Source organism: Terrimesophilobacter mesophilus (genome assembly GCF_014200375.1).
In the GTDB taxonomy this organism is placed as follows: domain Bacteria; phylum Actinomycetota; class Actinomycetes; order Actinomycetales; family Microbacteriaceae; genus Terrimesophilobacter; species Terrimesophilobacter mesophilus.
In genome coordinates, this window is record NZ_JACHBP010000001.1 from 2157549 (window position 1) to 2214618 (window position 57070).

The window sequence follows — 57070 nt, forward strand, 5'->3', positions numbered from 1 at the left end:
GTCGTCGGCGACGCGAGCCAGACCATCTATTCGTTCACGGGTGCGACTCCGGACTTCCTTCTCGGGTTTCCGCGGAGATACCCGAATGCGACCCTCGTGCAGCTCGAGCGGAACTACCGTTCGACTCCGGCGATCGTCGACACCGGCAACCGGCTCATGCGGGATCGGCCCGGCGCGCTCAACCTCGTCGCCTCGCGGGCCGCCGAGGCGCATCCGTCTCCCACGATCGACGCGCATCGCAGCGATGCGGCCGAGGCGAGGGAGGTCGCCTCCAGGATCGCCGACCTTCTCGAGTCCGGCGTCAGACCCCAGGACATTGCGGTGCTGTACCGGATCAACGCGCAGTCCGGACTGATCGGCACGGCGCTCGACGATGCCCGGATCGCCTTCCAGGTGAGAGGGGGGAGCCGGTTCTTCGACCTCGCCGAGATCAAGCAGGCGATCATGATGCTCAAGGGAGCGACGATCGTCAAGACGGATGAGGCGCTCTTCAAGACCGTGAGCGACGTGCTGCGCTCGCTCGGCTGGACCCAGGATCCGCCGGACACCGGTGGTGCCGTGCGTGCGAGGTGGGAGTCGCTCAACGCCCTCATGCTTCTGGCCGAGGAGCAGCCACCCGGCGCCGGCCTCGACGAATTCGTGGCCGAACTCGTCGAACGGTCATCCAGCCAGCACGAACCGACGATGCCGGCCGTCACCCTGGCGACACTGCACTCGGCCAAGGGGCTCGAGTGGGAGGTGGTCTTCGTCGTCGGGGTGCAGGAGGGGCTGCTCCCCATCGGTTACGCGGCCTCCCAGGAGGCGATCGACGAGGAGCGCAGGCTCCTCTACGTGGGTATCACGCGGGCACGGACGCGACTGCACCTCTCCTGGTCTGCGTCGAACGGCCAGCGTCCCGGCGCGAATACGGCGTCTCGTTTTCTTGCTGACCTGGTTCACTGAGCTCAGGGATTCCCGCACAACCGCACTCAGGATGCCGCGTCCAGGTCCTGCGCACCCGATGGCCCGTCGCGGCGTCGATCGAGATCGAGGTCGCCGTGTCCGCGCGGATGCCCGCCACTCGGGAGTGGACGATGCGGGCGACGGCCGTGGCCGCCTCACTCGCGAGGAACGGTGACTCGATGGGACTGCGCCTGCCGAGCAGTTGCGACGCGATGGCCGGCCATGCCGGGTCGGCATCCTTCCGGTGGAGTTCGAGGCAGAAGAGGCACGGTCCATCGCCCGGCTCGATGACCGGTCCGATGGTCACGCTCTTGTCCGAGAAGACGACGGGAAGGTGCGGGACGTCCCGCCGCAGCCAGCGCTGCCGAGTCCCCGGGTCGAGAACGAAGTCGCCGAGTACGACGGCGAAGTCGGTCAGCTCGTCTGCGTCGCCGGACCCGGCCGGGCGCCGGGAGTCGAGTTCGGCCTCGCGCAGTCTCCACTCGAGCCGGTCCGCTGTCGGTCCGCGTCCGTCGATCGTGACGATGCCGCGGGGTGCACGCGTGGGCACGGGGACGGTGTGCGTCGAGAGTGCAGGCCGGATGTCCCGCTCGAAGGCGGCGATGGCGTCGGCATCCAGACCGCACTCGTTTCCGATCATCGTGAGCCCCGCCCGCGTGACGCCCACCGCGAGGGCTGCGAGCATCCGTTCGTGGGCCGTCGACACCTGGTTCAGGAGAACGCGTGGTGCGTCGACGCCGAGCTGGAGGCTGTCCGGACTGCGCCAGACGACCGGGTATCGGGGATCGAGCTTGAGCGCCATCCCGACATGATGCCCGGACTTCGGCCGGTCGGGTGCGATCCCTCCACAGGGTCGCGGCGGTTCTCGACGAATCAGTCTTCGATGGGACGGTCGCCGTCGGGGTCGCCCAGGAGTTCTTCGATCGCTCGATCCACGTCGTCCGGCTCCTGGTCGGGGTTGGTGATGCGCGCGATGAGCGCGGCAGGGTCGTCGATGTCCTCGCTCGACGGGATGAGGTCGGGGTGCGACCAGAGCGCGTCGCGCCGCTCGGCCCCCACGGCATCCGTGAGCTGCTGCCACATCGCCGCCGCTTCGCGGAGTCGGCGCGGCCGCAGTTCGAGGCCGACGAGCGTCGAGATGGCCGACTCCGCCGGCCCGCCGGATGCCCGCCGCCTGCGGACGGTTTCGGCGATCGCACCCGATTTGGGGAGCCGGGTCGTTGCGTCGGCCGTGACGACATCCACCCAGCCTTCGATGAGTGCGAGAGTGGTCTCCAGCCTCGCAAGGGCCGCGAGCTGCTGCTCGTTCTTGGGGGCGAGCAGTTCGCCCTGGGAGACCGCACGCTGGAGCGATTCCGTGTTGCTCGGGTCGAAGTCTTCGACGAGGCTCTCGAGTCTCGTGGTGTCGATGCTGATCCCGCGGGCGATCTCGGTGATCGAGGTCAGCATCTGCAGGCGCAGCCACTTGGCGTGGCGGAAGAGGCGCGCGTGCGCGAGTTCGCGGACGGCGAGGTAGAGCCGCACCTGCTCGAGCTCGATGTCGAGTCCCGCGCCGAACGCGTCGAGGTTCTGCGGGATGATCGCGGCCTGGATGGCCCCATCGGCTGAGCCGTCGTCTCCGCCCAGGAGCGGGATGCCGACATCTCCGCCCGAGACGACCTCGGTGGAGAGCTGTCCGACGGCCTGCCCGAGCTGCATGGCGAAAAGGGTCCCTCCCACGTTGCGCATGAGCTTGCTCGCGCCGGCGATCATGTCGCCCATGTCCTCAGGCGACTGCTCGTGGAGGACGCGCGTCAAGGCGTCCGCGATGCTCGTCGCGACGGGTTCCGCCAGCTGGGTCCAGATCGGCATGGTCGCGGTGACCCACTCCGTGCGGCTGATGAGCCGCGGTGTCGACGTGATCTCGGAGATGAAGGTGACGTCGTCGAGCCACAGTGCGGCGACGTGGAAGGCCTGCTCGAGTGCCGAGCGTTCCGCCGGCAGCGATGGTGTGCGCTGGTGTCCGGCGACCGCCTTCGCCTGCTCGAGGGCGAGGCCCCAGTTGATGCCGTCCCCGCTGTTCTGCAGGGCATCCTGCAGTTTGCTCATGAGCTGCGCGATCTGCGCGGGGTCGCCGGGCAGCCCTGCAACCCCGGCGAGTTTGGACGGGTCGATGTCGGAGTCTCCGGACAGGAACCCGCGAAGCAGCTCCCGAAGATCGTCCTCCGGGTCGAAGTCGTCGTCGCGATCGAAGTCGCGATCCGAATTGTCAGGCATGAAAACTACGCTAGCCGCTGCGCGCAGGAGGTCGCTGGGATTTCACCTAGGCTTGGAGACTGGCAGTGCGCCTGTGGCGAACAGGGATCACGAAAGGATGACCGTGGCTCTCTTCGACAGCGTCGACGATCCGCCGGACAGGCGTCATGGCCGCGGCCGGAGGATCGGCGGCTGGATCGTCGCCGGCACGATTCTCGCGCTGTGCGTGTTCTCGCTCGTCCCGTCCCCGTACATCATCGAGACGCCCGGCCCGGTGTTCAACACTCTCGGCGACGTCACGATCGACGGTTCGAAGGTCCCGCTCATCGAGATCCCGAGCCAGACCACCTACCCGACCGCCGGCACTCTCGACCTCCTCACGGTGGACTCGATCGGAAATCCGCAGACTCTGCCGACCTGGTTCGAGGTCGTCACGGCCTGGTTCGATCCGAGCAGGGCCGTGCTGCCGTTGGATGCCGTATACCCGCCCGGATACACGGTGCAGCAGTCGAACGAGGATGGCCGCATCCAGATGGCCAATTCGCAGAAGGACGCCGTGGCGGCGGCGCTCACAGAGCTCGGCTACGACCTTCCCCGCGTGGTGACCGTCGGAGCCCTCACGGATGACTCCGCATCCAAAGGGATCCTCGAACCCGGCGATGTGATCGTGTCGGTGAACGGCGAGGCGGTCGGTTCTGTCGAATCCATGCGCGCCGTGATCGCGAAATCGGGCGCAGGCAATCCGATTCCGATCGTCATCATCCGCAACGGCGTCCAGTCGACCGTGTCGGTCACGCCGAAGATGAGCGACGAGAGCCCGCCGGCGCCGATCGTCGGCGTGTACCCGTCGATCGACTACACCTTCCCGTTCGACGTGACGATCCAGCTCCAGAATGTGGGCGGGCCGAGCGGCGGCCAGATGTTCGCGCTCGGCATCATCGACAAGCTCACGCCGGGCGAGCTGAACGGAGGCAAGAAGATCGCCGGAACGGGGACGATCGACGCTTCCGGTGCCGTCGGGGCGATCGGCGGCATCCGCCAGAAGATGTACGGGGCGCTGCACGCCGGCGCCACCTGGTTCCTGGCCCCGAAGTCGAACTGCAGCGAGGTCGTCGGTCACGTGCCGTCGGGGCTCACCGTCGTGGCCGTCTCGACGCTCAAGGACTCGCTTGCCGCGCTCAAGGCCATCGAGTCCGGGAGCGGAACGGCGTCACTTCCGAGCTGCGCCGCCGGTTAGCGGCGGGCACCCCGCGCAGGCAACGGTTACGATGGTGTGACCCCTTTTCTCAAGCCAGGAGCGATTCCTTGACTTCGTCACAAGCCGAGCGCCAACCCGTCCGACGTTCACGAGTGCCCCTGGTCGCCGCGATCGCGGTCATCGCCGTCATCGTCATCGGCTTCTTCATCTTCGCGGGGCTCTACGCCGACTGGCTCTGGTACTCGCAGCTGGGCTTCCTGAACGTTCTCACCACGCAGTGGATCGCGAGCGGTGTGATGTTCGCGATCGGGTTCTTCGCCATGGCGATCCCGGTGTGGATCAGCATCGAGGTGGCCTTCCGGTGGCGCCCGGTGTACGCGAAGCTCAGCTCACAGCTCGACCGCTACCAGCAGGTCATCGAGCCGCTTCGCCGGCTTGCGATGTACGGGATTCCGGCCGTGCTCGGGCTGTTCGCCGGATTCGCCACGAGCGCCAACTGGAAGGTCGCGCTCGAATGGCTGAACCGGACCCCTTCGGGGACGAAGGATCCGCAGTTCGGCCTCGACATTTCCTTCTACCTCTTCGAGCTGCCGTTCTACCACTCGGTTCTCGCATTCGCATCGGCTGTCGTTCTCATCGCGATCATCAGCGTCCTGGCGACGAGTTACCTGTACGGCGCGCTGCGTTTCAACGGGCGCGAGGTGCGGATCTCGCGCTCCGCCCGCATCCAGCTCGCCACGATGGGAGCGATCTACCTCGCGCTCCAGGCCGTGAGCATCTGGCTGGACCAGTACTCGACGATGGCGACGACCACGACGACCGACCTCATCACCGGTGCCTCCTACGCCGATGTGAACGCCGTCATCCCCGGTCGGGCGATTCTCGCGGGAATCGCGGCGCTCGTCGCGATCCTGTTCATCGTCACGGCCATCATCGGGCGGTGGCGCCTGCCGATCGTGGGGACGGCGCTCCTCATCGTGAGCGGCATCCTCATCGGTGGCGTGTACCCGTGGGTCGTGCAGAAGTTCCAGGTCGATCCGAGCGCGCGCAGCGTCGAGTCGACGTATATCCAGCGCAACATCGATGCGACGCGGGCGGCATACGGCGTGTCCGATGTCACGGAGACCCCGTACAAGGCGAAGACGGATGCCGAACCCGGCGCCCTGCGCAACGACGCGGAGACGACGGCGAACATCCGCATCCTCGACCCCGCGCTCGTGTCGGATGCGTTCGCGCAGCTCGAACAGATCAAGCAGTATTACCAGTTCGCGCCGCACCTGGATGTCGACCGCTACACGATCGACGGCAAGTCGCAGGACACCGTGATCGCGGTGCGCGAGCTGAACCAGTCCGGCATCGGCAGTTCGAGCAACTGGGTCAACGACCACATCGTGTACACGCACGGATACGGGGTGGTGGCGGCTTATGGCAACCAGCGCACCGTCGACGGCCTGCCGGTCTTCCTCGAGTCCGGAATCCCCAGCACGGGCGATCTCGGCGAGTTCGAGCCGCGCGTGTACTTCGGCGAGGCATCGCCGGACTACTCGATCGTCGGTGCGCCGAAGGGGGCACCGGAAGCCGAACTGGACTATCCATCCGGCACCGAGGAGAACAGCCAGAACGCCACGACGACGTATCAGGGCGATGGCGGGCCGAAGCTCGACAACATCTTCAACAAGCTCGTGTATGCGATCAAGTTCCAGTCGGAGCAGATCCTGCTCTCGAGCGATGTGAACGACCAGTCCCAGATCCTGTACGACCGCGACCCGCTGACCCGTGTGCAGAAGGTGGCGCCGTACCTCACCCTGGACTCCGACCCGTATCCCGCCATCGTGGACGGGAAGATCCAGTGGATCGTCGACGGCTACACGACGAGCGATCAATACCCGTATTCGAATATCGAGCAGCTCTCGAACGCGATCGCGGACACCTACACGCCGACGCCGCTGTTCGCGGTCGACGACATCAACTACATTCGCAACTCGGTGAAGGCCACGGTGGACGCCTACACCGGCAAGGTCACGCTGTACGCGTGGGATGATTCGGATCCGATTCTGAAGACCTGGCAGAAGATCTTCCCGACGACGATCAAGCCGATGAGCGCGATGAGCCCGGATCTCATGAGTCACGTTCGGTACCCGTCGGATCTGTTCAAGGTGCAGCGGGCGATTCTTGGCACCTACCACGTGACGGATCCCAACTCGTGGTTCTCGAGCGACGACGCCTGGGTGACCCCGCCGGACCCGACGCAGCCGCCGGCGAGCGCGAAGCTCCAGCCGCCGTATTACCTCACGATGAAGACACCGGGGGCTGATAAGTCGGCATTCACCCTGTACTCCACCTACATTCCGAAGGAGTCCGGCGACAAGGCGCGCAGCATCCTCACCGGATATCTCTCGGTGAATGCGGATGCCGGGGACACGCCGGGCACGATCTCGCCGGACTACGGCAAGTTCACCCTGCTCACTCTGCCGAAGGCGGAGACGGTGCCCGGCCCCGGCCAGGTGCAGAACAACTTCAACTCGGACCCGACCGTGTCGACCGAGCTGAACCTGCTCAGCCAGGGGTCGACGAAGGTGCTCAAGGGCAACCTGCTCACCCTGCCGGTCGGCGGCGGCCTGCTGTATGTGCAGCCGGTGTATATCCAGTCGACGGGGGAGACGAGCTACCCTCTCCTGAAGAAGGTTCTCGTGGCGTTCGGTGACAAGATCGCGTTCGAGCCGACGCTGGATGCCGCGCTCGATGAGATCTTCGGCGGCGACTCCGGGGCTTCGGCCGGCGACAACGGGACAGAGGGTCCTGGAACGGGTGGGCCCGGAACTGAGCAGCCTGGCACCGGCGGGCCGACGACGCCGTCCGACAACGCTGCGCTTGACGCTGCGCTCAAGGATGCTGCGGATGCACTCAAGGCGCGTGAGGCGGCCTACGCCGTCAACGACCTGGTTGCTGCGGCGCAGGCCGACAAGCAGTTGCAGGATGCGCTGGAGCGGGCGATCGCGGCCGCGGGTGTCACCCCGTAGCGGGCGGGCCCGGCCCGCCCCCCTGTGCTAGAGTTGACCCTCGTGACGCGGGGTGGAGCAGTTCGGTAGCTCGCCGGGCTCATAACCCGGAGGTCACAGGTTCAAATCCTGTCCCCGCAACGCAGTGCCCCGTCGGGTTCGTCCTGGCAGGCGACAGAAGGCCCGGAACCGCAAGGTTCCGGGCCTTCTGTCATGACCTGACTACGGGGTCGGGGGCGTGACGCTCTGGTTCTCCCAGTCGACGAGCTTCTGCGGGTCGATACCGCACTCCTTCACTTCCTGAGACAGCTGCTTGGTGAGACGGGACTTGCCCGCTGCGACCGCTTCCTGGGTCGTACCGACGAAGATCTGGCCGTCGGCGGAATCCTTGTTGACCGCCGACGCGTCCTGGCAGAGGTGGTACACGGATCCGGACTTCGTCCAGGTGACCTCGTCGGCGCCGGTAAGGAAGACGACGGCATCCGTGTCCTGGGCGTACGCCTCCTGCGACGGCGCATTCCAGTCGACACCGAACGCCAGCACGGCGACGAGCCCGACGACGATGGCGATTCCGCCGGCGATCCCCTTCTGCTTTCCATCCATGTCCTTGTTGAGGAAGATCATGATGATGAGCGGCAGGAACGCGAGGATCGTGATGATCGCGCCGAGTTGGTTCTGCACGAAGAACCGCACCTTGTCCTGCTTCGACGCGGGGTCGAAACGGTTCGCCTTCTTCCAGAGGACTGAGCCGACGGAGGCGAGGATGCCGATGACAACGATCAGACCGATCAGCAGGATGAGGTGCCAGGTCTCGAACGGCTTCTGACGCAGCAGCCAGAAGATCGCGAACGCCTCGGTGCCGAGCGCGAGCACCCACAGAACGGCGGCGATGATCCGGAATCGCCCGGCTTTGGACTTCGACTCCGCCGTCGGCGTCCAGACGGGCTCTTTGCTCGACGTGGTCTCGGCATCTCCGGTCGACTCGACCCGGACGACCTTCTTGTTGCTCTTGGCCATTTTCATCCCCTCGATGTAGGAGGCACCAGCATACCGGGACTGCGGGCTCCCGGACCCCTACCTTTCGAGCACGATCGCCAGGCCCTGGCCCACGCCGATGCAGATCGCGGCGACGCCCACACCGCCGCCTCGGCGAGCGAGTTCGTGGGCGACGTGGCCGACAATGCGCGCACCGGATGCGCCGAGCGGATGCCCGATGGCGATCGCGCCCCCGTGGATGTTGACCTTCTCCGGGTCGAGGTCCGGCCAGAGCTTGAGGCACGCAAGACTCTGCGACGCGAAGGCCTCGTTGAGCTCGACGACGTCGACATCCTCCCAGGTCTTTCCGGCGCGGGCGAGAGCCTTGTTCGCGGCCTCGACGGGGGCGATACCGAAGATGTCCGGGTCGACCGCGTGAACGCCCCTCGAGACGATGCGGGCGAGCGGCTCCGTGTCGAGGGCGTTCTCCGCGCCGATCACGAGGGCACCGGCGCCGTCGTTGAGGGGGGATGAGTTGCCGGCGGTGACCGAGCCGGTCCCGCGGAACGCGGGTTTAAGTTCGGCGAGGACCTCGAGGGACGTGTCGACCCTGATGCACTCGTCGCGCTCAAGGTCGACATCCGGCACCGCAACGACCTCGCGGTCGTAGATGCCCGCGTCCCAGGCCGCGGCGGCGAGTCGGTGACTGCGCAGCGCGAAGGCATCCTGCTCCTCACGGGAGATGTCGTAGCGGTCCGCGAGGATCTCGGCGGTCTCGCCGAGCGGCACGCTCCACTGGTCCGGCATCCGCGGATTGACCATGCGCCAGCCGAGCGTCGTCGAATACAGGGTCTCGTGGCCCGCCGGATAGGGCTTGGACGGCTTGAGCAGCACCCATGGCGCGCGGCTCATCGACTCGACTCCTCCGGCGAGCATGAGATGGGCGTCGCCGGTCTCGATCGCCCGGCTCGCCTGGATGACTGCTTCGACGCCGGAGCCGCACAACCGGTTCGTCGTGGCGCCGGGCACGGATGTCGGGAATCCCGCAAGGATCGCCGCCATGCGCGCGACGTTGCGGTTGTCCTCTCCCGCGCCGTTGGCATCGCCGAGGATGATGTCGTCCACGCGTGCGGGGTCGAGGGCGGGATTGCGTTGGAGCAGCTGGGCGAGCACGGTCGCGGCGAGGTCGTCCGGGCGCACGCCCGCAAGAGCCTTGCCGAGTCGGCCGAAGGGGGTGCGGATCGCGTCGAAGACGAAGCTGCTCGGCATGCCCCGAGTCTATTGCGTGGACCGCGGGCGGGTCCTCGTCGGCGCGAGACGCCCGCGATGCTCGTAGGCTTGCACCATGACCGACGACTCGATCGCGATCGCCGTCGCCCAGTTCGCGCCCGGCGACGACACGGCGCAGAATCTCGCGGACATCCGCTCGCTCGCCACCCGCGCGGCGAGCCGGGGCGCGAAGCTCGTCGTCTTCCCCGAATACTCGTCCTTCTTCGTGCCCGAGCTGGGCGAACGCTCGGTCGCCGCCGCCGAACCGATCGACGGCCCCTTCGCCACAGCGCTAGCCGCGCTCGCCGACGAGCTCGGCGTTCACCTCGTCGCCGGCATGCTCGAGACCGTCCCCGATCCAAAGCGGTTCTCCAACACGCTCGTCGCGTTCGACGCATCCGGAAGACTCGTCGGGAAGTACCGCAAGATCCACCTGTACGACGCCTTCGGGCAGAAGGAGTCCGACTGGGTCGTGGCCGGCCCGATCGAGGCGCCGGAGACCTTCGCGCTCGGCGGGCTCACCGTCGGCCTGCAGACCTGCTACGACATCCGGTTCCCCGAGGTGACCCGCCGCATCGTGGATGCCGGCGCCGACCTCATCCTGCTGCCCAGCGAGTGGGTACGCGGCCCGCTCAAGGAGCACCACTGGCGCACGCTCGTCACCGCACGCGCGCTCGAGAACACCGTCTACATCGCCGCTGCAGACCAGGCTCCGCCCATCGGCGCAGGCAACAGTATGATCGTCGACCCGATGGGCATCGAGCTCGCCACGATCGGCGAGAACACGGATGTCGCCGTCGCCTGGATCTCGCCCGCCCGCATCGCCGAGGTGCGCGCCGTGAATCCTGCACTCGCGCTGCGTCGATTCGGGGTCACCCCGCTCTGACGGGTCGGCATCGAACGATTGCTTTCTAACCTGCCATGGAGTGCGTAGGCTGTCTCTGACGGTCGATCTTGGGGGAGACGATGACTGAGCCTTATCGCGTGATGGTGGTCGAGGATGACCTCGATGTCGCCGAATACACACGCACGATTCTCGAGAACAAGCTGGGATGCACCGTTCTCACCTTCACCGATCCGACGGAGGTCCTGGCATCGGTCGGCGACTTCCGCCCCGAGGTGGTCATCACCGACATAGAGATGCCGGGGATGTCCGGGCTCGATCTCATCGTGCAGTTGCGCGAGGCGCGGCCGGGCATTCCGGTCATCGTCATGACCGCGCACGCTTCCATCGACTACGCCGTCACGGCGCTTCGCAACCAGGCGAACGAGTTTCTCACGAAGCCGATCTCATCCTCCGAGCTCGTGTCCCACGTGCGACGACTGGCGGAAGATTCCCGCGTGCGGGCGAACGCTGCCGGCAAGTCGGTCGTGCTGGCGATCGGCGCGCATCCGGATGACGTCGAGATCGGAGTGGGCGGGACCCTCGCAGCGCATCGCGCCGCGGGCGACCCCGTGGCGATTCTGACCCTCTCGAGCGGTTCGCGGGATGGCGGCATCCGCGCGGCGTGGGAGGAGGGCTCCGCCTCGGCGAGACTCATCGGGGCCAGGCTTCTTATGGAGGAGTTGCCTGCTCGGGAGTTCCGTCAGGAGCAGGCCGTGGACGTGATCGCCAAGGCGGTTGCCGAGCTGCTCCCCACGATCATCTACGTGCACACCGAGCACGATCGTGATCAGGACCACCGCACCGCGTTCGGCGCCACGATGATCGCGGCATCGGATGTCAGCTCACTCGTCTGTTTCCAGGGGTCGACAGCGACGGTGGATTACAGGCCGAACCGGTTCGTGACGATCGACGGCTTCACCGACGCCAAACTCGCCATGCTTGACTGCTTCGCGCGCGGCGGGTCGAGGCCGGGCATTCTCGATCCGGATCTCGCTCTCGCGACGGCACGCTACTGGGCGCGCTTCGGCCAGGGCACGTACTGCGAGCCGCTCGAGATCATTCGCGAATCCGGCCAGGTCGGCTGACCTCGTGGAGAGTGCCACCATCGCGCCCGCCGTCAGGGTGCTCATCGTCGAGGACGGTGAGGACCAGCGTTTCCTCATGCAGCGCTACTTCGAGCTCGCCGGATGCGAGGTCACCGCGGTGGAGACCGCCGAAGCCGCTCTGGAGACGATGCCGACCCAGGATCCCGACCTTGTCATGACCGACCTCATCCTCCCGGGGATGAACGGGTGGGAACTTGCCGAACGCATCCAGAGCGGGTGGCCGGACTGCGTCGTCGTGAGCTCGTCCGTCCTGGAGGCGGCACGGCATCCACCGCTCGCCGCGAGGCTGATGAAGCCGGTCTCCCGCGCGGATGTCCGCAGCCTTCTCGAGAAGCTGGTGCCTCGGTGGGCGGCCTGACCAGGCGAACCCGGATGTGGGCTTCCGCGGCATGAGAACGCGACTCCAGCGGTTCATCGCGCAGTTGACGACGGCAAGTCCGACGCCCGCGATCAAGCAGATGCCCTTCGCGGCCTTCTTCGTCGTCGCGCTGTTTCTCGCGCTCCTGCTGCCGACGCAGTTCGTGAGCTCCGGCGCCGCTGTGATCGCGGCCATGGTTCTCGCGCTCGTGGCGAGCATTCTCGCCGTGTACGTGAGTTCGCGTCCGGTCCACCCGGGTTGGGTGCTCCTCGTCCCGTCGATCGACTTCGTGGCGATCGGTCTTCTTCGCGGAGGCATGGGGAGCGGCAACTCGGCCTTCGGCGCTCTCGTTCTGCTGCCGATCCTCTGGCTCGCGGCTGAACGCGGACGGCGGTTCGTGCTGTTCGCGACACTGGGCGCGGTCGTGGCCGTCCTCATTCCGCTGGCCATCGAGTGGAGGCTGGCATTCGATCCGCAATTCGTCGTGCGCAGCCTCGTGAGTCCTCTTGTCTTCGTGGTGGCCGCCGTCGTCGTGAACCAACTCGCCCGACACTGGCAGGCGCGAGCGGAGGATGCCTCCCAGCGGGCGGAGGAGCGTGCCCGTCTGCTGCGCGAGGCGGTCGAACATGCCGAGCGGCTCGCCGAGCGTGAAGCAGAACTCCGCGCGCTCGAGCGGATGTTCCGCGGCCTGTGGGCCGCCGTCACCGAGCAGTCGGTGATCGGTACGGACCGCACCGGTCTCATCGACGCCTGGAGCCCCGGCGCGACGAAGATGCTCGGGTATACCGACGACGAGACCGAGGGCATCCGCAGAGTCGACGAATTCCACCTCCAGGACGAGCTCGCTGCTCGATCGAAGGAGCTCAACTATCCCGCGGGTGAGACGGTTCTCAACCCGGGTTTCTCCGCCCTCGTCGAGCCGGCCCGGCTGGGCGTTGCGGAGATCAGGGAGTGGGCCTACCGCGCATCCGATGGTCGCATCATCCCGGTAGACCTTGCCGTCACCCCTCGGCTGGACGAGTCGGGGGACATCACCGGCTACCTCTTCATCGCGAGTGACCTCACGAAGGCGAAGGAGCTCTCCCGGCTCAAGGACGAGTTCGTCGGGCTCATCTCTCACGAGCTGAGGACGCCGCTCAGTTCGATACTCGGCTATCTGGAGTTGCTGCGCGACGAGGACGGGACCGAGCTCACCGCCAACCAGCTGCACTACCTTTCCGTGGCCGAGCGCAACGCGAACCGACTGCTGCGACTCGTCGGAGACCTGCTCTTCACCGCACAGGTCGACTCGGGGATGTTCCAGGTCGACCAGAGCGAACAGAATCTGAGCGCCATCGTGGCCGCGTCGGTCGAGTCGGCGCGGCCGGCCGCGGCGACCGCCGGGATCGAACTCGCGATGAGCGCTCCGGATCGCACGATCATCCGCGGTGATGTCGTTCGTCTCGGTCAGGCGTGCGACAACCTCATCTCGAATGCCCTCAAGTTCACGCCACGCGGTGGCAACGTGACAGTCAGTGTCGTGACCGACGCGGAGAACGCGACGGTGTCCTTCCAGGACACCGGGATGGGGATACCGCCCGCCGAACTCGACAAGCTCTTCTCCCGATTCTTCCGCGCGTCGACAGCGACGAGGAACGCCGTGCCGGGAGTCGGACTCGGCCTCGTGATCACGAAGGCGATCGTGTCGGCCCATGGCGGCGAGCTCGGGGTCACGAGCGAGGAGGGCGCGGGCACCCGCTTCACCATGAGCCTGCCACTGGCCCCAGTCAGCGCCTGATCCCCGCCAGTTGCGCCGCCGCGCGCTCGAGCACCTCGGTCTTCTTGCAGAACGCGAACCGGATGAGCGAGGCATAGTCCGCCCGGCGCTCCGGCCTGACGAATGCGGTCACCGGGATGCCGACGACGCCGGCGAGTTCCGGCAGCCGGCGGCACGCGTCGTCCGCGTCGGCGAAGCCGAGCGGGGCGGCATCCGCGATCACGAAGTAGCCGCCACGGGGGCGCGAGACGGTGAACCCGGCAGCGACGAGGCCGGCGAACAACAGGCCGCACTTCGCCTCGAGGGCGGCGGCGGCATCCGTGAAGTAGGAGTCGGGCAGGCCGAGCCCGACGGCGATGGCCGGCTGGAACGGTGCGCCGTTGACGAACGTGAGGAACTGCTTGACCGCGGTGATCGCCTCGATGAGTTCGTGCGGGGCGGTGACCCAGCCGATCTTCCAGCCGGTCGTGCTGAATGTCTTGCCGCCGCTCGAGATGCTGACAGTGCGTTCGCGCGCTCCGGGGAGGCTCGCGATCGGAGTGTGGGAAGTGCTGAAGGTCAGGTGCTCGTAGACCTCGTCGGTGACGATGAGCGCATCGTGCTGGTGTGCTAGTTCGACGATGAGGGAGAGCGTGTCCGCCCCGAGAATCGTGCCGGTGGGGTTGTGCGGGTCGTTGATCAGGATGATGCGGGTGCGGTCGGTGACGGCGGCGCGGAGTTCGTCATGGTCGGGCTGGAAGTCCGCACCACGCAGCGGTACCGTGACGTGCCGGAGCCGGGCGAGCCCCGCAATCGCCGCATAGGAGTCGTAGAACGGTTCGAAGGTGACGAGCTCATCGCCGTCGTCCGTGAGGGCCAGGATCGTCGCGGCGAGCGCCTCCGTGGCGCCGGCGGTGACGAGCACTTCGCGGTCGGGGTCGACATCGAGACCGTAGAAGCGGAACTGGTGCTGCGCGATGGCCTGCCGCAGAACGGGCATGCCGAGCCCCGGCGGGTACTGGTTCAGCCCAGCACTGATGGCGTCCCGCGCAGCGTCGAGCACTTCCGCTGGGCCGTCTTCGTCGGGGAAACCCTGGCCCAGATTGATGGCCCCCGTCGTCGCCGCCAGCGCGGACATCTCCGCGAAGATCGTCGGACGCAGCTGGTCATCGTCACCGAGCAGCATCGCGCCTCTCGCGGTTCGCTCCCACGCGCCATGCACGGTCATGATCCAACGCTATCGCGACTTGTGGATAACTCTGGCGGGAACAGGCGGCCCTGACCTACCTTCGTTCCCATGGGGTTTCGGATGCTGCACCCTGCAGCAACACTGCTGGCCATACTGCTGCTCGCCGGCTGCGTACCCAGCGAGCCCGTCATCTCGCCGCCGCCGGAACCTCACTCGACTCCCATCTTCGCGTCCGACGAGGATGCTCTCGCGGCGGCCACGGAGGCGTATGCGAAGTACCTTGCGGTTTCAGATCAGATTCTCTCCGACGGTGGCAAGGGCGAGGAGCGACTGCTTACAGTCGCGACTAGAGAGTGGGCCGAGTTGCAGAACGAGGGTTTCGCGGAGGCCCGCGAGAAGGGTTGGCACAGCACTGGAACAACGACGTTCGACTCGCTAAGGATTGAACAATACGATTCGCACGCCGTCCAAGGCGCACCAATAATGCGGGCGTACGTATGTATAGATGTCTCGAGCGTTGACGTTCTAGATGCGAGGGGCGTCAGTGTCGTCTCGACCGACCGACCTGATCGCTCTCCCGCCGAGATCGCCTATTCGTGGTTCGAGAAGCCAAATCGCGGCATCTTGATTGCCCATATTGACCCGTGGGGAGGCCGAGACTTTTGCACAGACTCCTAATTGCGACCATTGCCATGGTTCTCTTGGTTTCGGTTGGTTCAGTGCCCGCCTGGGCAGATTCGTCCTGTACCGACTTGGAGCGCGCGACGACCGGCTGTCCAAACATCTCAGTCGGCAACGATGGCCACGAGGTCACGATCGGCGGGGAAGTCGACCAGCCCGGCACTGGCGGCGGGCCCGGCTCGAGCTCCGGCGCCGATCCGGTACCCGATCCGATGCCGCCGCTCACAGTCGATCGCCCGGGTTACACCGTCACGATTCCGGTGACGCTCTCCGACCTCGCGCGGTTCCGACCGAATCCGGGAACCGACCACATGCAGCCGGACGGATGGATGATCGTCGGCCTGTCCACGAACTTCTACGCGCGCGCCGCCCAGCACGTGAAGACGGGGGCGCTTCTCGGCGAGCCGGCATCGGTGCGTTTCACGCCCGTTCGCTACGCCTGGACCTACGGCGACGGCTCGTCGCGAACGGCCTCGACACCCGGGTCGACCTGGGACGCCCTCGGCGTACACGAATTCGACGCGACGGCGACGAGCCACATCTACCGCAACCCGGGGAGATACCTGATCGACCTCACCATCGGCTACGCCCCCGAGTATCGACTCGCATCCGGCAGCGAATGGATTCCGGTCGCCGGCCTCGTCTGGGTACCCGCGAATCGCCTCGTGGCGGTCGCGGCGGCAGGGGCGAAAACCGTCCTCGTCGAAGACGAATGCACCGTGAACCCGTTCGGCCCAGGCTGCTGACACCGTCCAGCTCCGGCCCGCTCGCACGCTCACCCACGGTTCATCGGATCCCGTCGGCGCGCTCACAGCCCAGTCAAATACAATGCTCAGGCTGCAGTTGGATGCTATCCCTGCCTGGAAGGAGCACCCCATGACTGACAACCCAGAGGTTGAGAACCCCGACACCACCGAGCCGACCCCGTCAGCCGGTCCCGCAGAGCCCGCTGCCACGCAGCCGACCCCGTCGGTCACAGACACCGAACCCACCGCCGTTCCTCCGGCCTTCGCTGCCAGTGCGCAGGCGCCGGCATCCGCTCCCGCCAAGCGCTCCACCCCGGTCGGCCTCGTCGCAGCGCTCGCCGTCGGCGCGCTCGTCGGCGGCGTATCCGGTGCCGGTGTCGCCACGTGGGCCATCACCTCGAACGTCAACCTTCACTCCACAGCGGCCAGCGCGCCCGGCCCGTCCACCATCACGGTCAACGACGCGGCGGATGCCACGCGCATCACCGCGATCGCCGCATCCGCCGGTCCCTCCGTCGTGACCGTCTCCGTGCAGGGCGGAAGCTCAGCAGGAACCGGATCGGGTGTCATCCTCACCGAGGACGGCTACATCCTCACCAACACCCATGTCGTCACACTGGATGGTGAGACCGCGCATCCGACCATCTCGGTGCAGTCCTATGACGGACACCTCTACACCGCCAAACTGGTCGGCACCGACCCGATCACCGACCTCGCGGTCATCAAGATCCAGGGCACCTTCCAACCGCTGCAGTTCGCCGACTCGAGCAAACTGAACGTCGGCGACGACACCGTCGCGATCGGTGCACCGCTCGGCCTGTCCAACACGGTCACCAACGGCATCGTCAGCGCACTCAACCGCAGCATCACGGTCTCCTCCTCCGCGGCGCCCAAGGAAGGCACGTCACCGACACCGAACGACAACGGCGGAAGCGGACCGTTCAACTTCTGGGAGTTCCCCGGCCAGGGCGGATCGCAGGACCAGCAGCCACAGAGCGCAGCGCAGCAGGCGAACATCTTCCTGCCCGTCATCCAGACGGATGCCGCCATCAATCCCGGAAACTCCGGCGGAGCGCTCCTCGACCTCGACGGCAAGGTCATCGGAATCAACGTCGCGATCGCCGGCACCGGCAACTCGACCGGCGGTCAGTCCGGAAGCATCGGCGTGGGCTTCGCGATCCCGTCCAACCTCGCCAAGCGCATCGCGTTCGACATCATCAACGGCGGCGCGGCGACGCACGGACTGCTCGGCGCGACCGTCATGGATGTGACCGGCGACAGCGCGATCACCACCAAGACCGTGGTCGGCGCGAGCGTCCAGTCCGTGACAGACGGCGGGGCCGCCGCGAAGGCCGGAATCCGAAAGGGCGACGTCATCACCGGTTTCAACGGGCTCCCGATCACGGGAAGCACAGACCTCACCGCGCAGGTGCGGGCGGCGGAAGCAGGCTCCCACGCGACCGTCACCTACGTTCGCAACGGACAGTCGACGACCGTCAACGTCGTCCTCGGTGAACTCAAGTAATTCACGATCGAGCAGATGCCCGACCGCCGGTGAGGCGGCCGGGCATCTGCCATAGTTGACGGATGGCGTCGACCGCACAACCGCATCCGGCGGTGTCGTATGTCATGCCCGTCCTCAACGAGTTCGACTACATCGAAACCGCGATCAGGACGGTACTCGACCAGGACTACCCGGGCGAGACGGAACTCGTCATTGCGCTCGGGCCGTCGACGGATGGGACCACCGAGCTGGTCCGAAGGCTCGCGAGCGCAGACAAGCGCATCCACACCGTCGAGAACCCGGATGCCGACATCCCGGTCGGGTTGAACCTCGCCATCCGCGCGAGCAGCAATCCGATCGTGGTCAGGGTCGACGCTCACTCGCAGCTCGAACCCGGATACACGAGCGCGGCCGTCGCCACGCTCGAGCGCACCGGCGCAGCGAACGTCGGCGGCGTCATGTTCGCGAAGGGCACGACGCCGTTCCAGTCGTCCGTCGCGCGCGCATACAACAGCCCCTTCGGGCTCGGCGGTGCCCGATACCACGGTGGCGCGAAGGAGGGCCCCGCGGAATCCGCCTATCTCGGCGTGTTCCGGCGTGAGGCACTGGAGAAGGCGGGACTCTTCGACGAGACGATCCGACGCGGAGAGGACTGGGAACTCAACCTGCGCATCCGCTGGGGCGGAGGCACCGTGTGGTTCGATCCCGACCTGAAGGTCACCTACTGGCCACGAGAGAACTGGCCCAAGCTCGCACGGCAGTTCTTCGCCACCGGGGTCTGGCGTGCAGAACTCGTGCGCCGCATCCGAGGCCGGAACCCGTGGCGGTTCTACGCGCCACCGCTCCTCGTGCTCTCGCTCATCGTGTGCATCGTCGTCGCCGTGCTTCAGCTCACCGGGGTTCTGCACGGTCGACTCGGGCTCGCGGCCTGCCTCGTCTACCTCGCGCCCATTCTCTACTTCGCCCTCGTCATCTGGGTCGCCCTCACGCAGGATGTCGTGAAGCCGTGGCGTGACCGATGGCTGTTCCTCATCGTGCTGCCGACGATGCACATCAGCTGGGGGACCGGATTCCTGCTCGGCGTCATCCGCGGTGCCGGCGACACGAACGACACCTCGCGAACGGGCGCCTAGCTCTTCGTTTTCGGCGCCCGAGGCTTCTTGGGCTTCGGCGCGGGCAGGATGTCGGCGGTGCGCTGCACGAGGTCCTGCAGCCATTCGCGGTTCTCCAGACTGTCGCCCGGCACCTCGTAGTAGAGCTTGGATCCGGGGTAGGCGGGAGCCATCGAGTCCGGACCGAGCAGCTCTTCTCCCACAGGCGTCGGCTTCATGAAGACCGTGTCGTCGCAGATGAAGGCGACCGTCTTCCCGTCGCAGTACAGTGCGAACTCGCCGAACATCGCGCAGGTGCTGACCTCGAGCGGATGCAGCTGGTCCAGAACGTAGTCGGCCGTCTCTTTGCGCGTGGACATGGTGTCACGATACCGCGGGCCGCTGGTGTGGGCGCATGAGACAGCGACGGTCGGTCAGATCCTGCCCTCGCGGATGAGCCGCGCCATCACGCGCTCCGCCGCACCGCCGTCGTCGTGGGGATTGAACCGCTCCCGCCAGGCCGCGTATCGCGCCGCGAACTCGTCCTGCACGGCATCCGGGTCTCGGACGAGCCTCACCAGCTCGGCCGGGTCCTGCACGACCGGGCCGGGGGCGACCGCCAGCAGGTCGAAGTAGAAACCGCGCAGCACCTGGCGGTATCGGTCGAGATCCGGAGTGAAGAAGTAGATCGGCTTTCCGGTGACACTGAAGTCGAACATGACGCTCGAATAGTCGGTGATGAGCGCGTCGGCCGCGAGGAACAGCTCCGAGACATCCGGATAGCTCGTGACATCGATCACGCCGCCTGCGCGCACATCCTCGCCGGGCTGGATGGTGCGCGAGTGCCCGCGGATGAGCGTGACGTACCCCGGACCGAGCTGTTCCGTGAACCGCGCGACGTCGAGGTGGTCGACGCGATCAGGGTGGTCATCGCGCCAGGTCGGCGCGTAGAGCAGCACGTGCACGTCATTCGGGATGCCGAGGCGCGCACGGATGGCCATGGCGTCACCGGTCACCAGGATGTCGTCCCGTGGGTATCCTTCCTCCCAGATCGGCCCCAGGTAGGCGTACGCGCGCCGGAAGATCCGCGCGGCATACTCGTTCTGCGCCAGAAGGATGTCCCAGCGTGAACGTTCGCGCAGCGTCGCCAACGCGGGCCGGATGCCGGGCCTCCTGCGCGACAGCGCGAGCTTCTTGAGCATCGTCCCGTGCCAGGTCTGCACGACGGTCTGGTGTCTCCGCTTGTGGAAGCGGTTCCTCAGCCAGTCATTGATGACGATGAGTCGGGCATTCGCGCGTGCGTCCCACCAGGCCGCGCTGCCCTCGATCACGGCGATCGCGCCGTCGGGAACCGCAACCGACGCGTCGGCAACGGCCCAATACCTCACGGTGTCCGGGCGCGCCCGCACGAGAGCCCGATCCAGGGCCAGCGGGTTGCAGGAAGCGTTCTGGCCGTAGAAACTCTCGAAGAACGCGGCATCCTCTGGGGCGGATGGCGCTGAGCGGTACCGCGCTTCGAGCCTTGCCTGGTTCTCGGAACCGAGCTCGTCGTCCGCGAGCGGGGGAGTGAAGACCACCGTCATGCCGGCATCCGTGGTGCGAAACGCGATGCGGAACAGGCCTGCCACCAGTTGAGGCGCGGGCAGCACGGTCGAGGCCGGCGCGGATTCGGGGGGCGCCGCATCCAGGATCGCGCCGTCCGCCACGAAACGGTACATGCCGCTGGGCGGAGGAAGAGCGGGGCCGCCCCAGCGGCTCGTGCACAGAGGAACCCTCGCGCGCCAGGTGCGGGAACCCGTATCGCCGGCGTGCGGACCGGGCTCGCCGGCATTCGGCTCGACTGACCCTGGCATCCGAAGTCGCGGCCCGACGAGTTCGAGCGATTCCGGGGCGGTCCCCGTCCCGTTGAGCTCGAGAATCGGGCCGGAAGCGGTCCGGTCCGACGATGCCGTGACCAGGGCGATCGACTCGAGCGCGAAGGTCCGCTGCGCCGTCATGCCTGACCTCCGAGTCGGGTGCGAAGTACTTCGTACACTCTTTCAGTGTTCCGGCCGTCGCGGTACTCGTGGTGGGTTGCGGCGAGGTGAACGGCATGCGCCGCAAGTCGTTCTAGAGCGACCGGCTTATTGCCACTTGCGGGTGTCGCGAGCAGGGCGAGCAGTTCGGCCCACGACTCGACCTCGCTCCCGCCGCTGAACTCGCGGTACGGCTCGTAGAGGCCGCGCGTTCGCGCGTACTCACGCGCATCCGGGGCCAGGAAGGCGATCGGTCGGCCGAGAAGGGCGAAGTCGAACGCGATCGACGAATAGTCGGTGACGAGGATGTCGATGGCCGGCAGCACAGGATTGATGTCGTTCTGCACGGTGGCCGACAGCATGCGGATCCGGTTCGATGCCGCAGGTCCCGGCCGGTAGTCGCCCACGCTGTGCGGATGCGGCCGCAGGACGAGCACGCGCGCGGTCGCCTCCAGGTGCTCGGCGATGCTCGACCACTCCGCGTCGGTGGGGACGACAGGGTCCGCTTCGCCGTCGCGCCAAGTGGGAGCGAAGAGGATGACCTCGTCTCCGCCAAGGCCGCCGACCCCGCGCTCGAGCAGTTCGCGCGCCGCCTCGCGGGGACCCAGGACGGCATCGTCGCGGGGGTCGCCGGTCACCACGACGCGGTCCGCCGGCAGTCCGAACGCGGTGCGCAGGCGGCCGGCTGAGGATTCGGATGCGGCAGGGACGAGGTCGATCGCGGCGGAGTTCCTGCGATAGAGGGCGCGCAGCATCCGGCTCACGAGGCCGGAGCCGCCGAACGTGACGGGCGAATCGAGCTGGATCCTCTTGAGCGGGATGCCGTGCCAGAGCTGGAGGATGAACGCGCCGTGGGTGCCGAAACGGTTCACGTCGCCGAGCCCGTGGGTGACGACGATCACGCGGGCACGCAACGTCATCCGGAAGCCTCGCCAGCTCGAGCGCAGCACCGAGGTCAGGCCGAGTGCGCGGGCGCGGGCCAGCTCCTCGCGGTCGCGCGCGATCCAGACGAGACGGAGCGACGGGTCTGCGGCATCGGCCATCCGATACAGTGCGAGTGAGCCCTCGCCGAGCCCTGAACCGCACGCGAACACCCAGAGGGCATCCCGCCGCCGAATGAACACACTCGCGAGTCGCCCGAGCGCGTAGAGCGGCGACGAGAGAAGCTTCGTCGCATTCCCTCTGGCGAAAGTGAAACTGGGCACTGGGCGGTCGCGCTCTTTCATCCGGTGGTCTGTCGGGGCGAGCCTAGCAGCGACGCCTGTCCGCGGTATCGGCTGGGTAACGTTCGACGGTGCGGTCGGCAGGTGGCATCCAGCACTGGTTTAATCGGCTCGTGGCCATCCTGACCGATCTGCAGTCCGCCAGGCGGATCGTGCGCAACCTCATCCGGTCCAGGAAGACCCGTCGCGAACTCGGTCGACGTCTCGAGACGCTGCCGGCACCGGAGAACGGCAGTATCCGGATCGCCGTCTACTTCGCCGACACGAAGGTGAACCTGTACCAGATCCGCCAGTGGTACGCGCCGCTCGCAGAGCTCGACAAGAGCTGGCCGGTGACGATCATCACGCGCTCGCCGGGGGCGACTCTGGCGATGCTGGATGAGTCTCCCGTCCCCGTCATGTATCTGCGCAAGGTCGTCGATCTCGAGCAGTTCGTCACCGACCAGGACCTGCGCATCGTGTTCTACGTCAACCAGAACACCAAGAACTTCCAGATGTTCCGATACGGGCGCATGTGGCATGTCTTCGTGAATCACGGCGAGAGCGACAAGATGTACATGACGACCAACCAGTTCAAGGCATACGACTACAGTTTCGTGGCCGGCGAGGCTGCGCGGGATCGGTTGAGCCGGAAACTGTGGGATTTCGACGTCGACGCGCGCACGATGATGATCGGCCGCCCGCAGGCCGACCATTTCGCGGGGGACCTCCCATACACTCCGGATGATCGCACCGTCGTGCTTTACGCCCCGACCTGGGAGGGCGACCGGGAGGCAGCCGCGTACGGGTCGGTGGCCACGCACGGTGTCGCGCTCGTGAAGGCGTTGCTGGCGACGGGGAAGCACCGGGTCATCTACCGGCCGCATCCGCGCAGCGGGGTGGTGGATGACGACTACCGGCGTGCGAATGAGACCATCATTGCGGCGATCGCGTCGGCGAATGCCCGCGATCGCTCTGCCCAGCACATCTATGACGACGGCCGGGACATGGGGTGGCAGTTGGCGGCGGCGGATGTCGCGATCACCGACGTGTCGGCCATGGTCTACGACCGGCTCGCGGTCGGTAAGCCGCTGCTCATCGCGCGGCCGGTGAATCCGGCGGCGGAGATCGACACGGCCGGCTACCTCGGACACGCTGAGTGGCTTGATGCGGCCGACGCGGGCGACATCGTCTCGCTGGTCGAACGTGTCCAGCACAGCCCAGAGGCCAGGGAGCGTCTCGAGTTCTGGGTTGAGCGGCACTTCGGTGACACGAGGCCGGGCGAGGCCACTCGCCGCTTCCACGAGGCCGTTGCCGGCCTCATCGAGAACTGGGATCGTCACGCGAAGATCCACCTCGGGGATCGGCGGGTGCGCGAGTCGGATCCGTTCGAGGGTGAGGGCGACGACGAGGACGATCCGTCGACATCCGACGACTGATCACTCCGGCCGGCTCGGCCCCTGCGGGCTCGGCCCTGGATTGCTCTGCCCCGGCTCACTGTGCTCCAGCTCGCTGGAATTCTTCCGCCTGGGCACGAGCTGACCGAGCTGTTTGAGCCGGCGCACGACCACTGGCCCGCTCGTGCTTGTGACGGTGATCGCCTTCGGGGCCTTCACCTTCGGGTCGAGGTTCGCGAGGAATCCGGTGGGTGGCGGGCCGAATGCCGTGCGGGAACTCGCGACGACCTTCCTGCCCAGCATGTTGTTCGCCGTGCCTCCGACGACGGCGCCGATTCCGAAGGGCAGGATACGTCCGACGGCGCCGGTCGCCGTGTTGCGGGTGAAGCGGCGGATGAAGGCCTTCTGCATCCGGTCGGCGATCTGACCGACGAAGGCCTGCGGAACGTTCCGGCCGATGACATCGCCCCAGAACTTCGTCTGCGGCACACCGTTGCCCGTCGCCTGCGCGGCGAGGTTTCGCACCAGGTCGGCACCGGATGTCCCGAGCATCATAGCCATGACGATCGTGCGGGCGCGGTCGGGGTCGGTGACTGCGACGCCGTGGATTTCGGCGACCGATTGCGCAAACAATGCCGTCGTCTCGAGGAAGCCTGCGGTCTCGACGCCGGTGAGCACGAGGCTGATTCCGGTGCCGACTCCGGGGATGACGGCGGCCGCGCCGACGCCGGCGCCGCCGGAGGTCACAGCGGTGAGGTAGCGGCGCTCCAGGATCTGGATGACGCGCGCGGGAGACGCATCCGGGTGGCGCTTGCGGATGCTCCGGATGTGCGCGAGCACGGCGGGCCGCTGCGTCGTGAGCAGTCGGTCGAAGCCCCTGACGGCCATCGGATGCTGCGCTGCCTCGACGGGGTCAATGCTGGCGGGTTCGATCACCTTCACGCTGCCCCTCTCTTTCCGGGAAACCAATCCTATGCGGTGCCCGTGGCCGCTCCCTGTAGAGCGGAATATTCTTGCTGAAGACTCTGGACATACCGCAGTCACACCACGGTCACACCCCAGTGGCATGGACTCATGAAACTCAGCGTGAACCTCCCAGCGGACGACGTCGCGTTCCTCGACGAGGAGACTCGAGCAAGTGCGTTCGATCAGCACCGACCGGCTCGTGCGCCCGATCGGCGGGCTCACCACCGAACTCATGGGCCGCCAGGACGCCGAAGTCCGACTGCACCTGTCGCCCTGGCACGAGCTACTGCGTGACGAGGCCGTAGTCCGCGTTGTAGCGATCGAGCACATCGCCGATGTCGGCATCCATCACGAGTGCACCGCCGTCCAGGTACAGGCCGCGCGTGCAGAACCGCTTGAGGTCGCGCTCGTTGTGCGAGACGAAGAACAGGGTGCGCCCACCCGCGAGCAACTCCTCGATACGGCGGTAGCACTTCTCGCGAAACGCCTTGTCGCCCACCGCGAGCACCTCATCCACGAGCAGGATCGGCTCCTCGAGCCGCGAGATGACCGAGAACGCGAGCCGCACCTTCATGCCACTCGACAGGTGCTTGTACGGGGTGTCCAGGAAGTCGCCGATCTCCGCGAAGTCGATGATCTCGTTGAACCGCTGGGCGATCTCGTCCCGCTTCATCCCGTGCAGCCCGGCCATGAGGTTCACGTTGTCGCGGACCGTGAGGTCCTCGACGAACCCGCCCGTGATCTCGATGAGCGGTGCGACGCCCGCGTGCACATGCACGGTGCCTTCATCCGGGAGCAGCACGCCGGTCACGAGTTTCAGCAGGGTCGACTTGCCCTGGCCGTTGCGTCCGACGACGCCGATCGCCTCGCCGCCCGCGACGGAGAACGTCACGTTGCGCAGCGCCCAGAACTCGCTCGGGCGAGTCCGGCGATTGCGTCCGGCGAACAGGTCCTTGAAGTTGCGACGAGAGCGCCGATTGCGGCGGAATCGGATGCCGACGTTCTCGGCCTCGATGACGACGGAGGTCTCGATGGGCGCGATCGGAGAGCTGCCCATCAGATCTCCTTCAACACGGAACGCTCCGTGCGCCGGAACACGAAGATCCCGACAGCCAGGATCGCGAGGCTCACCCCGGTGCCGACGACGACCGCGAACCACTCGAGTTGCTCCGGGAAGAACGCGCTCCGATAGAGCGCGAAGATCCCGGCCAGGGGGTTGAACGCCGCGAGCCTGTCGAGGCCGTGGGGCAGGTCGCTGAGCCCGTAGATGATGGGGCTCGCATAGAACAGGAAGCGCAGGATGAGCTTGATCGCCCGTTCGAGGTCGCGGAAGAACACGACGAGCGGCGCGACGATGAGCCCGACGCCGACGAGCAGGATCGCCTGCAGGATGATGGCGAGCGGGAAGAACACGACCTGCCAGTGAAGCTGTGCGCCCGCGAATATCGCGAAAATCGCGAGAACCGGGATGCTCGCGAGGAACTCGATCCCCTTCGACAGGACGAGTCGGTTCACCCAGATCGTGCGCGGGATCTTCGTCGACCGGATCAGCTTCGCCTCACGCAGGAACGCTCTCGTGCAATCGCCTACGGCGCCGTTGAACCACATCCACGGCAGCAGGGCAGACAGGAGGAACACGATGTACGGCTGGGCCCCCACCGTCCGGTCGAAGACCTGGGTGAACACGAACCAGTAGATGGCCGCCATCACGAGCGGGTCGAGAATCGACCAGAAATATCCGAGGATCGACGTGGAGTACCGCACCCGCAGGTCGCGGATCGTCAGGAGCCACAGAGAGTGCCGGTAACGGTCGACGGGCGACCATGCCGGGCGTTCGTTCACGGTGGCGGACACGACAACTATCGTAGAGTCTCGCGGCTGTCACCGGTCCCGACAGGCTCGACCGGAGAAGAACGGCCGGTCACACGAAGAGGTTCGCGCGCTCCAGGTCCTCGGCGAAGTCGACTTCGACGGCGTAGAGGTCCGAGATGTCCATCGGCTCCACACGCAGCGAGTCCTCCTCGATCGCGAGCTCCAGGCCGCGCTCGAAGTAGTCCTGGTCGTTCACGCGGGTGAGCTGGCGAACAAGTGCCGCTTTGCCGTCGCGCGAGATGTAGTTGATACCGACGGCCTCGCCCAGTCCGGCCTTGACGGTCTTGGAGAGTTCGCGGATGTACCCCTCCGCATCCGTCGTGTACTTCACTTCCTCCTCAGACACCTTTGCTGTGTTGACGGAGACGAAGGACTGGTCCCTGGCCACGAGCACAGCTGCGCGCTCAAGAGCCTCAGGGTCGAAGACGACGTCGCCGTTCATCCAGAGCACACCGCCGGGAGTCGACGCCCGCAGGGCCCGCAGCAGGCTCTTGGACGTGTTCGTCTGGTCGTACTGCTCGTTGTACACGAACGAGGCCTCGGGAAACGCCTCAATGATGTGCTCGAGGCGGTAGCCGACAACGATGGTCACCTTGGCGTTGCGGCCGAAAGCGTGCTGGATGTTGTCGAACTGCTGCTGCATGATCGTGCGGCCATCGCTCAGCTCGGTGAGCGGCTTCGGCAACGACCGACCAAGCCTGCTGCCCATCCCGGCAGCCAGGATCACAATCTGCGTACTCATCGGTACTCCTTCGGTGTCATGGATATCGCGAGAATTCACCCGTTGTTCGGGGCGCGATAATACGTCAGACACCTCATCGTGCTGGGGTCAACTTTATCCGGCCGACATCCGAGGAATGCTGGGAGTTGCGGTGTTGTGGCCATTTCGTGATGATCTGTCGCCAGCGCGAGAACCGTGGGGGTCCGGGTTGGTACGGTGGTCATCGTGACGAAAGCCGACAGCATTCTCGCTCAGTTCGACGAGCACATCGCGAAACTCGAAGCGGATGCCGCGCGGGAGCGGCGCGCACTTGAGGCGGCATTGCGCAAGGAGAAGGCCGTCACGGCCGCGCCGAAGGATGCGCCGAAGGCGAAGAGGCCGAAGGATGCGCCGACGGCAGAGCGCATCCTCGAGGTGCGTGGACTCGCCAAGCACTTCGGCGACAACGCGGCCGTCGCCGGCATCGACCTCGAGGTCGATGCCGGAACGATCGTCGGAATCGTCGGCCCGAACGGCGCCGGGAAGACGACGACGCTGTCGATGATCACCGGGCTATTGCGGCCCGATGCGGGCACCGTCGTCGTGCACGGTGCCAACGTCTGGGAGGACCCTGCTGCGGCGAAGCGGCAAATGGGTGTGCTTCCCGACCGTCTGCGGCTGTTCGATCGGCTCACCGGCAACCAGCTCCTGTTCTATGCCGGCGTGCTCCGCGGTCTCCCCGCCGACACGGTTCGGGAACGCGTGGCGCAGCTCGCCGCATCCTTCGGTCTCGAGAGCGCCCTGAGCCGACTCGTCGCCGACTATTCCGCGGGGATGACGAAGAAGCTGTCGCTTGCCGCAGCACTCATCCATTCGCCGCGGCTCCTCGTCCTCGATGAACCGTTCGAGTCCGTCGACCCGGTGTCTGCCGCGAACATCATCGAGATCCTTCGCAAGTACGTCGCCGCGGGTGGAACCGTTCTCCTGTCCAGTCACAGCATGGATCTCATCGAACGCGTCTGCGATTCGGTCGCGATCATCGTCGACGGAGTAGTTCTGGCATCCGGGACCGTCGCAGAAGTGCGGGGCGCTGGGTCACTCGAGGACAAGTTCGTCGAACTGGCCGGCGGAAAGTCAACCGTGGAGGGGCTCGAGTGGTTGCACAGTTTCTCGGACTGAAGCTGCGGCTGCTCGGCAACCTGTTCCGACGGAGCCCCTGGCAGGTCTTCGGCCTCATCGTCGGTCTTCTCTACGGTCTGGGCGCAGCGTTCGCCGTGCTCATCGGGCTCGTCGCGCTTCGTACGGTGGATGTCGAGCTCGCGCGGAGCGTCGTCGTCGTCGCCGGTTCACTCATCGTGCTCGGGTTTCTGTTCGTTCCGCTCGTATTCGGAGCCGACGACACCATCGACCCGCGCAAGTTCTCGCTCTTCGGAATCCCGACCTCGCGGCTTGCCCTGGGGCTCGCGGCGGCGGCGTTCGTGGGGGTACCGGCACTCGTGATGGCGATCATCGCGGCCGCCCAGGTCGTCACGTGGGCGCGGAGCGTGCCGGCGACCATCGTGGCCATCGTGAGCGCGCTCGTGCTCGTCGTGACCTGCATCCTCGGGTCCAGGGTCACCACGACGGTGGCGACGCTGCTCCTGTCCACCCGGCGGGCTCGCGAGGCGACGGGGCTCATCGGGCTCGTCGTGCTGAGCGCACTCTCCCCGCTCATCGCCATCATGATGACGGTCGACTGGGAGCACCAGGGCCTTGCTGTCCTTCATTCGATCGCGGATATCGCCTCCTGGACCCCGCTCGGTGCGGTGTGGGCAGCACCCGGGTCGGCCGCCGCCGGCGACGCGGGTGCCGCATCCGGCGAGCTCATCATCGCGCTCGCCTTCGTCGGATTGCTGTGGCTGGTATGGCGTGTGCTCGTCGCGGCGATGCTCGTCAGGCCGGATCGGGTGTCGCGCACGCGCGCCTACACGGGACTCGGGTGGTTCGCACGACTGCCGGCTTCGCCCTCCGGCGTGATCGCCGCGCGAAGCCTCAGCTACTGGGGGCGCGACGTCCGATACCGTTCAGCGCTCGTCATCGTTCCCATCGTTCCGGCCGTCATGATCGGCGCGCTGGCCGTCGCGGGGGTGTCACTGCACTTTCTCGTACTGTTGCCGGTGCCGATCATGTGCTTCTTCCTCGCCTGGAGCACGGTGCACAACGATGTCGCCTTCGACAACACGGCGGTGTGGCTGCACGTCGCATCCAACACGGACGGCCGTGCCGATCGCGCGGGGCGGATCGTGCCTCCGCTCGTTCTCGGACTCATCGTCATCGCGATCGGAACGCCGCTGTGCGCGTGGGGTTACGGCTCTGCGGATGTCGTTCCGTCGCTGCTCGGGACCAGCCTGTGCGTCCTGTTCGTGGGGCTCGGCCTCTCGAGCGTGATCTCCGCCGGATTCCCGTACCCTGCGGTGCACCCCGGAGACAGTCCCTTCGCCCAGCCGCAATCGAGTGCGACAGGGGCATCCTGGGTCCAGGGGTTGTCGCTCCTGGCCGTGCTCGCGGTGACGACGCCGACCGTCGCACTCGCCGTGCTCGGGATCGCGTTCGGGGAGGGATGGCATATCGCTTCCCTTCTCGTCGGGCTCGCGACCGGTGGCGTCGCGCTTTGGGGTGGCATCGTTCTCGGTGGTCGCGTGTTCGACGCCCGCGGGCCGGAACTCCTGGCGTTCACTGCGCGGTACTGAGCTGCGCGTTAAGCTGGGGCCATGAGCAGCCAGGACACTGACCACACCGGTGGCGGAACATCCACCCTGGATCGTGAACTCGAAGAGCTCCTCCAGCAGGAGCAGCTCGAAGAGGGCGACCACGAGCGCTTCTCCCACTACGTTCCGAAGGACAAGATCCTGGAGTCGGCACTCACCGGCAAGCCGGTACGCGCACTCTGCGGCAAGCTGTGGACTCCCGGTCGCGATCCGGAGAAGTTCCCGGTGTGCCCGACCTGCAAAGAGATCTACGAGAAGCTGAAGAAGTAGCCCGGGGATGTCCGGCGCGCCGACTGCGGGCGCACTACTCGTACACGGTCGGGATGACCGGCTCGCCGCGCGCGAGGCGGAACGCATCAGTCGGGAGCTCCGCCACGGCCGCGGCGCGATGCTCACGGGCGAGGGCGGTGCCGGCGACGCCCAGGTATTGCGGGTCGGGCACGCCTGCGGTGACGAGCGGGACGAGTAGCGGACGTCCGGAGCGCGCGGATGCCGTCGGGGCATCCGGGTCCTGCTCGACGTGCAGCACTTCCGCGCTCGCGACGCCTCCGTCGAGTGCGCGCAGCGGGGACTTCCGACCGCCGACGGAGAGCTTCGCCGTCGATTTCTTCGCAACGGACACCCATTCGCCGTGCGAGTCCTCGCGCGCCACGAGCTTGTACACCATCCCGGCGGTGGGGGAGCCGGAGCCGGTCACGACGGAGGTTCCGACGCCGTAGGAGTCGACCGGCGCCGCCCGAAGCGCCGCGATGGCGTACTCGTCGAGATCGCTCGTGACGGTGATCTTCGTGGCGGTCGCACCGAGCCCATCGAGTTGCCTGCGCACGGCGGATGCCTGGCCGGGCAGGTCCCCGCTGTCGATACGGACAGCACCGAGCGATGTGCCGGCGACCCGCACAGCCAGGTCGACCGCCGCCGCCACGTCATAGGTGTCGACGAGCAGGGTCGTCCCCGGGCCGAGCGCAGCGACCTGCGCGCGGAAGGCATCCTCTTCCGAGTCGTGGAGCAGGGTGAACGAGTGTGCAGCCGTCCCCATCGTCGGGATGCCCCACGTGCGGCCCGCCTCGAGATTGCTCGTCGCATCGAACCCCGCGATGTACGCCGCGCGAGCTGCGGCGACGGCCCCGCGCTCTGTGGCGCGGCGGGAGCCCATCTCGGCGAGTGGTCGGCCGCCGGCCGCGCTCACCATCCGGGCGGCGGCGCTCGCCACCGCTGAGTCGTAGTTCAGAGTGCTGAGGGCGAGAGTCTCGAGGACGACGGACTCCGCGAACGTGCCCTCGACCACGAGGATGGGCGAACCGGGAAAGTAGAGCTCGCCCTCCTGGTAGCCCCAGATGTCGCCCTGGAACCGGTACCCGGCGAGCCAGTCGAGAGTGTCGGCGTCGACCACGTCGTTGTCGCTCAGCCAGGAGAGCTCTGCATCGCCGAATCGGAAGTCGGTGAGTTCTTCGATGAGGCGGCCGGTCCCCGCGACGACCCCGTAGCGACGCCCGCTGGGCAGGTGCCGGGCGAACACCTCGAAGACCGAGCGTCGCTGTGCGGTCCCGGCGCGCCGCGCAGCATCCACCATCGTGAGCTCGTATCTGTCGGTCAGCAGCGCACTGGTCACAGCACGAGCCTAGCGTCGCTCCGCAACGTCGCCACGGGTACTCACGCTAAACTCTTCTCTCGTGACCGACGCACCGATTGGCATCTTCGACTCCGGCGTCGGCGGGCTCACGGTGGCGCGGGCGATCATCGACCAATTGCCGAATGAGTCGATAATCTACGTCGGCGACACCGCGCATTCCCCGTACGGTCCCAAGCCCATCGCCGAGGTGCGCGAGTACGCGCTGGCCGTCATGGATGACCTGGTCGCTCAGGGGGTCAAGCTGCTCGTGATCGCCTGCAACACGGCCTCGGCAGCGATGCTTCGGGATGCGCGGGAGCGCTTCACGGACGGCTACGGGATCCCCGTCGTCGAGGTCATCCAGCCCGCAGTGCGGGCCGCCGTGCGCCAGACCCGCAACAATCGCGTCGGCGTGATCGGGACGCAGGGCACGATCAAGTCCAAGGCGTACGAGGATGCGTTCGCCGCGGCATCCGACCTCGAATTGTTCACGCGAGCCTGCCCGCGGTTCGTGGAGTTCGTCGAGGCGGGCGTGACGTCGAGTCCGGAGCTGTTCCGGGTCACCGAGGACTATCTCGCACCGCTCAAGGCGGCAGGGATCGACACGCTCGTGCTCGGCTGCACGCACTATCCGCTCATGTCTGCGGCCATCCAGTTCGTGATGGGCCGCGATGTGACGCTCGTCTCGAGCGCGGAGGAGACGGCCTACGACGTGTTTCGCACGCTCGTCAAGCACGGACTCGTTCGAGAAGCCGCATCGCCTCCCGCCTACCGCTTCGAGGCGACGGGGGACAGCAAGATCGAGTTCATGACACTGGCCAGGAGGTTCCTCGGGCCGGAGGTATCCGCCGTGCAATTGGTGGAGACCGGCACGCCGGCAACAGTGGAGGAGACAGCCTGACATGCCAAATGACGACAGCACCGTTGACGCCGGCACAGTCGAAGCCGGCACGGATTCTGCCGGCACCGTGACCAGAGCAGACGGCCGAGCCGTGGACGAGTTGCGCCCGATCACGATAGAGCGGGGCTGGAGCGAGCAGGCAGAGGGGAGTGCCCTCATCTCGTTCGGACGCACGAAGGTGCTGTGCACGGCATCCTTCACGAACGGCGTCCCGCGCTGGATGACCGGCAAGGGCAAGGGCTGGGTCACGGCCGAATACTCGATGCTGCCGCGCTCGACGAATGAGCGGATGGATCGCGAGTCCGTCAAGGGCCGAATCGGCGGGCGCACCCATGAGATCTCGCGACTGATCGGCCGCTCGCTGCGCGCCGTCGTCGACATGAAGGCACTCGGAGAGAACACCATCGTGATCGACTGCGATGTGCTCCAGGCGGATGGCGGCACGCGTACCGCCGCGATCACGGGCGCCTACGTCGCCCTCGCCGACGCACTCGAGTGGGGCCGCGGCAAGCAATTCATCGGCAAGAACGCGAAGCCGCTCTTCGACAGTGTCGCGGCGGTGAGCGTCGGCATCATCGATGGCACGCCCATGCTCGATCTCGCATATACCGAGGACGTCCGGGCCGAGACCGACATGAACGTCGTCGTGACCGGTCGCGGCCTGTTCGTCGAGGTTCAGGGCACAGCCGAGGGCGCCCCATTCGACCGTCGCGAACTCGACTCGCTCCTCGACCTCGCGGTGGGTGGTACTGCGACTCTCGCGGGGCTGCAGGCATCCGCCACTGCTGGGTGACCTCATGACCGCGAAGCTCGTCCTGGCCACCCACAACGCACACAAGGTGGATGAGCTTCGGCGCATTCTCGGTCCGCTCCTGGACGGTATCGACCTGGTCGGCTACGACGGGCCGGAGCCGGTCGAAGACGGGCTCACGTTCCAGGAGAACGCCCTCATCAAAGCTCGGGCCGCCTTCGCCCACACCGGGGTGCCCTCGATCGCCGACGACTCCGGGATCTGCCTCGCTGCGCTCGACGGGGCGCCGGGCATCCACTCTGCGCGGTACGCAGGGACCAGGGTCGACTCCGACAATGTCGCCCACCTGCTCGAGGAACTTGCCAGAGTCGGCGCCGATCGCCCCGAGGATCGCCGCGCCGAGTTCTGTTGCGCCGCGGCGTTCGTCATGGATGGAATCGAACACGTCGAGCTCGGGGTCTGGACCGGAACGGTGCTCGGCGAGCCCGCCGGCGCGAACGGTTTCGGATACGACCCGGTCTTCCAGCCAGACGGTTACGACGTCGCATCCGCCCAACTGGCCGCGGAGCAGAAGGATGCCATCAGCCATCGCCGCCGCGCGTTCACCCAACTCATCCCGGTCGTTCGTGCCAAACTGCTCGCGTCCTGAGATCGAGAATCGTTGCTGACCGCGGCAACTGATGGCCGGTGCGATCGGCTCAACCTAATCTTGATGATGTGAGCCACCACCATCACTCGAGCGCGAACCGCACCCGCCTTCTGCTGGTGCTCGGAATCGTCGTCGTGGTTCTGGTCATCGAGGTCGTTGGAGCGATCTTCACGGGTTCGCTCGCCCTGTTCGCGGATGCCGGGCACATGTTCTCCGACACGATCGGGCTCAGCGTTGCACTCGCGGCGACGGTGATCGCTTCGCGGCCGGCCACCGACCGGTCGACGTTCGGGTTCCAGCGGGCGGAGGTGTTCGGCGCGCTCATCAATGGCGGCATCCTGCTCGCGGTCGCCATTTCGGTCGGCTATCAGGCGATTGCGCGACTCATCGAGCCGGGCGACCTCGAGATCAAGAGTCTCCCGATGCTCGTCGTGGCGGGTCTCGGACTTCTCGCGAACGTCGTCTCGGCGCTCATCCTTCGACCGCAGGCCGCATCGTCGATCAATATGCGCGGCGCATACCTCGAGGTACTCGGCGACCTGCTCGGATCGGTCGCGGCGATCGTGGCGGCGGTCGTCATCCTCACGACCGGATTCATGCCGGCGGATGCGATAGCGTCCCTCGCGATCGCGCTCATGATCGCGCCCCGCGCCGCGTTCCTGCTGCGGGATGCCGTGCGAGTGCTCAGTGAGTCCGTCCCGGTGGACACGAGCGTGGCGGAGATCCGCGAACACATCCTGCGAACCGCAGGGGTCGTGGATGTGCACGACGTCCACGTGTGGGCGATCACCTCCGGACATCCGGTGTTCTCGGCCCACGTCGTCGTCGCCGATTCGGTGTTCGCCGACCAGGACACGGGGCGCCTGCTCGATGAGCTCTCCGCCTGCCTCGCCGATCACTTCGATGTCGCCCACTCGACGTTCCAGCTCGAGCCGGGCGAGCACGCGCAGCACGAGGAGCACCTGCACGACTGACGCGCTAACATTTCGGTATGCCGAAATCTCGTGCGAGCATCATCCGAAATCGTTCCTGGATGATGCTCGGTCCCGCTTTCGTCGCGGCAGTCGCTTACGTAGACCCCGGCAACGTCGCGGCGAACATCACGGGCGGCGCCCGATACGGCTATCTGCTCGTCTGGGTGCTCGTTGCGGCGAATCTCATGGCGGCCATGGTCCAGTACCAGTCCGCGAAGCTGGGCATCGTCACCGGGCGCACCATGCCGGAGTTGCTCGGTGAGCGGATGCGGACCGGCCCTCGGCGCGCGTTCTGGGCGCAGGCCGAGCTCGTCGCCGTCGCCACCGACCTCGCGGAGGTCATCGGTGGTGCGATCGCACTCAATCTTCTGTTCGGCATCCCGTTGTTCCTCGGGGGGATCATCGTCGGCGTCGTCTCGATGGTGCTTCTGGCCCTGCAGACGCGATTCGGGCAGCGGCCTTTCGAGTCGGTCGTCTTCGGCCTGCTGACCGTCATCGCGATCGGATTCCTCGCCGGGCTGTTCGTCAACCCTCCGGATGGCGCCTCGGCCCTCGACGGGCTCGTGCCTCGCTTCGCAGGAACGGACTCGGTGCTGCTCGCCGCGAGCATGCTCGGGGCGACCGTCATGCCGCATGCGATCTACGTGCACTCCGCACTCGCCAGGGACCGGCACGGCCGGGCGAACGACGCCACGCGGGCCGTGCTGCTCCGTTCGACGAAGTGGGATGTCGTCATCGCCCTGGGCCTCGCCGGCATCGTCAACGTCGGGATGCTCCTGCTCGCAGCGGTCAACCTCAGGGGCATCGAGGGTACCGACACGATCGACGGAGCTCACACCGCCATCCAGAACACGCTCGGCCCCGGAATCGCGCTCGTCTTTGCGATCGGATTGCTCGCATCCGGCCTCGCCTCGACGTCGGTGGGCAGTTACGCGGGAGCGACCATCATGCAGGGGCTCCTGCATCGTCGGATTCCGCTCTTCACGCGCCGCGTCATCACGCTCGTTCCCGCGGTCGTCATCCTCGCTCTCGGTGCAGACCCCACCTGGGCGCTCGTGCTGAGCCAGGTGTTCCTGAGCTTCGGGATCCCGTTCGCGCTCGTGCCGCTCGTGAGGCTCACGAACGACACGACTCTCATGGGCGGTGCGGCCAACCGCCCGTTCGTGCGCTGGGTTCTCGCTACGATCGTCGTGTTGGTCATCGCCTTGAACGTCGCGCTCATCGCGTTGACGGTGACGACGGGGGGTGACGCGTGAGCGGCAGGCAGGGCGCCGCGACCTCCGTCGTGGAGGACTACGTCAAGGTCATCTATTCGCACACCGAGTGGCAGACGGATCCCATCACCCGCTCGGAGCTCGCGGTCCGGCTCGGCCTCGCGGCATCCACCGTCACCGAGATGGTGAAGAAGCTCGCGGCACTGGGTCTGGCCGATCACGTCCCCTACGGAGCCGTCACGCTCACGGAGGAGGGGCGAGCGCTGGCGCTTCGGATGCTGCGCCGGCACCGTCTCATCGAAACCTGGCTCGTCGAGTCGTTCGGTTATCGCTGGGACGAGGTCCACGACGACGCCGAGGTGCTCGAGCACGCCGTGAGCGACCGCCTCCTGGAGGCGATCAGTGAGAGCCTCGGCGACCCGGTTCGGGATCCGCACGGGGATCCCATTCCGGCTCCTGATGGCACGGTGGTGCGGCCGGTCGGCATTCTGCTCGAGCGCGCGCCGATTCCGTTCATCGGAGCCGTCGTGCGGATCAGTGATCGGGATCCGGCGCTGCTGCAGTTTCTGGATGGCAGGGGTATCAGACTCGACATCGTGGTCGAGGTCGTGGAGCGTCGGCCCTTCGGCGGCGCACTCGTCGTGCGCGTAGCGGGCGTCAAGTCCGATCTCGGAGCAGAGGCCGCATCGTCAATCTGGCTGTCGGCCTGACCTTATCGGACCGATTTCGCCGTCACGGGCGCGGAGGGTCGTTCGCGGGGTCGTTGTCGAAGTAGGCGGAATCGATGGCGACCTCATCGGCGCTCATCGGCTGAACGCCGTCTCGCAGTGCCTTGCGGGCCTTCCTGGTCGACTGGATGTAGTGGTAGATCGTGGGCAGTACGGTCAGCACGACGGCGGCGATCAGGATGACGTCGATGTAGTTGCGCACGAAGTCGGCGACAGGGGGGATGTATCCCACGAGGTAGCCGGCGAACGTCAGGCCGATGCCCCAGACGACCGCTCCGACCAGGTTGTAGAGCGAGTACCGACGGTAGTTCATGTGCCCGACGCCCGCTGCGACAGGGGCGAACGTGCGCACGATGGGGACGAACCTGGCCAGGATGATCGCGAGTGCGCCGAACCGTTCGAAGAACGCGTTCGTCCTCTCCACGTTCTTTCGACTGAAGACGCCGCTCTCCTTCTTCTCGAAGATCGCCGGTCCGAACTTGTGCCCGATGAGATAGCCGACTTCTCCTCCGAGGAATGCGGCGACGCCGATCGCGAGCGCCGCCCACCAGACATCCACGCCGATGCCGGGGTGGAACGCGAGAAGTCCGGTGATGATGAGGAGTGTGTCACCCGGCAGGAGGAAGCCGACGAGGAGGCCCGTCTCCGCGAAGATGATCAGGCATACGCCAACGAGTGCGTAGGGGCCGAATCCGTGGATGAGCGCTTCGGGATCAAGCCAGGGAATGAGGGCGGAAGGAACCAAGCGGGGTCTCTCCAGTCAGTGTCGTGAGCGCGAGTGCGCTCCCGTAAGGTTACCCGTCGCAACCTGCGCGATGGTGCGGAAGGCGGGACTTGAACCCGCACGCTCGAAAGCACAGGAACCTAAATCCTGCGTGTCTGCCAATTCCACCACTCCCGCGAGCGACACCCAGTGTACTTTGAGCCGACGTTCTGTGGATAACTTCGGCGCACGGTCTCGCCAGTGCATCATGATGCGTTCGTGAACGCCGAAATCTCGCTCATCGCGGACCGGGTGCGCGAGCGCGTCCGGCGGGATGGAGTGGATCTCGGTCGCGACCTCGGACTCGCCGAGACGTATGTCCGCGAAGAGATCACACGTTACAGCGAACGCGCGCTCGGTGGTTCGATGCCACTCATCCGGGACGAGGTCCAGGCCGCGAAGGATGTCGTTGCATCGATCACCGGATTCGGGGCATTGCAATCGTTCTTCGACGACGACGCGATCGAGGAGATCTGGATCAACGGTCCGGATCGTGTCTTCGTCGCACGCGACGGGGTGCCGGAGCTCACGTCGGTGACACTGGCACCCAGCGATGTGCGCGACCTCGTGGAACGGATGCTGCAGTCCACCGGTCGCCGGGTCGACCTGTCGAGCCCGTTCGTCGACGCTTCACTGCCGGATGGCTCACGGCTGCACGTCGTCATTCCGGATGTCACCCAGAAGCACTGGGCGGTCAACGTCCGCAAGTTCGCCCGTCGTATCAAGGAGCTCTCGCAGCTCGTGGACCTCGACTCGCTCAGTCGGCCGGCATCCGAATTCCTCAGGATGTGCGTGCTCGCGGGGCAGAACATCCTGGTGTCCGGTGCGACGCAGAGCGGCAAGACGACACTCATGGGAGCGCTGCTGAGCGCCGCGCGCCCCGGGGAGCGCATCGTCACCGTCGAGGAGACCTTCGAGTTGAGTTTCACCGCACGGGACTCCGTGAGGATGCAGTGCCGCCAGCCGAGCCTCGAAGGCACCGGTGAGATCTCCCTGCGGCGCCTCATCAAGGAGGCGCTCAGAATGCGCCCGGACTGCATCGTCGTCGGGGAGGTGCGCGAGGCGGAATCCCTCGACCTGCTCATCGCCCTCAACAGCGGATTGCCCGGCATGTGCAGCATCCACGCCAACGGTGCGAGGGATGCGCTCGTGAAGCTCTCGACCCTCCCGCTGCTCGCCGGTCGCAACATCGACTCGGCGTTCGTCGTCCCGACGGTCGCCTCCAGCATCGACATCGTCGTGCACTGCGAGCTCGACCGCCGCGGTCGGCGGCGAATCGCGGAGGTGATCGCGCCGACCGGAAGGGTCATCGACGCGTCGATCGAGGCGGAGACGATATTCGAGCTGCGGGGTGGGTCCCTGGACCCGACGGGGATCCATCCCGCGAGGTCGTCCAAGTTCCGCGCCGCGGGGTACGACCCGGCGGCCATCCTCGGGGTCGCGGCATCGTGATCGTCTTTCTCGGTTTCGTGCTGGGGCTCGGGCTGCTTCTTACGGTGTCGCCCTTCCTGTGGCCCGCCGCTTCCCGGTCACGGTCGACCGCGTCGCCGTTCCGACGGCTGCGCGAACAGCTGGGTCACGCCGGGCTCCGCTCGGTCCCGTTACCGGTGTTCGTCGCCGTGTCGATCATCATCGGGTGTGCGGTCGGCGCACTGGCGTTCGTCGCGGTTCCGGTCCTCCCGCTCGCTGCTGCGGCCGGCGCAGGGGCATCCATCTTCCCGACCGCGCTCACCGGATGGCGGGCGAGGAGCCGGCGAAGGACGAACCGCGCCGGCTGGCCGGATGTCGTGGACCACATCGTGTCGGCGACCCGCTCCGGAATCTCGCTCCCGGATGGCGTTGCGGCGCTGGCGCATACCGGTCCCCTGTCCACGAGGGATGCGTTCGCGATGTTCGAGTCGGATTACGCGGCATCCGGTAATTTCGCTCGCAGCCTCGACCTTCTCAAGGATGAGCTCGCCGATCCGATCGCCGATCGGATCCTGGAGACGCTGCGGATGTCCAGGGAGGTCGGTGGAAGCGAACTCCCGTCCGTGCTGCGTGCGCTCGCCGCGCACCTGCGAGTCGAGGGGGCCATCCGCGGGGAGGTCGAAGCGCGGCAGTCCTGGGTGATGAACGCCGCGCGACTGGGCGCTGTCGCACCGTGGGTGGTCCTCGGACTCCTGTCCACGCGTCCAGAGGCCGCTGAGGCATACAACTCGCCCGCAGGGGTGGTCGTCATTCTCGGCGGACTCCTCGCCACCGTCGTGGCGTACCGGGCCATGATCGCGCTCGCACGCCTTCCGGAGGAACAACGGTGGTTCCGATGACCGTGCTCGCCCTGTCAATCGTCTGTGGACTTGGGCTGGGGCTCGGGCTCTGGACGCTCGCGAGCCTCGCTCCCCGCTTATCGCGGCCAAAACTCGTGCATCGCGTCGCGCCGTACCTGGTGGACGTTTCGGAGGGTGCACGAACGTTCCTGCGCCGACGCGACTCCAATCCGATTCCGGTGTTCGGAACCCTCTTGGGCCCGCTGCTGGGTCGCCTCCGCGGCATGGTGACGGCTGTCCTCGGTGGAAGTGCGCTCCTGGAGCGGCGGCTGCGGCAGTCCGGGTCATCGCTCACGGTGGATGCGTTCCGCTCTCAGCAACTCGTCTGGGCGATCGTGGGAACCGTTCTCGGGATCGTCGCGTCGCTCGTCTTCTCGCGGACCTCCGCGCTTCCGATCCTCGGCCAGGTGCTGCTCGTCGTCGTCGGAGCCGCTGCGGGATTCCTCGGTCGGGAGCAGCACCTCCAGCGGTCGGCACGAAAGCGGCTGTCGCGGATGTCCGCGGAGTTGCCCGTGGTTCTCGAGTTCCTCACGCTCAGCCTGTCTGCCGGAGAGGGCGTCCTGGACTCGTTCCGCCGGATCTCGGCCGTGAGCACCGGCGAACTGGCCGGCGAAATCGGGGGAGTCGTCGCGGCGGCGAACAGCGGTTCTGCGCTGGCCGACAGCCTGCACAGGCTCGGGGACGACATCCGGATGCCGGCTCTCACAAGGTGCATCGACCAGATCGTCGGTGCACTGGAACGCGGTACGCCGCTCACCGGGGTCCTTCGCGCGCAGGCGCAGGATGCGAGGGAGCAGTCGAAGCGCGACCTGCTGGAACTCGCCGGCAAGAAGGAGGTCGCGATGATGATCCCTCTCGTGTTCCTGATTCTGCCCGTGACGATTCTGTTCGCGGTGTTCCCGGGGATCTTCGTGCTTCAGGTGGGGTTCTAAATGCATAGCTAGAAGATCTATGTACCTTGCAGCGTCAGGTATAAAGTGGTTCGTGGGAGCCGCCATGAACATCGACAAAGACCTCGTCGCCGCGATGGCGACCCCGCTCGTCCTCGCCATCCTCGCCGAGGGAGAGAGCTACGGATACGCCATCCTGAAGCGCGTGCGCGAGCTCTCCGGCGGCGACATCGAGTGGGCGGACGGCATGCTCTACCCGCTGCTTCACCGCCTGGAGCGTCTCGGTTGGGTCAGCGCGGAGTGGGGGAGTTCCCCCCAGGGCAGGCGCCGACGGATCTACCGGATCACCGATGCCGGCGTCCAGCAGCTGGCCGACCAGCGGCGACAATGGGTCGCAGCGAATCGGACCCTCGGCGGACTCTGGGGCCCCGCGCTTCCGACGCAGGGGGTCTGATCGTGGATTCGCCGGAGAAGCCCTGCGCAGACGACGTGAGCGCAGAGACCCGAAGCGCAGAGACCCGAATCGCCGAGTGGCGAGCGGCCGTCCTGCACGGTCCGGCAGTCGTCGATGGAGATGCCGACGAGCTTGAGGGCCACCTTCGCGAGCAGATCGCTGACCTTCAGTCCGCGGGCCTGAGCGGCGAAGAAGCCTTCCTCATCGCCGTGCGGCGCCTCGGTCAGGTCAACGCGCTGACAGCGGAGTTCGCGCGAGAACACGGCGATCGGCTGTGGAAGCAACTCGCGATGCCCGTCCGCGAGAAAGGCGAACGGACCGGACTGCTCGTCATGCTGGCCTTCGCGGTGCTGGCCGGAGCACTCAGTCTCGCCGCGCACCTCATCGCCGAGGCGACCGACGGAGTCTTCTCCTGGTATCTCCGCGATGCAAGTCTGTTCATCCTGCCGGTGCTCGCCGCCTATTTTGCCTTCGCGCGGCGGATGCCATGGCGCAGAGTCGTCCCGCTCGGGGTCGTTGCGGCGCTCGTGGCCGTCGTGGTGAACCTCTACCCGTTCGCACCCTCCGGGGCAACCTCGAGCCTGGTCGCGCTCCATCTGCCCGTCGTGCTCTGGTTCATCGTGGGATGCGCCTATGTGAGCGGTCAGTTCCGATCGTCTGCACGCAGGATGGACTTCCTTCGGTTCAGCGGTGAGTGGGCGATCTACTACACGCTCATCGCGCTGGGCGGGGCGGTCCTCCTGGGGCTCACGACACTCATTCTGAGTCCTATCCTTCCCGAGGTGACCGATGTCGTCATGACCAGGATCCTCCCGGTCGGCGTTGCCGGGGCGGTCATCGTCGCCGCGTGGCTCGTCGAGGCGAAGAGTGGCATCATCGAGAACCTCGCACCGGTGCTCACGGCGATCTTCACTCCGCTGTTCGCCATCATGATCGTCATCGTGGTGGCCGTCTACACGATCTCGGGTGCCTGGCTGAACTTCGATCGGGACCTTCTGTTTGGATTCGACGCACTCCTCCTGGTCGTCGTCGCACTCGTCGTGTATGGCATCTCCGCCCGCACTGCCGGTGCTCGGCCGGGAGCGATGGATGCCGTACGCCTGTGTGCTGCGGCGGCGGCAGTCATCCTGGATGCCCTCGTCGTGTACTCCATGTTCGCGCGCGTGGGCGACCTGGGATTGACGGCCAACCGGGTGGCGGCGCTCGGCCTCAACCTCATCCTGCTCGTAAACCTCGTCGGGACGGCCTGGTTGCTGGTTCGCCAGGTGTCGTCACGCTCGCCTGTCACGCGTCTGGAACGGTGGCAGACCGGGTACCTCCCGGTGGTTGCCATCTGGGTCACGCTCGTTGTGCTCGTATTGCCGCCGATCTTCGGATTCGCCTGAGTCGGGAGGCGCTCCGAGCCAGGGTTCTCATCAGAATTGAATGCTGGTGCGGGAGCGCGCTGGATGGGAGAATTTCTGCAGATTACGTGCCGCTTCGTTCTGAGGAGAAATCGTGGGCAGTCGCACGCACATTCGCCCCCGTGTCACCCTCGCCGTACTCGCCCTCGCAGCGCCGCTCCTCGCCCTCGCGGTCGCGAGTCCGGCAACGGCAGCCCCCGCGAACGTCTCGGTGCCCGGCGATTTCAATTCCGAGATCGGATGCGGCTCGGACTGGGACCCGAGTTGCGCTCAGGCACAGTTGACCGGTACCTCCGCTGACGAATTGTGGACCATGACAGTGTCTATACCAGCGGGCACCTGGAGTTACAACATCTACTACGACAGCACTTACGGCCCAACCGCAGGTCAGCGCACTTTCACCCTTGCGGCGACCACGGCCGTGACGTTCTACTACAACGCATTTTTCGACCGGTTCGGCAGTTCGGCGGAGGACGTCATCGTGACAGCCTTCGGCGACTTCCAAAGTGAAATCGGCTGCACCAGCGATTGGGACTCCAGCTGCGCGCGATCTGCCCTTTTCCTCGACTCGACTGGGGCATATTCACTCGTTGAGTCCTCACTCCCGGCGGGCTCCTATCAAACGAAGGTCTGGCATGACTTTGGTGCAGGCGCTGTCTATGGCGATGGCGGCGACAGCCCGGGAAGCAACATCTTCTTCAGTGTGTTGGCGGATCAGACAGTCATCTTCAAGTATGACCTCCCCACTCATGTTCTGACCGTAACTGCGGAGTCGCCGGAGATCGTTTTTGCATCGCCGACAGTTGCGGCGGGCGGCACCTTGACGGCCACCGTAAGTGGTTTCGTCCCGGGAGAGATAGTGGAGGCGAATCTTGACGGAACTCCGATCTTTACCGGCGCCGTCGACGAGTTTGGTCACGCCTCGTTCTCGGCGACAATCGCTCCGGGATCGCCCGCGGGCGCTGCTACCGTAACCGCGACGGGTGCGATGAGCGATCGAGTCGCGACCCAGGGACTGATGATAACGGCCGTCGCAGCGCTTGCCGAAACGGGGGTGGATTTTGTGCCCCTGGGTTTGCCTGGCGCACTTTTGCTTGCCGCCGGCGCAGTCGCAATGTTCGCACGGCGACGTTACGCACGGACCGGGTCGGGACGGTCGCTGAACAATGTCCCCGCGAACGGAGCCAAATGACCACTTGACAGGATCAAGGCCGCGATGTGACCGCGCCCGCGGCGGTTCCGACGGGCTGTGGAGAACTTCCGACGCTCGGTTGCCTCTTCCTTGATACTGGCCGAATGACGAGCTTTCGACTCTCGCGACACTGGGACGACGACCGCGGCGACGTGCCGGGCTGGGTGCTCATCACTCTCATGACCGCCGGGCTCGTGATCATCATCTGGGCGGTGGCCGGTCCGGCACTGAGCGACGTGTTCCAGCAGGCGATCGATCGCGTCACCGGATTCTGAGCATGATGCGTGCGGCAGGCATCCGCCGTATCGGTCGGTTCGCTCAGGACGAGTCCGGTTCCGCCGTCGCAGAGTTCGTCATGGTCGGTGCGCTGCTGACCGTGCTCACACTCTCCGTCATCCAGCTGGGCCTCGCCCTTCTCATCCGCAACACGGTGCTGGATGCGGCAGCCGAGGGCGCGCGCTTCGCTGCCCTCGCGGACAACGGCCTGGCCGATGGCATCGAGCGCACGAAGAACCTCATCACCGTAGCCCTCGGACCCGGCTACGCACGGCACGTGGCGGCGGAGTACGGAACATACCTGGGGCATCCGGCCGCCATCGTGACCGTCGAAGCGCCGCTGCCGCTCATCGGTCTCATCGGCATCGATCGCGCGTTGGAGGTGGCGGGGCATGCTGCCGTGGAGACGCTGGAGCGCTGAGCGAGGCTCGGCCTCGCTCGAGTTCATCACGATCGGACTCATCCTGCTCGTGCCCCTCGCCTATCTCGTGCTCGCAATGGCGGCGATCCAGGGCGCGGCCTTCGCTGTGGAGGGCGCAGCCAGGCAGGCGGTACGGGTGTTCGTGCAGGCCGACAGCGAATCACAGGCTGCGGCGCGGGCCGAGCGCGCCATCCGGTTCGCCCTTGCCGACGCAGGGCTCTCCGACCTGGAGCCGCGGGTGAGCGTGAGCTGCTCGCCGAATCCTCACGCCTGCCTTACCCGGCTCGGAACCGTCTCGGTAGCGGTCGCTGTGACGGTTCCCCTCCCGCTCACACCGCCGGAGCTCGACCTTGCCGTTCCGGTGGGCGTTCCTCTCCAGGCCACATCGACCGAGCAGATTTCGCGGTTCTGGGGTGCGGGATGAAGCACAACGAACGGGGCTCGATCCTCCCGCTGACCATCTTCTTCGGGTTCCTCTGCACGGTCCTTATCCTTCTCGTCGTTGCGGCGACATCGCTCTATCTGGAACGCAAACGACTCTTCACGCTCGCGGACGGTGCGGCTCTCGTGGGCGCAGAGGCATTCGAACTCGACGACGTCACACTGACGCCGGACGGTCCGCGCGCCACGCTCGATTCTGCGGACGTCTCGGATGCCGCGGCGGAGTACCTCGCCCTGGCCCCCACCTCCGGCATCGAATCGCTCGTCCTGGAGCGCGCAGAATCCGTGGACGGGCGCAGCGCGACCGTCGAACTGTCCGCCTACTGGCGGCCGCCGCTCATCACGGTGCTCGTGCCGGAGGGGATTCGCATCGAGGTCACCGCCGTGGCGCGGAGCGTCTTCTCCCGCTGAAGGGCCAACTGCCGCGGGGAGCCTAGGTCGTACAGGAGGTGAGTGACCCGACGGCCGCGCTGAGCACGCCCGTGCCGCCGAGCAACACGACGCTGGTCGCTCCGTACTGGTCGATGGCGTCGAGTACGTTCTGTGGAACGCAGTTCCCCGGCACCAGGTAGAGCGGTGCGCCCTGGCTTCCTGCGAGAGCCGCGCCGGAGAGCGCATCGGCGAATCCGGTTCCGACCGCCAGGTACACGGTGTCGGCGTACGAGATGAACGCCGCGTTGATCGCGAGGGAAGTCGCGTAGCGATTGGCACCGAAGTATCGGTTGACTGTCATGCCGGGCAGTGCGGCAGCGGTCGTGGCTATTCCATCGCTCAGGACAGCGGATCCTCCAGCGAGGGCGACGTGCGTGGTATTGAAAGCGCTCAGCGTCGTACCCAGCCCCATAGGGATCGATGAACTGCCGCCGTTGACGAGTACAACGGGGCCGCTCAGGTAGCTGGCCGCGGACGCGGAGGCGAGTGCGTCCGGATAATTGCGGCCATCCGCGAGGAAGACGGTGGGAGCGTCATAGCCATCCCAGAAGGATTCGAACACGGCTTTTGAGGTCGCATATCGATCGACCCCGGAGATCCGGTGGACGTGGCCGGGGGCAAGGACGTTCAGCTCATTGAACACTGCGTCGGAGACGACACCCGTGCCACCGATCACGGCAATGTCCTGCGGGTGCAGTCGAACGACCTGCGCCTTCACGGCGGCGGGGAGGGAGTTCTGCTGTGTGAGGAGGAGGGGAGCGTTGTAGAACGCTGCGGCCGGTGCGGCGCTCAGCGCATCCGGAAAACCGAGCCCGTTCGCCACAAAGACGACTGATGCGCTGTCGTATTTTGCCGCAATGAGCGCGCTTGTCTCGAATCGGTCGGCTCCGCCGATTCGAGTGACTGGCGGGTTCAGGCTGAGTTGGGTATCCACGTGGGTTGTGACGTTTCCCGCGGTCACCGTCACGAGCTCCGCATCCTCAATGTGGGCGATGTTGTTGTAATACTCGGGGACGTAGTACGGGGGTCCTTCCACGTCCATGAAGAGGACCTTGTACGAACCCGGAAGCAGGTTGTCGATATTCCAGGCGCCGAGGGCGAATGAACTGTTCGCGACACTTTGCCAGGTATCGGACACCGGGTTGAGCGCGAGGATGTTGATGACGACCGCGTGCGTGGAATCGGCGGATGAGACGGTCCCGCTGATCCCGCCACTGTGCGGGAGGGCGACAGACACGTCCACGTTTGACGTGCTCGTGAGGCTGATGGGCGACGCGAGCGCGAAGAATGGCGTCGAGTTGTAATACTCCGTCGCATATCCGGCAACGGGGCTGCCTGAGTTGACAGTGAGCGTGTAATCGCCGTCGGAGGGAATCGTGGTGAAGTGGTAGTAGCCGCTTCCGTCGGTCACCTCGCTCGTACCAGCGTGTGTTGTCTTGTTGAGGATGAACATGACGACGTTCGCGATTCCAACGTGTGAGACCGCGTCGGTGACCTGGCCGTGAAGAGCATCCACGAAGGCATGGGCCGGCGCGCTGCCGATCAGCGCACCAGTGACGGCAAGAAGCGGAATAGCGATGCCGGCGACCATCCGCTTGAACACTGCACGTGGCGTGCGGACGCGCCCGGACTGCGATGATTCGGATGCCTGCGATGTGTTCATGATTCGCCCTCTGGATGAAGTTGTGCACGCACTGCAAAACGAAAGCGGCTAAACGTAGCAGTTCTGCCGCGGTCCGCGATAGTGAAAATCGCATCGAATTTTGCTACCGAACTGCACAGCATCCACAGAGGAAGAATCGGGTTATACCGAAGCTGACGATGTGGCCATCCGTTCAACTCGCGCAGGGGGTGAGTGCTTCGACTGCGAGGCTGAGGACTCCGGTTCCGCCGAGGAGTACGACGCGGAGCGGGTCGAGGGTATTGATGTCGTCCAGAACCTGTTGCGGCACGCACGTGCCAGGAGTGAGGTAGAGGGCTCCGCCCTGGTTACCGGCGAGTGCGGCACCGGAGAGAGCGTCGGCGTACCCGGTGCCGACCGCGAGGAAGACCGTGTCGACATCGGGTGCACCCACATCGACGAAAATGGCACGGTTGACGCTGATCGAGGTCGCGTAGCGGTTCGCACCCCAGTAGCGATGAACGTCGATGCCGGGCAGTGCGTCGGCGCTCGACGCGATGCCGGCGCTGACGACCGCGGTGCCGCCGGCGATTCGGATGTGTTGGGTGTCGAACTTGTCGATGAGAGATGCAAGCTCCGGTGTCACGGAACCACTTCCGCCGTTGACCAGGGCGACCGGACCGCCGAGCTTGCCCGCGGCGGATGCTGAGGCGAGCGCATCCGGGAAGTTCCGCCCATCTGCCAGGAACACATCGGGCACGTCGACGTCGATCCATCCCCCCTCGAAGGCTGGCCCGCCCCACACTTCGTCAAAGACGGTGCTTGACGTCGCATAACGGTCGGCACCCCACAGTCGTTGGGTGACAGCCGCGAGAGGAACCAGCTCATTGAAGACTGCCGCGGAGATGACCCCGGTGCCGCCGACGACGTAGATCGTGGAAGGGTTGAGGCGCACGATCTCCGCCTTCACCTCGGCCGGCAGTGAGTTCTGCCTGGTGAGCAGCAAAGGCCCCCCTTTGTACACGGCGGCGGGCGCCGCGCTCAGCGCATCCGGGTAGCCGAGACCGTTGGCGACGAAGACGACATCGGCACTGGAGTACTCCTGCGCGATGCGAGCGCTCGTCTGGAACCGGTCGCTCCCGGCCAGGCGCTCGACGATTGGTGGACCATTGGGAGTGAGCATAGCGTCGATCCCTACCGCACCAGCGGTCGCCGTGACTACCACCAGTTCAGCATCCTCGAGTTCCCGCTTGTTGTTGTAGAACTCTGCGTGGTAGAGATCAGTCCCGGAATACTGCACAAAGTAAACCTTGTACGCACCCGGTCCCACGCCGCCGAAGGTATACGGTCCAGGGCCATCGAGGAGCCTGCTCTCCACCGGCTTCCAGGTCGAGTCGGTCGGGTCCAGTAGGAACAGACGAAGGTAGAACTTGTCGGTTGTGGTCGGTGTCGGAGAGAGGGTCAGTTCCCCTTTGATGCTGTGACCCAACAGGAGCTCGAACGAGAAGGCCACATTTGACGCGGGAAGGGAGGAGATGAAGATGGGGGTCGAGTTCGAGGCGATCGGAGTCCAGGACGGGTTGTAGTATCCGGAGACATATTTGCCCGTTGGGTCATCGGCAAGGACGTAGTACGAACCGGGGTCCGGGCCGTAGCCCAGATCGAGGAATGAGTAGTAACCGGACGCGTCGGTGGTCGCATGCTCATAAACGCCGGAGCTGTAGTTGACAAGAACGATTTCTACGCCCTGGACTGGCTCGTGGGTGTCGGCGCCGGTCACGACACCGTGCAACGAGTTCTCGGCGGCATGCGCTGTTCCCGCTGTAACGACAACTCCGGAGAGCGCTGTAGCGGCGACGGCGATCGCGGCGAGCGCCCGGCGAAGTCGACTTCGGCTGCGCTGAACCCGGGTCTCGGATGCTGCGGTGCTGCTCATCATTGCGTCTCCCTGGTGGGAACGTGCCTTTGTGGGGCGTGAAGGCTGCGCAAAGATTAGCAGCGTGCGCCGCCGTGGCGATAGGGGAAAGCGAATCCTCTTCGCGTCAGGCCGGTTCGTGATTGACGAACAGCACCGCAGCGCCGAGTCCGATCATCATTGCGCCACCGGTCGCGCTGAGTGTCGCAATGCGTTTCGGCGACCGGGCGAACCAGTCGCGCGCAGCACCCGCGGCAAGCGCCCATGCGCTATCCGACACGAGCGCCACGATGACGAACACGACCCCGAGCAACAGGATCTGAAGCGGAATACCGCCAGCCGTATGGTCGACGAACAGCGGAAGGACCGCCACCATGAAGATGATCGACTTCGCGTTCGTGACACCGACCACGAATCCCTCCCAGACCGTGCGCCAGGCGCCGCGACGCGCGACGGGTGCCGTGACGGCATCCGCTTTCTGACGGCGATGCCGGATCGCCTGGATGCCGAGGAAGATGATGTATGCGGCCCCGGCGAACTTCACGATCGTGAACGCGACGACGGATTCCTCGAGCAGGCTGCCGAGTCCGAAGGCGATCGCGATCGAGATCACGAGGGCTCCGGCGGCGTTCCCGACGACGCTCAGGAGCCCGCCGACCCGGCCAAGCGAAAGCGAGCGCCCGATGGTGAACAGCACGCTCGGTCCAGGGATGACGATGAGCGGGATCGACGCGAGGCCGAACGCGAGGAGGTTGGCTGCCGGGATCATAGGAAATGTTAGCGCCGGCGCGGCACATACCGCGGCAGGTACCGCCACAGGATGCCGGCGCCGACGAGACCCAGGATGCCCATGACCCCGCTTGCGAACGAGAGCGAGACGAGCGCGGTGATACCCGAGATCGCCAGGGGGGCGGCGGCTCCACCGGCATCCGAAGTGAAGCGCCACGCGCCGAGAAATGGCGCCGGATCCTTCTTGTCGGCGAGGTCGGCGCCGAGGGTCATGAGCAGCCCGGTCCCGAACCCGTTGGCCACGCCGAGCGCCATCGTGATGCCGATGAACCATGCGGAGTTGGCGGAGAGGTCGTGGGTGAACGCGAGCACGAGCTGCCCGAGCCCGAGCCCGATCATCGACGGCAGGGCCGTCCACATCCGCCCCCACCGGTCCATGATCTGACCGGTCGTATAGAAGAGCGCGAAGTCGAGGGCACCGGCGATGCCGATGATGAGGGCCGTGTTGGCATCCGAGATGCCGATGCTCACCGCCCAGAGGGGAACGAGGACCTGCCGGCTCGCGCGTAGCGCTCCGACGAGGAGCGCGCCGGATCCGAGTCGGGCGAGTACGCCGCGGTTCTTGACGATCGTCTGGAACAAGCCGTGGGATTCGCGCTCGAGGAGGATTTCGCCTTCACGCTGCCCGGATGCTGCGAGCCTCGGACGGAACGTGGCCTCGGGGTCTCGGAGGAAGACCAGCAGCAGTGCAGCGACGAGGCAGCCGGCGACGTGCACCCAGAAGGCCGAGGACGTCGAGCCGGTGAGGTGGATGACCGCCGCGGCGAGGAATGGACCGATGAAGAGACCGAGACGGAAGCTGCCCCCGAGGATGGAGAGGGCGCGGGCGCGGAAGGCGACCGGAACGAAGCTCGTCATGAATGCGTGGCGCGCGAGCCCGAAGACCGCGGTCGCGAGGCCGATGAGGAAGATCGCGAATCCCAGGACCCATGCATTCGGCGAGAGCATGGCGAGCGCGAGCCCGACGATCGACAGGAGGGCCGCATAGATCATGCTCGCGCGTTCGCCGATCCTGCTGATGATCCAGCCGCTCGGCACATCGCCGAAGAGCTGGCCGACCGTGATCATCGCGGCGATGAGGCCGGCGACCGCAAGCTGCGCGCCCAGATTGTGGGCGACGATCGGGATGATCGGGATGATGGCGCCCTCGCCGATCGAGAACGCCAGAGTCGGCAGAATGGCGGGGAGTGCGATGGAGACGAAGCGGAATGGGGGCTCGTCGGTCGACATCGTCTCCGATGCTACCCCGGTGCGCAGGTAGTCTTGAGCAGACATGAACGAGCTCGACATTTCAGAAGACCTGGCCGCGCTGCGCTCGACCTTCGCGGACATCCGCTCGGTCGTCGGGGTGGAGAGGCTCGAGTCGGATATCGCCGACCTCAGCCGGCAGGCCGGGGCGCCGGACCTCTGGGACGACCCGGACACGGCGCAGAAGGTGACGAGCGCGCTGAGCCATCGGCAGGCGGAGCTCGCGAAGATCACGAGCATCGAGCAGCGGCTGGATGACCTCGAGGTCATGGCGCAGCTCGCGAACGAGGAGTCGGACGAGTCGGTCGCGGAGGAAGTTCGCACCGAGCTCGCGAGCGTCCGGAAACTGCTCGGCGAGCTCGAAGTGCAGACGCTTCTCAACGGAGAATGGGATGCCCTGCCCGCTGTCATCACCATCCGTGCGGGTGCCGGCGGCGTGGACGCTGCGGATTTTGCGGAGATGCTCCAGCGCATGTACCTGCGATGGGCGGACCAGCACGGGTATACGACCCGCGTGCTCGACACGAGCTATGCGGAAGAGGCCGGCATCAAGTCGACCACGATCGAAGTGGACGCACCGTACGCCTTCGGAACCCTGAGCGTCGAGGCGGGAACCCACCGCCTCGTGCGCATGAGCCCCTTCAACTCGGCAGGCAAGCGACAGACGAGCTTCGCCGCGGTCGAGGTCATTCCTCTCATCGAGGAGGCGGGCGAGATCGAGATCCCGGAGAACGACATCCGCGTGGATGTGTTCCGCTCGAGCGGGCCCGGCGGCCAGTCGGTGAACACGACCGACTCGGCCGTGCGCATCACCCACCTACCCACCGGCACGGTCGTCTCCATGCAGAACGAGAAGAGCCAGATCCAGAACCGCGCAGCGGCCATGCGCGTGCTGCAGTCCCGATTGCTCGTGCTGCAGCGCGAGCAGGAGGCGGCGACGAAGAAGGAGCTCGCCGGCGTCATCACGGCATCCTGGGGCGACCAGATGCGCAGTTACGTCCTCGCGCCGTACCAGATGGTCAAGGACCTGCGCACCGAATTCGAGGTCAATAACCCCTCCTCCGTGTTCGACGGCGACCTCGACGGATTCATCTCGGCCGGCATCCGGTGGCGCAAGCGCAAGTAGCGAGTCGCTACCGGGCATCGGCGGGGCCGTGCCTAGGCTCGTAGGGTCATGATTCGATTCGACCAGGTCACCAAGCTCTACGCGGGTAACAACCGCCCGGCCCTCAATTCGGTCACGCTGGAGATCCTGCGCGGCGAGTTCGTCTTCCTCGTCGGCGCCTCTGGCAGCGGCAAGTCCAGTTTTCTGCGACTCGTCCTCAAGGAGGAGAACCCGTCGAAGGGCCAGATCCACGTGCTCGGCCAGAATCTCGGCAAGCTCACGAGCCGCAAGGTACCGTACTTCCGGCGCAACCTCGGCGTCGTGTTCCAGGACTTCCGCCTCCTGCCTCAGAAATCGGTCTTCGACAACGTTGCCTTCTCGCTCCAGGTCATCGGCAAGTCGAAGGGATTCATCCAGGAAGCGGTTCCGGATGTCCTGAAGATGGTCGGTCTGGCAGGCAAGTCCGGCAGGCTCCCGCACGAGCTGTCCGGCGGCGAGCAGCAGCGCGTCGCGATCGCCCGCGCGATCGTGAACAAGCCGGCGATCCTGCTCGCGGACGAACCGACAGGGAACCTCGACCCGTCGACGAGCGCGGGCATCATGACCCTGCTCGAACGCATCAGCGGTGGGGGGACCACCGTCCTCATGGCCACGCATGACGCGGGCATCGTCGACCAGATGAAGCGTCGCGTGATCGAACTCGTGAGCGGCCAGATCGTCCGCGACGAGCGGCAGGGCGGCTACCAGACCCAGGCGCTTCCCGTCCAGCGGCAGGCTCCACCGCCCACGGAGACCGGGCTGGGGGCACAGCGATGAGGGTCGGTCTGGTCCTCTCCGAGGTCGGCCAGGGCCTTCGCCGGAATGTGTCGATGGTCGTCTCGATCATCCTCGTGACGTTCATCTCCCTCACCTTCGTCGGGGCGGCGATCCTGCTGCAGCAGCAGATCAACCAGATGAAGGGGTACTGGTACGACCGGGCGCAGGTCGCCGTGTACCTGTGCACCCAATACGACGAGGGCGGCAACTGCAACTCGGTCGAAGCGACGCCGGAGCAGAAGGCGAACATCGAGCAACAACTGAAGTCCGCGGTGCTCGCACCGCTCATCAAGCGGTACGACTTCGAGGACCATGACGCCGGATATGCGAGGTACCAGCAGCAGTTCTCGTCCTCGGAGTCGAGCGGATTCGTCACCCCGGACTTCATCCCCGAGACGTTCTGGGTGAGCCTGAAAGACCCATCCCAGTCGGATGCGATCGTCGAGCGGCTCTCCGGTGTTGCGGGCGTCGAGGAGGTGTTCGACCAGCGCAAGTACCTCCAGCCGATCTTCGACGCCTTGAACGCCGCGAGCTACACAGCGATCGGTATCGCGGGCCTCATGCTGATCGCGGCTGTGCTGCTCATCGCCACGACGATCCGGCTGAGTGCGTTCAGTCGCCGCAGGGAGCTCGGAATCATGAGACTCGTGGGAGCATCCAACCGGTTCATCCAGACGCCGTTCGTGCTCGAGGGCGTTGTCGCGGCCCTCATCGGGTCTGTGCTCGCGAGCGGCGCGATCGTCGCGATCGTGCACTTCTTCGTGCAGGGGTACCTCAACGCGACGCCGTCGGCGACCCCGTTCGTGGACCTCGGAGATGCCTTCATCGTCGTTCCGATCCTTATCATGGGCGGAATCTGTCTTGCCGCGCTGTCGGCGGCCGTCGCCATCCGCCGCTACCTGCGGGTCTGACCCTTCGCGGTAGGCTGCGTCGCGCGCTAGACTGGACGGCTGCCTGCGCGACCCGCGCAGCCGCATCCGTATCAGCATCCGCTTTCATCACTCAGGAGTTGCACCGTGCCCAGGGAACGCGGCGAGAAGGTCGTCGCCACCAACCGCAAGGCGCGGCACGACTATGCCATCGAGGACACCTACGAGGCCGGGCTCGTGCTGACCGGCAGCGAGGTCAAGTCGCTGCGAGAGGGCCGCGCGAGTCTCGTCGACGGCTACGCCTTCATCGACAGGGGCGAGGCGTGGCTGGATGCCGTGCACATTCCCGAATACGTCGGCGGCACCTGGAACAACCACGCCCCGCGCCGCAAACGCAAGCTGCTGCTGCACAAGGCGCAGATCCTCAAGATCCACAACAAGGTCAAGGAGGGCGGCTACACGCTCGTGCCGCTGCGGTTGTACTTCAGCGACGGTCGCGCGAAGGTCGAGCTCGCCGTCGCCAAGGGCAAGCGCGAGTACGACAAACGGCAGACGCTGCGCGAGCGGCAGGACAACCGCGAGGCCCAGCGCGCCATGTCGAGCCGCAAGAACCTCGGGGACTGACTCAGCTCGCCACGAACCTCGCATCGACGACCGCGGCGATCTCGATGTCCTCCGGTTTGAGCGAGAGCTCCGGGCTGCCTCCGGCATCCATCGCCTTGAATGCGCGAGACGATGACGCGAACTGCATGCCGCCCCCGGATGCCCCCACCTGGTCCCCGAGCATGCCCGGATCCGCGATCGCCACGGCCCGCACGGAACCGAGCCCGATGCTCTGTGCGTAGACGGTCGCCTTGTCCACGGCGTCCCTGACCGCGCGCGAGCGCACCTCGGTTGTCACCGACGTCTTCCGGGCCTCGGTGAGCGCCCACTCGATCGAGCCGATCGTGACCCCGTCGCGGGCGGCGAGGTCCTCGAGAAAGCGGGCGAGTGCGTCGAAGTCGCTGAACTTCGCGGAGAAGCCGATGCGGGCATGAAACACGACGGGAAGCTGCTTGCCCTCCTGGTTCCACGGCCGATCGCCCCACACCTGGACGCTGTCGCTCGACCACCAGGTGACGGGCCCCTTCTTGCCGTCGTGGAGTGCAGTGACGCGGCCCCGCACGTCTTCAGCGGCCGCATTCACCGCAGCGAAGACCGGCTCTCGACTCGGGCCGTCGAAGTGGATGGCAATGTGCACCGTCGCGCGCTCGGCGGGATGGAAGGCGGAGTGCTGCCCCTGAACGGTGATCGTCGTCTCGGTCATGACGCCAGACTATCCGCGTCACGACCGAGACTCACCAGCTGACGATCAGGTGACGCGGATGAGCTTCTTGTTGACGAACTCCGCGGCGCCGAAGCGGCCCATCTCGCGGCCGATACCGCTGCGCTTGACCCCGCCGAACGGCAGCTCGGGGCTGTCGGCGAGGACGACGTTGATGTAGACCATGCCGGCGTCGATTTTGTCCGCGACCCGCATCGCCTGTTCCTTGTCCGTGGTGAACAGGTACGAGCCGAGGCCGAATGGCGACGCGTTCGCGACCTGAATCGCCTCATCCTCCGACGAGACGCGGTAGATCGAGGCGACGGGCCCGAAGAACTCTTCGTGGAATGCGTCGGCATCCGGCGAGATGTCGGTGATCACCGCGGTGGGGAAGAACGCTCCGTCGCGGGTGCCGGATGTCGTGACGGTCGCGCCCTGCGCCTTGGCGCGCTTCAACTGCTCATCAAGCCCCTCAGCGGCCCCGAGCGACGAGAGCGGGCCGTAGTCGGCGCCGTCCTTTGTGGGGTCGGATGCCGTCGCACCGAGCATCTTCGTGGTGAGCTTGTCGCGGAAGTCCTCGTAGAGGTCGTCGATCACGATGAAGCGCTTGGCCGCGTTGCAGGACTGCCCGCTGTTGTCCATCCGGGCCGCGTACGCCGAATCCACGGCGCCGTCGAGGTCGTCGGTGGAGAGCAGGATGAACGGGTCGGAGCCTCCGAGCTCCAGTACGACCTTCTTGAGGTTGCGACCGGCGACCTCGGCGACTGCCGAGCCGGCGGCTTCGGAGCCCGTGAGCGAGACGCCCTGCACGCGCGGATCGGCGATGACGGTCGCGACCTGGCCGCTGCTCGCGTACACGTTCGTGTAGACGCCCTCCTTCGCCCCCGCGTCGTGGAAGATCTGCTGGATCGCCGCGGCGGACTCCGGGCACTGCGACGCATGCTTGAGGATGATGGTGTTCCCGATGACGACGTTCGGGCCGGCGAACCGTGCCACCTGGTAGTACGGGAAGTTCCACGGCATGACGCCGATGAGCACGCCGAGCGGGTTCGTCCGCATGAAAGCGGTGCCGTCTTCGCTCAGGATGTCGATCGGCTCGTCCTTGAGGAACTCGTGCGCGTTGTCCGCGTAGTACCGGTAGATGTCCGCAGCGAAGTCGACCTCACCGAGCGCCTGGTCGATGGGCTTGCCCATCTCACGCACGATGATCGCGGCCAGGTCGTCCCTGCGCTCGGAGTGCAGGTCGCCGACCTTGTGGATGAGTGCGGCCCGCTCATCGATCGACGAGTTGCGCGACCACGTGCGGTATGCGTGCTCGGCCGATTCGATGACCTTTTCGAGGTCGGCATCCGAAATCTGCGGGTACGTCTTGACGATGTCCCCGGTGGCGGGGTTGGTAACGGCGTAATGGCTCACGAGCCATCTCCTTTCGGGTGTTCAGGCAGCGCTGCCGGAACACGGTCGCGAATCGTGTTGGTTACACTCAATCACGTCCGGAGCGCTCTCGCATTCCGGGCTGGCCGGCCGCTCCACGGCATCCGTCGCCGGTAGCGGTTTCTGCGCACTGCGCGTAGACTGGAGGGCTGCCATGGGCAGTATGACAACTCAACAGCGCGCGACAGTGGCCGGCTTCCACCACCAGTGATGGGGGAGCTCGAGCATGGGGATGATCGGTTTCGACATTGCCTGCGAGAGTGTGAGAAGCGGGTCGAGGATGCAGGGTTATCTCGTAAACGATCCCCGCAAAAAACAAGTGCCAATGCAAAGCGCACTGACTTCGCCCTCGCTGCCTAAGCGAGCGCACTAAGAAGTCCGTCAGGCCGGGAACGCCTTCTACCCGGATTTCTGGCGTCAGCCAGAGGGCTTGCTGCGACGTTACGTCTTAGGGCGTCGCGGGACTTGCACTAGGACTGGGCTTGTCGGATTAGGTGCCAGTGGCAAATTCCGGAGCCGAGTAGAACGCCTGCACTGGCTACACCCGTAGAAGACATACGACCACAGCAGTGGACGGGGGTTCAATTCCCCCCATCTCCACCACGTCCGACCAGGGGAAAGCTCCTGAGAGGATGGCCCTGTCGCGCGCTGGCGAGTTTCTCACGTGCGTTCACGTCTCGATCGCGCTGCCGGTGTCCTTCAGGTGCTGCCGCAGAGTCACACGCGGGTCTGACGCCTGCTTCTTGCGGT

General features: G+C 66.2%; 56 protein-coding genes, 2 tRNA genes and 1 other RNA gene (2 of these 59 only partly in view). 37 read left to right on the plus strand and 22 right to left on the minus strand.

Going from position 1 to position 57070, the window contains the following annotated elements; translation table 11 throughout:
- On the plus strand, positions 1-942 hold the 3' portion of the coding sequence (locus tag BKA04_RS10645; RefSeq protein ID WP_267898942.1) for an ATP-dependent helicase. Its footprint begins 732 nt before the window's first position; the window shows 942 of its 1674 coding nt (coding positions 733-1674); its start codon lies off the left edge, out of view; its stop codon occupies positions 940-942.
- Here the strand turns inward: BKA04_RS10645 and BKA04_RS10650 are convergent.
- Both BKA04_RS10650 and BKA04_RS10655 read right to left on the minus strand, forming a co-directional pair.
- The gene (locus tag BKA04_RS10650; protein ID WP_104096397.1) at positions 839-1744 is read right to left on the minus strand and encodes a TOMM precursor leader peptide-binding protein; all 906 of its coding nucleotides are present in this window, start codon (positions 1742-1744) and stop codon (positions 839-841) included. The two genes, BKA04_RS10645 and BKA04_RS10650, sit on opposite strands and share 104 nt — an antisense overlap.
- A 71-nt stretch (positions 1745-1815) precedes the next feature.
- Positions 1816-3198: a zinc-dependent metalloprotease gene (locus BKA04_RS10655; protein WP_104096398.1), complete on the minus strand. Its 1383-nt coding sequence runs from the start codon at positions 3196-3198 to the stop codon at positions 1816-1818.
- Positions 3199-3301: 103 nt separating this feature from the next.
- Between BKA04_RS10655 and BKA04_RS10660 the strand changes: the two genes are divergently transcribed.
- The 3 genes from BKA04_RS10660 (at position 3302) to BKA04_RS10670 (ending at position 7515) form a co-directional block, all read left to right on the plus strand.
- The gene (locus BKA04_RS10660) at positions 3302-4414 is read left to right on the plus strand and encodes a YlbL family protein (RefSeq protein WP_408646458.1); all 1113 of its coding nucleotides are present in this window, start codon (positions 3302-3304) and stop codon (positions 4412-4414) included.
- A gap of 68 nt (positions 4415-4482) precedes the next feature.
- Positions 4483-7395: a UPF0182 family membrane protein gene (locus BKA04_RS10665; RefSeq protein ID WP_104096400.1), complete on the plus strand. Its 2913-nt coding sequence runs from the start codon at positions 4483-4485 to the stop codon at positions 7393-7395.
- 46 nt (positions 7396-7441) lie between these two features.
- Positions 7442-7515: transfer RNA gene (locus BKA04_RS10670), tRNA-Met, on the plus strand.
- An 81-nt stretch (positions 7516-7596) separates the two neighbouring features.
- Here BKA04_RS10670 and BKA04_RS10675 read toward each other — a convergent pair.
- Positions 7597-8391 carry a hypothetical protein gene (locus BKA04_RS10675; RefSeq protein ID WP_104096401.1) on the minus strand — a complete coding sequence of 265 codons (795 nt, stop codon included), beginning with the start codon at positions 8389-8391 and terminating at the stop codon, positions 7597-7599.
- A 57-nt stretch (positions 8392-8448) separates the two neighbouring features.
- Positions 8449-9618, minus strand: coding sequence for a thiolase family protein (locus BKA04_RS10680; protein ID WP_104096402.1), 1170 nt, complete (start codon positions 9616-9618; stop codon positions 8449-8451).
- 76 nt (positions 9619-9694) lie between these two features.
- On the opposite strand from BKA04_RS10680, the gene BKA04_RS10685 reads away from it, so the two are divergent.
- From BKA04_RS10685 to BKA04_RS10700, 4 genes are all read left to right on the plus strand, one after another.
- On the plus strand, positions 9695-10504 hold the full coding sequence (locus BKA04_RS10685; RefSeq protein ID WP_104096403.1) for a carbon-nitrogen hydrolase family protein: 810 nt from the start codon (positions 9695-9697) through the stop codon (positions 10502-10504).
- Between the two features lie 101 nt (positions 10505-10605).
- Positions 10606-11589, plus strand: coding sequence for a response regulator (locus tag BKA04_RS10690; protein ID WP_232842380.1), 984 nt, complete (start codon positions 10606-10608; stop codon positions 11587-11589).
- A gap of 4 nt (positions 11590-11593) precedes the next feature.
- Complete coding sequence (locus BKA04_RS10695; RefSeq protein ID WP_104096405.1) at positions 11594-11968, plus strand: response regulator; 375 nt, start codon at positions 11594-11596, stop codon at positions 11966-11968.
- 31 nt (positions 11969-11999) lie between these two features.
- Positions 12000-13745 (plus strand): sensor histidine kinase, encoded by a 1746-nt coding sequence (locus tag BKA04_RS10700; RefSeq protein WP_167309732.1) that lies wholly within the window; start codon positions 12000-12002, stop codon positions 13743-13745.
- On the opposite strand, the gene BKA04_RS10705 is transcribed toward BKA04_RS10700, so the two are convergent.
- Positions 13735-14931 carry an aminotransferase class I/II-fold pyridoxal phosphate-dependent enzyme gene (locus tag BKA04_RS10705; protein ID WP_104096407.1) on the minus strand — a complete coding sequence of 399 codons (1197 nt, stop codon included), beginning with the start codon at positions 14929-14931 and terminating at the stop codon, positions 13735-13737. The genes BKA04_RS10700 and BKA04_RS10705 overlap by 11 nt on opposite strands.
- Positions 14932-15012: 81 nt before the next feature.
- On the opposite strand from BKA04_RS10705, the gene BKA04_RS10710 reads away from it, so the two are divergent.
- The 4 genes from BKA04_RS10710 (at position 15013) to BKA04_RS10725 (ending at position 18956) form a co-directional block, all read left to right on the plus strand.
- Positions 15013-15570, plus strand: a complete 558-nt coding sequence (locus tag BKA04_RS10710) for a hypothetical protein (protein WP_134542298.1) — start codon at positions 15013-15015, stop codon at positions 15568-15570.
- Between the two features lie 215 nt (positions 15571-15785).
- Positions 15786-16319 carry a PKD domain-containing protein gene (locus tag BKA04_RS10715; RefSeq protein ID WP_146065766.1) on the plus strand — a complete coding sequence of 178 codons (534 nt, stop codon included), beginning with the start codon at positions 15786-15788 and terminating at the stop codon, positions 16317-16319.
- Between the two features lie 130 nt (positions 16320-16449).
- Positions 16450-17844 (plus strand): S1C family serine protease, encoded by a 1395-nt coding sequence (locus BKA04_RS10720; protein ID WP_232842037.1) that lies wholly within the window; start codon positions 16450-16452, stop codon positions 17842-17844.
- 62 nt (positions 17845-17906) lie between these two features.
- Positions 17907-18956, plus strand: coding sequence for a glycosyltransferase family 2 protein (locus tag BKA04_RS10725; RefSeq protein WP_104096411.1), 1050 nt, complete (start codon positions 17907-17909; stop codon positions 18954-18956).
- Here BKA04_RS10725 and BKA04_RS10730 read toward each other — a convergent pair.
- From BKA04_RS10730 to BKA04_RS10740, 3 genes are read right to left on the minus strand one after another with little or no spacing between them, the layout of a single operon-like run.
- Positions 18953-19294, minus strand: coding sequence for a TfoX/Sxy family protein (locus BKA04_RS10730; RefSeq protein ID WP_104096412.1), 342 nt, complete (start codon positions 19292-19294; stop codon positions 18953-18955). The genes BKA04_RS10725 and BKA04_RS10730 overlap by 4 nt on opposite strands.
- A gap of 54 nt (positions 19295-19348) precedes the next feature.
- Positions 19349-20911 carry a CDP-glycerol glycerophosphotransferase family protein gene (locus BKA04_RS10735; RefSeq protein WP_104096413.1) on the minus strand — a complete coding sequence of 521 codons (1563 nt, stop codon included), beginning with the start codon at positions 20909-20911 and terminating at the stop codon, positions 19349-19351.
- A complete protein-coding gene (locus BKA04_RS10740; protein WP_104096414.1) occupies positions 20908-22134 on the minus strand; it encodes a CDP-glycerol glycerophosphotransferase family protein in 1227 nt (408 codons plus the stop codon). Before BKA04_RS10740 ends, BKA04_RS10735 begins: the two co-directional genes overlap by 4 nt.
- Before the next feature lie 131 nt (positions 22135-22265).
- Here BKA04_RS10740 and BKA04_RS10745 point away from each other — a divergent pair, with 131 nt between their 5' ends.
- Positions 22266-23570, plus strand: coding sequence for a CDP-glycerol glycerophosphotransferase family protein (locus BKA04_RS10745; RefSeq protein ID WP_104096415.1), 1305 nt, complete (start codon positions 22266-22268; stop codon positions 23568-23570).
- Here the strand turns inward: BKA04_RS10745 and BKA04_RS10750 are convergent, their stop codons facing one another.
- From BKA04_RS10750 to BKA04_RS10765, 4 genes are all read right to left on the minus strand, one after another.
- On the minus strand, positions 23571-24470 hold the full coding sequence (locus tag BKA04_RS10750; protein ID WP_104096416.1) for a hypothetical protein: 900 nt from the start codon (positions 24468-24470) through the stop codon (positions 23571-23573). It lies immediately after the preceding gene.
- A 307-nt stretch (positions 24471-24777) separates the two neighbouring features.
- Positions 24778-25551: an ABC transporter ATP-binding protein gene (locus BKA04_RS10755; RefSeq protein ID WP_104096417.1), complete on the minus strand. Its 774-nt coding sequence runs from the start codon at positions 25549-25551 to the stop codon at positions 24778-24780.
- Positions 25551-26348: an ABC transporter permease gene (locus BKA04_RS10760; RefSeq protein ID WP_232842038.1), complete on the minus strand. Its 798-nt coding sequence runs from the start codon at positions 26346-26348 to the stop codon at positions 25551-25553. Before BKA04_RS10760 ends, BKA04_RS10755 begins: the two co-directional genes overlap by 1 nt.
- A gap of 67 nt (positions 26349-26415) precedes the next feature.
- Positions 26416-27108, minus strand: a complete 693-nt coding sequence (locus tag BKA04_RS10765) for a phosphocholine cytidylyltransferase family protein (protein ID WP_104096418.1) — start codon at positions 27106-27108, stop codon at positions 26416-26418.
- A gap of 384 nt (positions 27109-27492) precedes the next feature.
- On the opposite strand from BKA04_RS10765, the gene BKA04_RS10770 reads away from it, so the two are divergent.
- Genes BKA04_RS10770 through BKA04_RS10780 form a run of 3 tightly spaced genes read left to right on the plus strand, consistent with a single transcriptional unit; the run spans position 27493 to position 30083 of the window.
- Entirely contained in the window at positions 27493-28245 is a 753-nt protein-coding gene (locus tag BKA04_RS10770; RefSeq protein ID WP_232842075.1) for an ABC transporter ATP-binding protein, read from the plus strand.
- Positions 28221-29795 carry a hypothetical protein gene (locus BKA04_RS10775; protein WP_104096420.1) on the plus strand — a complete coding sequence of 525 codons (1575 nt, stop codon included), beginning with the start codon at positions 28221-28223 and terminating at the stop codon, positions 29793-29795. Before BKA04_RS10770 ends, BKA04_RS10775 begins: the two co-directional genes overlap by 25 nt.
- A 21-nt stretch (positions 29796-29816) precedes the next feature.
- Complete coding sequence (locus BKA04_RS10780) at positions 29817-30083, plus strand: DUF3039 domain-containing protein (RefSeq protein WP_104096421.1); 267 nt, start codon at positions 29817-29819, stop codon at positions 30081-30083.
- Between the two features lie 34 nt (positions 30084-30117).
- Here the strand turns inward: BKA04_RS10780 and BKA04_RS10785 are convergent, their stop codons facing one another.
- Complete coding sequence (locus tag BKA04_RS10785; RefSeq protein WP_104096757.1) at positions 30118-31383, minus strand: nicotinate phosphoribosyltransferase; 1266 nt, start codon at positions 31381-31383, stop codon at positions 30118-30120.
- 100 nt (positions 31384-31483) lie between these two features.
- Between BKA04_RS10785 and murI the strand changes: the two genes are divergently transcribed.
- From murI to BKA04_RS10815, 6 genes are all read left to right on the plus strand, one after another.
- Complete coding sequence (gene murI / locus BKA04_RS10790) at positions 31484-32323, plus strand: glutamate racemase (protein WP_104096422.1); 840 nt, start codon at positions 31484-31486, stop codon at positions 32321-32323.
- A 67-nt stretch (positions 32324-32390) separates the two neighbouring features.
- The gene (gene rph, locus BKA04_RS10795) at positions 32391-33116 is read left to right on the plus strand and encodes a ribonuclease PH (RefSeq protein ID WP_104096758.1); all 726 of its coding nucleotides are present in this window, start codon (positions 32391-32393) and stop codon (positions 33114-33116) included.
- Positions 33117-33120: 4 nt separating this feature from the next.
- A complete protein-coding gene (gene rdgB / locus BKA04_RS10800; RefSeq protein ID WP_104096423.1) occupies positions 33121-33723 on the plus strand; it encodes an RdgB/HAM1 family non-canonical purine NTP pyrophosphatase in 603 nt (200 codons plus the stop codon).
- 68 nt (positions 33724-33791) lie between these two features.
- Positions 33792-34697 carry a cation diffusion facilitator family transporter gene (locus tag BKA04_RS10805; RefSeq protein ID WP_104096424.1) on the plus strand — a complete coding sequence of 302 codons (906 nt, stop codon included), beginning with the start codon at positions 33792-33794 and terminating at the stop codon, positions 34695-34697.
- A gap of 17 nt (positions 34698-34714) precedes the next feature.
- Complete coding sequence (locus BKA04_RS10810) at positions 34715-35953, plus strand: Nramp family divalent metal transporter (RefSeq protein ID WP_104096425.1); 1239 nt, start codon at positions 34715-34717, stop codon at positions 35951-35953.
- A complete protein-coding gene (locus BKA04_RS10815) occupies positions 35950-36621 on the plus strand; it encodes a metal-dependent transcriptional regulator (RefSeq protein ID WP_104096426.1) in 672 nt (223 codons plus the stop codon). Before BKA04_RS10810 ends, BKA04_RS10815 begins: the two co-directional genes overlap by 4 nt.
- Positions 36622-36643: 22 nt before the next feature.
- On the opposite strand, the gene BKA04_RS10820 is transcribed toward BKA04_RS10815, so the two are convergent.
- Both BKA04_RS10820 and BKA04_RS10825 read right to left on the minus strand, forming a co-directional pair.
- The gene (locus tag BKA04_RS10820) at positions 36644-37384 is read right to left on the minus strand and encodes a DedA family protein (protein ID WP_104096427.1); all 741 of its coding nucleotides are present in this window, start codon (positions 37382-37384) and stop codon (positions 36644-36646) included.
- A 71-nt stretch (positions 37385-37455) separates the two neighbouring features.
- Positions 37456-37540: transfer RNA gene (locus BKA04_RS10825), tRNA-Leu, on the minus strand.
- Positions 37541-37621: 81 nt separating this feature from the next.
- On the opposite strand from BKA04_RS10825, the gene BKA04_RS10830 reads away from it, so the two are divergent.
- The 10 genes from BKA04_RS10830 (at position 37622) to BKA04_RS10875 (ending at position 45199) form a co-directional block, all read left to right on the plus strand.
- Positions 37622-38854, plus strand: a complete 1233-nt coding sequence (locus BKA04_RS10830) for a CpaF family protein (RefSeq protein ID WP_174719828.1) — start codon at positions 37622-37624, stop codon at positions 38852-38854.
- A complete protein-coding gene (locus BKA04_RS10835) occupies positions 38851-39711 on the plus strand; it encodes a type II secretion system F family protein (protein ID WP_104096428.1) in 861 nt (286 codons plus the stop codon). Before BKA04_RS10830 ends, BKA04_RS10835 begins: the two co-directional genes overlap by 4 nt.
- Positions 39708-40643: a type II secretion system F family protein gene (locus BKA04_RS10840; protein WP_104096760.1), complete on the plus strand. Its 936-nt coding sequence runs from the start codon at positions 39708-39710 to the stop codon at positions 40641-40643. The genes BKA04_RS10835 and BKA04_RS10840 overlap by 4 nt, the downstream gene beginning before the upstream one ends.
- A gap of 64 nt (positions 40644-40707) precedes the next feature.
- The gene (locus tag BKA04_RS10845; RefSeq protein WP_104096429.1) at positions 40708-41055 is read left to right on the plus strand and encodes a PadR family transcriptional regulator; all 348 of its coding nucleotides are present in this window, start codon (positions 40708-40710) and stop codon (positions 41053-41055) included.
- A 2-nt stretch (positions 41056-41057) separates the two neighbouring features.
- Positions 41058-42440: a permease prefix domain 1-containing protein gene (locus tag BKA04_RS10850; protein ID WP_104096430.1), complete on the plus strand. Its 1383-nt coding sequence runs from the start codon at positions 41058-41060 to the stop codon at positions 42438-42440.
- Positions 42441-42552: 112 nt separating this feature from the next.
- Positions 42553-43650: a pullulanase X25 domain-containing protein gene (locus BKA04_RS10855; RefSeq protein ID WP_104096431.1), complete on the plus strand. Its 1098-nt coding sequence runs from the start codon at positions 42553-42555 to the stop codon at positions 43648-43650.
- A 104-nt stretch (positions 43651-43754) separates the two neighbouring features.
- The gene (locus BKA04_RS10860; protein WP_167309733.1) at positions 43755-43925 is read left to right on the plus strand and encodes a hypothetical protein; all 171 of its coding nucleotides are present in this window, start codon (positions 43755-43757) and stop codon (positions 43923-43925) included.
- Between the two features lie 2 nt (positions 43926-43927).
- Positions 43928-44347 carry a TadE/TadG family type IV pilus assembly protein gene (locus BKA04_RS10865; protein WP_325052436.1) on the plus strand — a complete coding sequence of 140 codons (420 nt, stop codon included), beginning with the start codon at positions 43928-43930 and terminating at the stop codon, positions 44345-44347.
- Positions 44319-44771, plus strand: coding sequence for a hypothetical protein (locus BKA04_RS10870; RefSeq protein WP_104096432.1), 453 nt, complete (start codon positions 44319-44321; stop codon positions 44769-44771). Before BKA04_RS10865 ends, BKA04_RS10870 begins: the two co-directional genes overlap by 29 nt.
- Complete coding sequence (locus tag BKA04_RS10875) at positions 44768-45199, plus strand: pilus assembly protein TadG-related protein (RefSeq protein ID WP_104096433.1); 432 nt, start codon at positions 44768-44770, stop codon at positions 45197-45199. The genes BKA04_RS10870 and BKA04_RS10875 overlap by 4 nt, the downstream gene beginning before the upstream one ends.
- Positions 45200-45221: 22 nt before the next feature.
- Here the strand turns inward: BKA04_RS10875 and BKA04_RS10880 are convergent, their stop codons facing one another.
- From BKA04_RS10880 to BKA04_RS10895, 4 genes are all read right to left on the minus strand, one after another.
- Positions 45222-46883: a cell wall-binding repeat-containing protein gene (locus tag BKA04_RS10880; RefSeq protein ID WP_104096434.1), complete on the minus strand. Its 1662-nt coding sequence runs from the start codon at positions 46881-46883 to the stop codon at positions 45222-45224.
- Positions 46884-47055: 172 nt separating this feature from the next.
- Positions 47056-48780, minus strand: a complete 1725-nt coding sequence (locus tag BKA04_RS10885; RefSeq protein WP_104096435.1) for a cell wall-binding repeat-containing protein — start codon at positions 48778-48780, stop codon at positions 47056-47058.
- A 103-nt stretch (positions 48781-48883) separates the two neighbouring features.
- Entirely contained in the window at positions 48884-49525 is a 642-nt protein-coding gene (locus tag BKA04_RS10890; RefSeq protein WP_104096436.1) for a LysE family translocator, read from the minus strand.
- An 8-nt stretch (positions 49526-49533) separates the two neighbouring features.
- A complete protein-coding gene (locus BKA04_RS10895) occupies positions 49534-50775 on the minus strand; it encodes an MFS transporter (RefSeq protein ID WP_104096437.1) in 1242 nt (413 codons plus the stop codon).
- Between the two features lie 43 nt (positions 50776-50818).
- Between BKA04_RS10895 and prfB the strand changes: the two genes are divergently transcribed.
- From prfB to smpB, 4 genes are all read left to right on the plus strand, one after another.
- Complete coding sequence (gene prfB / locus BKA04_RS10900; protein ID WP_104096438.1) at positions 50819-51919, plus strand: peptide chain release factor 2; 1101 nt, start codon at positions 50819-50821, stop codon at positions 51917-51919.
- 48 nt (positions 51920-51967) lie between these two features.
- Positions 51968-52714, plus strand: coding sequence for a cell division ATP-binding protein FtsE (gene ftsE, locus BKA04_RS10905; RefSeq protein ID WP_104096439.1), 747 nt, complete (start codon positions 51968-51970; stop codon positions 52712-52714).
- Positions 52711-53625: a permease-like cell division protein FtsX gene (gene ftsX / locus BKA04_RS10910; protein WP_104096440.1), complete on the plus strand. Its 915-nt coding sequence runs from the start codon at positions 52711-52713 to the stop codon at positions 53623-53625. The genes ftsE and ftsX overlap by 4 nt, the downstream gene beginning before the upstream one ends.
- A 105-nt stretch (positions 53626-53730) precedes the next feature.
- Positions 53731-54207 carry an SsrA-binding protein SmpB gene (gene smpB, locus BKA04_RS10915; protein WP_104096441.1) on the plus strand — a complete coding sequence of 159 codons (477 nt, stop codon included), beginning with the start codon at positions 53731-53733 and terminating at the stop codon, positions 54205-54207.
- 1 nt (position 54208) lies between these two features.
- Here smpB and BKA04_RS10920 read toward each other — a convergent pair whose 3' ends face one another.
- Both BKA04_RS10920 and BKA04_RS10925 read right to left on the minus strand, forming a co-directional pair.
- The gene (locus BKA04_RS10920) at positions 54209-54889 is read right to left on the minus strand and encodes an SIMPL domain-containing protein (protein ID WP_104096442.1); all 681 of its coding nucleotides are present in this window, start codon (positions 54887-54889) and stop codon (positions 54209-54211) included.
- A 45-nt stretch (positions 54890-54934) separates the two neighbouring features.
- A complete protein-coding gene (locus BKA04_RS10925; protein ID WP_104096443.1) occupies positions 54935-56302 on the minus strand; it encodes an NAD-dependent succinate-semialdehyde dehydrogenase in 1368 nt (455 codons plus the stop codon).
- 246 nt (positions 56303-56548) lie between these two features.
- Here BKA04_RS10925 and ssrA point away from each other — a divergent pair.
- Positions 56549-56923: a transfer-messenger RNA gene (gene ssrA, locus BKA04_RS10930) on the plus strand.
- A 67-nt stretch (positions 56924-56990) separates the two neighbouring features.
- Here the strand turns inward: ssrA and BKA04_RS10935 are convergent.
- Positions 56991-57070: the 3' end of an RraA family protein gene (locus BKA04_RS10935; RefSeq protein WP_232842039.1), read on the minus strand. 628 nt of this gene lie beyond the right edge of the window; 80 of the gene's 708 nt are visible here — the last part of the coding sequence; its start codon lies off the right edge, out of view; the stop codon is at positions 56991-56993.

Excerpts from the sequence above, each read along its gene's own strand:
- BKA04_RS10650 (WP_104096397.1), bottom strand. The coding sequence starts at position 1,744 with ATGGCGCTCAAGCTCGATCCCCGATACCCGGTCGTCTGGCGCAGTCCG.
- BKA04_RS10655 (WP_104096398.1), bottom strand. The coding sequence starts at position 3,198 with ATGCCTGACAATTCGGATCGCGACTTCGATCGCGACGACGACTTCGAC.
- BKA04_RS10675 (WP_104096401.1), bottom strand. The coding sequence starts at position 8,391 with ATGGCCAAGAGCAACAAGAAGGTCGTCCGGGTCGAGTCGACCGGAGAT.
- BKA04_RS10680 (WP_104096402.1), bottom strand. The coding sequence starts at position 9,618 with ATGCCGAGCAGCTTCGTCTTCGACGCGATCCGCACCCCCTTCGGCCGA.
- BKA04_RS10685 (WP_104096403.1), top strand. The coding sequence starts at position 9,695 with ATGACCGACGACTCGATCGCGATCGCCGTCGCCCAGTTCGCGCCCGGC.
- BKA04_RS10690 (WP_232842380.1), top strand. The coding sequence starts at position 10,606 with ATGGTGGTCGAGGATGACCTCGATGTCGCCGAATACACACGCACGATT.
- BKA04_RS10700 (WP_167309732.1), top strand. The coding sequence starts at position 12,000 with ATGAGAACGCGACTCCAGCGGTTCATCGCGCAGTTGACGACGGCAAGT.
- BKA04_RS10705 (WP_104096407.1), bottom strand. The coding sequence starts at position 14,931 with ATGACCGTGCATGGCGCGTGGGAGCGAACCGCGAGAGGCGCGATGCTG.
- BKA04_RS10710 (WP_134542298.1), top strand. The coding sequence starts at position 15,013 with ATGCTGCACCCTGCAGCAACACTGCTGGCCATACTGCTGCTCGCCGGC.
- BKA04_RS10715 (WP_146065766.1), top strand. The coding sequence starts at position 15,786 with ATGCCGCCGCTCACAGTCGATCGCCCGGGTTACACCGTCACGATTCCG.
- BKA04_RS10720 (WP_232842037.1), top strand. The coding sequence starts at position 16,450 with ATGACTGACAACCCAGAGGTTGAGAACCCCGACACCACCGAGCCGACC.
- BKA04_RS10725 (WP_104096411.1), top strand. The coding sequence starts at position 17,907 with ATGGCGTCGACCGCACAACCGCATCCGGCGGTGTCGTATGTCATGCCC.
- BKA04_RS10730 (WP_104096412.1), bottom strand. The coding sequence starts at position 19,294 with ATGTCCACGCGCAAAGAGACGGCCGACTACGTTCTGGACCAGCTGCAT.
- BKA04_RS10735 (WP_104096413.1), bottom strand. The coding sequence starts at position 20,911 with ATGACGGCGCAGCGGACCTTCGCGCTCGAGTCGATCGCCCTGGTCACG.
- BKA04_RS10755 (WP_104096417.1), bottom strand. The coding sequence starts at position 25,551 with ATGGGCAGCTCTCCGATCGCGCCCATCGAGACCTCCGTCGTCATCGAG.
- BKA04_RS10765 (WP_104096418.1), bottom strand. The coding sequence starts at position 27,108 with ATGAGTACGCAGATTGTGATCCTGGCTGCCGGGATGGGCAGCAGGCTT.
- BKA04_RS10780 (WP_104096421.1), top strand. The coding sequence starts at position 29,817 with ATGAGCAGCCAGGACACTGACCACACCGGTGGCGGAACATCCACCCTG.
- BKA04_RS10785 (WP_104096757.1), bottom strand. The coding sequence starts at position 31,383 with ATGGTGGATGCTGCGCGGCGCGCCGGGACCGCACAGCGACGCTCGGTC.
- rdgB (WP_104096423.1), top strand. The coding sequence starts at position 33,121 with ATGACCGCGAAGCTCGTCCTGGCCACCCACAACGCACACAAGGTGGAT.
- BKA04_RS10810 (WP_104096425.1), top strand. The coding sequence starts at position 34,715 with ATGCCGAAATCTCGTGCGAGCATCATCCGAAATCGTTCCTGGATGATG.
- BKA04_RS10840 (WP_104096760.1), top strand. The coding sequence starts at position 39,708 with ATGACCGTGCTCGCCCTGTCAATCGTCTGTGGACTTGGGCTGGGGCTC.
- BKA04_RS10845 (WP_104096429.1), top strand. The coding sequence starts at position 40,708 with ATGAACATCGACAAAGACCTCGTCGCCGCGATGGCGACCCCGCTCGTC.
- BKA04_RS10860 (WP_167309733.1), top strand. The coding sequence starts at position 43,755 with ATGACGAGCTTTCGACTCTCGCGACACTGGGACGACGACCGCGGCGAC.
- BKA04_RS10865 (WP_325052436.1), top strand. The coding sequence starts at position 43,928 with ATGATGCGTGCGGCAGGCATCCGCCGTATCGGTCGGTTCGCTCAGGAC.
- BKA04_RS10870 (WP_104096432.1), top strand. The coding sequence starts at position 44,319 with ATGCTGCCGTGGAGACGCTGGAGCGCTGAGCGAGGCTCGGCCTCGCTC.
- BKA04_RS10875 (WP_104096433.1), top strand. The coding sequence starts at position 44,768 with ATGAAGCACAACGAACGGGGCTCGATCCTCCCGCTGACCATCTTCTTC.
- BKA04_RS10880 (WP_104096434.1), bottom strand. The coding sequence starts at position 46,883 with ATGAACACATCGCAGGCATCCGAATCATCGCAGTCCGGGCGCGTCCGC.
- BKA04_RS10885 (WP_104096435.1), bottom strand. The coding sequence starts at position 48,780 with ATGATGAGCAGCACCGCAGCATCCGAGACCCGGGTTCAGCGCAGCCGA.
- BKA04_RS10890 (WP_104096436.1), bottom strand. The coding sequence starts at position 49,525 with ATGATCCCGGCAGCCAACCTCCTCGCGTTCGGCCTCGCGTCGATCCCG.
- BKA04_RS10895 (WP_104096437.1), bottom strand. The coding sequence starts at position 50,775 with ATGTCGACCGACGAGCCCCCATTCCGCTTCGTCTCCATCGCACTCCCC.
- prfB (WP_104096438.1), top strand. The coding sequence starts at position 50,819 with ATGAACGAGCTCGACATTTCAGAAGACCTGGCCGCGCTGCGCTCGACC.
- ftsE (WP_104096439.1), top strand. The coding sequence starts at position 51,968 with ATGATTCGATTCGACCAGGTCACCAAGCTCTACGCGGGTAACAACCGC.
- ftsX (WP_104096440.1), top strand. The coding sequence starts at position 52,711 with ATGAGGGTCGGTCTGGTCCTCTCCGAGGTCGGCCAGGGCCTTCGCCGG.
- BKA04_RS10920 (WP_104096442.1), bottom strand. The coding sequence starts at position 54,889 with ATGACCGAGACGACGATCACCGTTCAGGGGCAGCACTCCGCCTTCCAT.